The 57,671-nt window shown below is 72.4% G+C and carries 42 protein-coding genes, 2 rRNA genes and 5 pseudogenes (2 of these 49 only partly in view); 33 read left to right on the forward strand and 16 right to left on the reverse strand.

The genetic code is table 11. The annotated features are described in order from the left end of the window. The 10 genes and pseudogenes from VSR01_RS23070 to VSR01_RS23115 all read left to right on the forward strand — a co-directional run. A 23S ribosomal RNA gene (locus tag VSR01_RS23070) occupies nt 1-2,081 on the forward strand (it extends 1,046 nt beyond the left edge of the window). An 81-nt stretch (nt 2,082-2,162) separates the two neighbouring features. Beyond that, a 5S ribosomal RNA gene (rrf, locus tag VSR01_RS23075) occupies nt 2,163-2,279 on the forward strand. Between the two features lie 74 nt (nt 2,280-2,353). Continuing rightward, nucleotides 2,354-3,009: pseudogene (locus tag VSR01_RS23080) on the forward strand (HAD family hydrolase). A gap of 95 nt (nt 3,010-3,104) precedes the next feature. After that, nucleotides 3,105-4,385: an MFS transporter gene (locus tag VSR01_RS23085; protein ID WP_326451069.1), complete on the forward strand. Its 1,281-nt coding sequence runs from the start codon at nt 3,105-3,107 to the stop codon at nt 4,383-4,385. Then, nucleotides 4,282-5,431, forward strand: a pseudogene (locus VSR01_RS23090) (acetoin utilization protein AcuC). Before VSR01_RS23085 ends, VSR01_RS23090 begins: the two are co-directional and overlap by 104 nt. 149 nt (nt 5,432-5,580) lie before the next feature. Beyond that, nucleotides 5,581-6,384, forward strand: a pseudogene (locus tag VSR01_RS23095) (phosphatase); the annotation flags it as partial. A 126-nt stretch (nt 6,385-6,510) separates the two neighbouring features. Further along, nucleotides 6,511-6,723, forward strand: coding sequence for a helix-turn-helix domain-containing protein (locus tag VSR01_RS23100; RefSeq protein WP_326451070.1), 213 nt, complete (start codon nt 6,511-6,513; stop codon nt 6,721-6,723). 149 nt (nt 6,724-6,872) lie between these two features. After that, a complete protein-coding gene (locus tag VSR01_RS23105) occupies nt 6,873-6,971 on the forward strand; it encodes a 30S ribosomal protein bS22 (RefSeq protein ID WP_003948845.1) in 99 nt (32 codons plus the stop codon). A 142-nt stretch (nt 6,972-7,113) separates the two neighbouring features. Continuing rightward, on the forward strand, nt 7,114-8,136 hold the full coding sequence (locus tag VSR01_RS23110; protein WP_326451071.1) for an NAD-dependent epimerase/dehydratase family protein: 1,023 nt from the start codon (nt 7,114-7,116) through the stop codon (nt 8,134-8,136). Nucleotides 8,137-8,189: 53 nt separating this feature from the next. Further along, nucleotides 8,190-9,329, forward strand: coding sequence for a lysophospholipid acyltransferase family protein (locus VSR01_RS23115; RefSeq protein WP_326451072.1), 1,140 nt, complete (start codon nt 8,190-8,192; stop codon nt 9,327-9,329). Nucleotides 9,330-9,360: 31 nt separating this feature from the next. Here the strand turns inward: VSR01_RS23115 and VSR01_RS23120 are convergent, their stop codons facing one another. The 3 genes from VSR01_RS23120 to VSR01_RS23130 all read right to left on the reverse strand — a co-directional run bounded on the left by VSR01_RS23120 (nt 9,361) and on the right by VSR01_RS23130 (nt 13,139). Beyond that, on the reverse strand, nt 9,361-10,776 hold the full coding sequence (locus VSR01_RS23120) for a DUF5667 domain-containing protein (RefSeq protein ID WP_326451073.1): 1,416 nt from the start codon (nt 10,774-10,776) through the stop codon (nt 9,361-9,363). Between the two features lie 204 nt (nt 10,777-10,980). Continuing rightward, nucleotides 10,981-11,802, reverse strand: coding sequence for an ECF subfamily RNA polymerase sigma factor, BldN family (locus tag VSR01_RS23125; protein ID WP_326451074.1), 822 nt, complete (start codon nt 11,800-11,802; stop codon nt 10,981-10,983). Between the two features lie 332 nt (nt 11,803-12,134). After that, on the reverse strand, nt 12,135-13,139 hold the full coding sequence (locus VSR01_RS23130) for an HAD family hydrolase (RefSeq protein WP_326451075.1): 1,005 nt from the start codon (nt 13,137-13,139) through the stop codon (nt 12,135-12,137). A gap of 75 nt (nt 13,140-13,214) precedes the next feature. Between VSR01_RS23130 and VSR01_RS23135 the strand changes: the two genes are divergently transcribed. The 6 genes and pseudogenes from VSR01_RS23135 (at nt 13,215) to VSR01_RS23160 (ending at nt 19,272) form a co-directional block, all read left to right on the forward strand. Beyond that, complete coding sequence (locus VSR01_RS23135) at nt 13,215-13,490, forward strand: glutaredoxin family protein (protein ID WP_326451076.1); 276 nt, start codon at nt 13,215-13,217, stop codon at nt 13,488-13,490. 219 nt (nt 13,491-13,709) lie between these two features. Next, nucleotides 13,710-14,323: pseudogene (locus VSR01_RS23140) on the forward strand (3'-5' exonuclease). A 131-nt stretch (nt 14,324-14,454) separates the two neighbouring features. After that, entirely contained in the window at nt 14,455-15,165 is a 711-nt protein-coding gene (locus VSR01_RS23145) for a redox-sensing transcriptional repressor Rex (RefSeq protein ID WP_326451077.1), read from the forward strand. Then, complete coding sequence (locus tag VSR01_RS23150) at nt 15,162-16,538, forward strand: glutamyl-tRNA reductase (protein ID WP_326451078.1); 1,377 nt, start codon at nt 15,162-15,164, stop codon at nt 16,536-16,538. The genes VSR01_RS23145 and VSR01_RS23150 overlap by 4 nt, the downstream gene beginning before the upstream one ends. Next, nucleotides 16,535-17,530 carry a hydroxymethylbilane synthase gene (hemC, locus tag VSR01_RS23155; RefSeq protein ID WP_326451079.1) on the forward strand — a complete coding sequence of 332 codons (996 nt, stop codon included), beginning with the start codon at nt 16,535-16,537 and terminating at the stop codon, nt 17,528-17,530. The genes VSR01_RS23150 and hemC overlap by 4 nt, the downstream gene beginning before the upstream one ends. Before the next feature lie 86 nt (nt 17,531-17,616). Further along, nucleotides 17,617-19,272, forward strand: a complete 1,656-nt coding sequence (locus VSR01_RS23160) for a uroporphyrinogen-III synthase (RefSeq protein ID WP_326453770.1) — start codon at nt 17,617-17,619, stop codon at nt 19,270-19,272. Nucleotides 19,273-19,396: 124 nt separating this feature from the next. Here VSR01_RS23160 and VSR01_RS23165 read toward each other — a convergent pair whose 3' ends face one another. The 3 genes from VSR01_RS23165 to argS form a co-directional block, all read right to left on the reverse strand. Next, complete coding sequence (locus VSR01_RS23165) at nt 19,397-19,951, reverse strand: hypothetical protein (RefSeq protein WP_326451080.1); 555 nt, start codon at nt 19,949-19,951, stop codon at nt 19,397-19,399. A 68-nt stretch (nt 19,952-20,019) separates the two neighbouring features. Then, a complete protein-coding gene (gene hemB / locus VSR01_RS23170; protein WP_326451081.1) occupies nt 20,020-21,003 on the reverse strand; it encodes a porphobilinogen synthase in 984 nt (327 codons plus the stop codon). Nucleotides 21,004-21,150: 147 nt separating this feature from the next. Next, nucleotides 21,151-22,923 carry an arginine--tRNA ligase gene (gene argS, locus VSR01_RS23175; RefSeq protein ID WP_326451082.1) on the reverse strand — a complete coding sequence of 591 codons (1,773 nt, stop codon included), beginning with the start codon at nt 22,921-22,923 and terminating at the stop codon, nt 21,151-21,153. Between the two features lie 241 nt (nt 22,924-23,164). Between argS and lysS the strand changes: the two genes are divergently transcribed. From lysS to VSR01_RS23190, 3 genes are all read left to right on the forward strand, one after another. Continuing rightward, nucleotides 23,165-24,934 (forward strand): lysine--tRNA ligase, encoded by a 1,770-nt coding sequence (lysS, locus tag VSR01_RS23180; protein WP_326451083.1) that lies wholly within the window; start codon nt 23,165-23,167, stop codon nt 24,932-24,934. Nucleotides 24,935-25,369: 435 nt separating this feature from the next. Further along, complete coding sequence (locus tag VSR01_RS23185) at nt 25,370-32,023, forward strand: RHS repeat-associated core domain-containing protein (protein WP_326451084.1); 6,654 nt, start codon at nt 25,370-25,372, stop codon at nt 32,021-32,023. A 30-nt stretch (nt 32,024-32,053) separates the two neighbouring features. Then, nucleotides 32,054-32,284 carry a DUF7336 domain-containing protein gene (locus VSR01_RS23190; RefSeq protein WP_326451085.1) on the forward strand — a complete coding sequence of 77 codons (231 nt, stop codon included), beginning with the start codon at nt 32,054-32,056 and terminating at the stop codon, nt 32,282-32,284. An 86-nt stretch (nt 32,285-32,370) separates the two neighbouring features. On the opposite strand, the gene VSR01_RS23195 is transcribed toward VSR01_RS23190, so the two are convergent. The 6 genes from VSR01_RS23195 to VSR01_RS23220 all read right to left on the reverse strand — a co-directional run bounded on the left by VSR01_RS23195 (nt 32,371) and on the right by VSR01_RS23220 (nt 38,450). Further along, complete coding sequence (locus VSR01_RS23195) at nt 32,371-34,059, reverse strand: DUF2637 domain-containing protein (RefSeq protein WP_326451086.1); 1,689 nt, start codon at nt 34,057-34,059, stop codon at nt 32,371-32,373. A 172-nt stretch (nt 34,060-34,231) separates the two neighbouring features. Continuing rightward, nucleotides 34,232-34,951 (reverse strand): DUF3558 domain-containing protein, encoded by a 720-nt coding sequence (locus VSR01_RS23200; protein WP_326451087.1) that lies wholly within the window; start codon nt 34,949-34,951, stop codon nt 34,232-34,234. 111 nt (nt 34,952-35,062) lie between these two features. Next, nucleotides 35,063-35,968, reverse strand: coding sequence for a hypothetical protein (locus VSR01_RS23205; protein WP_326451088.1), 906 nt, complete (start codon nt 35,966-35,968; stop codon nt 35,063-35,065). A gap of 185 nt (nt 35,969-36,153) precedes the next feature. After that, nucleotides 36,154-36,960: an LAGLIDADG family homing endonuclease gene (locus VSR01_RS23210; protein ID WP_326451089.1), complete on the reverse strand. Its 807-nt coding sequence runs from the start codon at nt 36,958-36,960 to the stop codon at nt 36,154-36,156. A 73-nt stretch (nt 36,961-37,033) separates the two neighbouring features. Next, a complete protein-coding gene (locus VSR01_RS23215; RefSeq protein ID WP_326451090.1) occupies nt 37,034-37,798 on the reverse strand; it encodes an SDR family oxidoreductase in 765 nt (254 codons plus the stop codon). A gap of 100 nt (nt 37,799-37,898) precedes the next feature. Beyond that, entirely contained in the window at nt 37,899-38,450 is a 552-nt protein-coding gene (locus VSR01_RS23220; RefSeq protein WP_326451091.1) for a hypothetical protein, read from the reverse strand. Between the two features lie 294 nt (nt 38,451-38,744). On the opposite strand from VSR01_RS23220, the gene VSR01_RS23225 reads away from it, so the two are divergent. Next, entirely contained in the window at nt 38,745-40,052 is a 1,308-nt protein-coding gene (locus VSR01_RS23225) for an acyltransferase family protein (protein ID WP_326451092.1), read from the forward strand. A gap of 289 nt (nt 40,053-40,341) precedes the next feature. On the opposite strand, the gene VSR01_RS23230 is transcribed toward VSR01_RS23225, so the two are convergent. Further along, on the reverse strand, nt 40,342-40,980 hold the full coding sequence (locus VSR01_RS23230) for a hypothetical protein (protein ID WP_442785519.1): 639 nt from the start codon (nt 40,978-40,980) through the stop codon (nt 40,342-40,344). A 107-nt stretch (nt 40,981-41,087) separates the two neighbouring features. Between VSR01_RS23230 and hemL the strand changes: the two genes are divergently transcribed. The 7 genes and pseudogenes from hemL (at nt 41,088) to ccsB (ending at nt 49,356) form a co-directional block, all read left to right on the forward strand. Then, a complete protein-coding gene (gene hemL / locus VSR01_RS23235; RefSeq protein ID WP_326451094.1) occupies nt 41,088-42,434 on the forward strand; it encodes a glutamate-1-semialdehyde 2,1-aminomutase in 1,347 nt (448 codons plus the stop codon). After that, nucleotides 42,431-43,075 (forward strand): histidine phosphatase family protein, encoded by a 645-nt coding sequence (locus VSR01_RS23240; RefSeq protein ID WP_326451095.1) that lies wholly within the window; start codon nt 42,431-42,433, stop codon nt 43,073-43,075. Before hemL ends, VSR01_RS23240 begins: the two co-directional genes overlap by 4 nt. A gap of 592 nt (nt 43,076-43,667) precedes the next feature. Then, complete coding sequence (locus VSR01_RS23245) at nt 43,668-44,939, forward strand: hypothetical protein (protein WP_326451096.1); 1,272 nt, start codon at nt 43,668-43,670, stop codon at nt 44,937-44,939. 88 nt (nt 44,940-45,027) lie between these two features. Then, nucleotides 45,028-45,638: pseudogene (locus tag VSR01_RS23250) on the forward strand (TlpA family protein disulfide reductase). Nucleotide 45,639: 1 nt separating this feature from the next. Next, nucleotides 45,640-46,479: a cytochrome c biogenesis CcdA family protein gene (locus VSR01_RS23255; RefSeq protein ID WP_326451097.1), complete on the forward strand. Its 840-nt coding sequence runs from the start codon at nt 45,640-45,642 to the stop codon at nt 46,477-46,479. A 4-nt stretch (nt 46,480-46,483) separates the two neighbouring features. After that, nucleotides 46,484-48,262 (forward strand): cytochrome c biogenesis protein ResB, encoded by a 1,779-nt coding sequence (resB, locus tag VSR01_RS23260; protein ID WP_326451098.1) that lies wholly within the window; start codon nt 46,484-46,486, stop codon nt 48,260-48,262. A gap of 2 nt (nt 48,263-48,264) precedes the next feature. After that, nucleotides 48,265-49,356 (forward strand): c-type cytochrome biogenesis protein CcsB, encoded by a 1,092-nt coding sequence (gene ccsB / locus VSR01_RS23265; protein WP_326453771.1) that lies wholly within the window; start codon nt 48,265-48,267, stop codon nt 49,354-49,356. A gap of 35 nt (nt 49,357-49,391) precedes the next feature. Here ccsB and VSR01_RS23270 read toward each other — a convergent pair whose 3' ends face one another. Further along, a complete protein-coding gene (locus VSR01_RS23270) occupies nt 49,392-49,799 on the reverse strand; it encodes a PLD nuclease N-terminal domain-containing protein (protein ID WP_326451099.1) in 408 nt (135 codons plus the stop codon). A gap of 95 nt (nt 49,800-49,894) precedes the next feature. On the opposite strand from VSR01_RS23270, the gene VSR01_RS23275 reads away from it, so the two are divergent. Further along, nucleotides 49,895-51,352 carry a menaquinone biosynthesis decarboxylase gene (locus VSR01_RS23275; protein WP_326451100.1) on the forward strand — a complete coding sequence of 486 codons (1,458 nt, stop codon included), beginning with the start codon at nt 49,895-49,897 and terminating at the stop codon, nt 51,350-51,352. A gap of 14 nt (nt 51,353-51,366) precedes the next feature. Further along, on the forward strand, nt 51,367-52,284 hold the full coding sequence (mqnP, locus tag VSR01_RS23280; RefSeq protein ID WP_326453772.1) for a menaquinone biosynthesis prenyltransferase MqnP: 918 nt from the start codon (nt 51,367-51,369) through the stop codon (nt 52,282-52,284). Nucleotides 52,285-52,326: 42 nt separating this feature from the next. Here mqnP and VSR01_RS23285 read toward each other — a convergent pair whose 3' ends face one another. Both VSR01_RS23285 and VSR01_RS23290 read right to left on the reverse strand, forming a co-directional pair. Further along, on the reverse strand, nt 52,327-53,424 hold the full coding sequence (locus tag VSR01_RS23285; RefSeq protein WP_326451101.1) for a hypothetical protein: 1,098 nt from the start codon (nt 53,422-53,424) through the stop codon (nt 52,327-52,329). Between the two features lie 249 nt (nt 53,425-53,673). Next, nucleotides 53,674-54,312 carry a rhomboid family intramembrane serine protease gene (locus tag VSR01_RS23290; RefSeq protein ID WP_442785520.1) on the reverse strand — a complete coding sequence of 213 codons (639 nt, stop codon included), beginning with the start codon at nt 54,310-54,312 and terminating at the stop codon, nt 53,674-53,676. Nucleotides 54,313-54,506: 194 nt separating this feature from the next. On the opposite strand from VSR01_RS23290, the gene VSR01_RS23295 reads away from it, so the two are divergent. The 4 genes from VSR01_RS23295 to VSR01_RS23310 form a co-directional block, all read left to right on the forward strand. Then, nucleotides 54,507-55,313 (forward strand): UbiX family flavin prenyltransferase, encoded by an 807-nt coding sequence (locus VSR01_RS23295; RefSeq protein ID WP_326453774.1) that lies wholly within the window; start codon nt 54,507-54,509, stop codon nt 55,311-55,313. 82 nt (nt 55,314-55,395) lie between these two features. Further along, nucleotides 55,396-55,851 carry an Lrp/AsnC family transcriptional regulator gene (locus VSR01_RS23300; protein ID WP_326451102.1) on the forward strand — a complete coding sequence of 152 codons (456 nt, stop codon included), beginning with the start codon at nt 55,396-55,398 and terminating at the stop codon, nt 55,849-55,851. A 143-nt stretch (nt 55,852-55,994) separates the two neighbouring features. After that, nucleotides 55,995-57,158, forward strand: a complete 1,164-nt coding sequence (mqnE, locus tag VSR01_RS23305; protein WP_326451103.1) for an aminofutalosine synthase MqnE — start codon at nt 55,995-55,997, stop codon at nt 57,156-57,158. Nucleotides 57,159-57,260: 102 nt separating this feature from the next. Next, nucleotides 57,261-57,671 carry the 5' portion of a GNAT family N-acetyltransferase gene (locus VSR01_RS23310; protein WP_326451104.1) on the forward strand. It continues 111 nt past the right edge of the window, so only the first 411 of its 522 coding nucleotides appear in the window; it begins with the start codon at nt 57,261-57,263; its stop codon lies off the right edge, out of view.

Here is a 57,671-nt window from a genome sequence, read left to right on the forward strand (position 1 = left end):
TGAGACTGTGGGGGATAAGCTCCATGGTCGAGAGGGAAACAGCCCAGAGCATCGACTAAGGCCCCTAAGCGTACGCTAAGTGGGAAAGGATGTGGAGTCGCAGAGACAACCAGGAGGTTGGCTTAGAAGCAGCCATCCTTGAAAGAGTGCGTAATAGCTCACTGGTCAAGTGATTCCGCGCCGACAATGTAGCGGGGCTCAAGCGTACCGCCGAAGTCGTGTCACTGCAGTATGTACCCCTAACGGGGACTGTGGTGGGTAGGGGAGCGTCGTGTGCCGGGTGAAGCCGCACCGGAAGGTAGTGGTGGATGGTTCACGAGTGAGAATGCAGGCATGAGTAGCGATACACACGTGGGAAACGTGTGCGCCGATTGACCAAGGGTTCCTGGGTCAAGCTGATCTGCCCAGGGTAAGTCGGGACCTAAGGCGAGGCCGACAGGCGTAGTCGATGGACAACCGGTTGATATTCCGGTACCCGCTTTGAAGCGCCCAGTATCGAATCCTCTGATGCTAAGCCCGTGAAGCCGCCCCTGATCTCTTCGGAGTGAGGGGGAGTGGTGGAGCCGGTGACCCGAGGTGGTAGTAGGTAAGTGATGGGGTGACGCAGGAAGGTAGTCCAGCCCGGGCGGTGGTTGTCCCGGGGTAAGGGTGTAGGACGCCAGGTAGGTAAATCCGTCTGGCACGTAGTCTGAGACCTGATGCCGAGCCGATTGTGGTGAAGTGGATGATCCTATGCTGTCGAGAAAAGCCTCTAGCGAGTTTCATGGCGGCCCGTACCCTAAACCGACTCAGGTGGTCTGGTAGAGAATACCGAGGCGTTCGGGTGAACTATGGTTAAGGAACTCGGCAAAATGCCCCCGTAACTTCGGGAGAAGGGGGGCCACACCTGGTGACGGGATTTACTCCTTGAGCTGGGGGTGGCCGCAGAGACCAGCGAGAAGCGACTGTTTACTAAAAACACAGGTCCGTGCGAAGCCGTAAGGCGATGTATACGGACTGACGCCTGCCCGGTGCTGGAACGTTAAGGGGACCGGTTAGTCCTGCTTCGGTGGGGCGAAGCTGAGAACTTAAGCGCCAGTAAACGGCGGTGGTAACTATAACCATCCTAAGGTAGCGAAATTCCTTGTCGGGTAAGTTCCGACCTGCACGAATGGCGTAACGACTTCTCGACTGTCTCAACCATAGGCCCGGTGAAATTGCACTACGAGTAAAGATGCTCGTTTCGCGCAGCAGGACGGAAAGACCCCGGGACCTTTACTATAGCTTGATATTGGTGTTCGGTTCGGCTTGTGTAGGATAGGTGGGAGACTGTGATCATCGGGCGCCAGCCTGGTGGGAGTCGTCGTTGAAATACCACTCTGGTCGTGCTGGATGTCTAACCTCGGTCCGTGATCCGGATCAGGGACAGTGTCTGGTGGGTAGTTTAACTGGGGCGGTTGCCTCCTAAAGGGTAACGGAGGCGCCCAAAGGTTCCCTCAGCCTGGTTGGCAATCAGGTGGTGAGTGTAAGTGCACAAGGGAGCTTGACTGTGAGACTGACGGGTCGAGCAGGTACGAAAGTAGGGACTAGTGATCCGGCGGTGGCTTGTGGAAGCGCCGTCGCTCAACGGATAAAAGGTACCCCGGGGATAACAGGCTGATCTTCCCCAAGAGTCCATATCGACGGGATGGTTTGGCACCTCGATGTCGGCTCGTCGCATCCTGGGGCTGGAGTCGGTCCCAAGGGTTGGGCTGTTCGCCCATTAAAGCGGTACGCGAGCTGGGTTTAGAACGTCGTGAGACAGTTCGGTCCCTATCCGCTGTGCGCGTTGGAGTCTTGAGAAGGGCTGTCCCTAGTACGAGAGGACCGGGACGGACGAACCTCTGGTGTGCCAGTTGTCCTGCCAAGGGCATGGCTGGTTGGCTACGTTCGGGAGGGATAACCGCTGAAAGCATCTAAGCGGGAAGCCTGCTTCGAGATGAGGGCTCCCACCCCCGTTGAGGGGTTAAGGCTCCCAGGAGACGACTGGGTTGATAGGCCGGATGTGGAAGCCTTGTGAGGGGTGGAGCTGACCGGTACTAATAAGCCGAGGGCTTGTCTACAAGACTGTGTGTTCGCGTCCACTGTGCGGTTCTGAAACAACCAGCCCCACCCGTTGGCGGGGTGGGTGTGTTTCATGGTGTTTCGGTGGTCATAGCGTGAGGGAAACGCCCGGTTACATTCCGAACCCGGAAGCTAAGCCTTTCAGCGCCGATGGTACTGCAGGGGGGACCCTGTGGGAGAGTAGGACACCGCCGAACAATTATTAGGAGAGCGTCGACCCCGTGCAGGGGTCGGCGCTTTCTTGCGTTTCGGGGCCGGGTAGCGTGGGATCGTGCGCTATGACCTGGTCATCTTCGACAACGACGGCGTCCTCGTGGACAGCGAGGTGCTGTCCAACACCATCCTCGCCGGGTATCTGACCGAGCTGGGGCACCCCACCAGCTTCGAGGACTCGGTGCGGGACTTCATGGGCGCGGCCATCCACCGGGTGCACGACCTCGTGCGTGAGCGCACCGGGCGGGAGCTGCCGGCCGAGTTCGACGCGACCTACTACCAGCGGGTGTTCGCCGCGTTCGAGCGGGAGCTGCGGGCCGTCGAGGGGGTCGACGAGGTCCTGGGGAAGCTCGCCGCGGACGGGGTGGCGTACTGCCTGGCCTCCTCGGGGAGCCACGAGCGGATCCGGGTGGCGCTGCGGGCGGCCGGGCTGGCGGGGCGGTTCGGGGAGGAGCGGATCTTCTCGGCGCAGGACGTCGGGCGGGGAAGCCGGCGCCGGATCTCTTCCTGCACGCGGCCGAGACGATGGGCGTGGCGCCGGAGCGGTGCGCGGTGGTGGAGGACAGCCCGCTGGGCGTGCGGGCGGCGCGGGCGGCCGGGATGGCTGTGTTCGGGTTCACCGCGATGACGCCGCCGGAGCGGTTGGGCGAGGCCACGGCGCTGTTCGGGCGGATGGCGGACCTGCCGGCGCTGTTGCTGGACCGCCGTCAGTGACGTCACTGACGTCACTGACGGCGTTGCTGGGCTGACGGCACTGACGTCGTCGTAAGGCTACTCATCCGTAGCTTCGGCGCTTAGTCTCCTCCCTCATGGAGGACGCGCTGCGGCACGGGCGGGCGGCCCTTGCGGTGAGCTTCTTCGCGCAGGGGGCGCTCTTCGCGATGCTCGTGACGCGGATCCCGGCGATCCAGGACCGCTACGGGATCAGTGACGGGCTGCTGCCGGTGTTCCTGGCGGCGGTGCCGGTCCTGGCGGGCGTCGGGAGCGTGCTGACCGAGCAGGTGGTCCGGCGGGTGCGGCCGAGCGTGGTGCTGCGCTGGGTGCAGCCGGTGGTGGCCGTGGTGCTGGCCGCGCTGGGCGCGGGCGACCGGGTGTGGGTGGCGGCGCTGACGCTGGCGCTGTTCGGGGTGTGCGTCGGCGGCCTGGACGCGTCGATGAACATGCTCGGGGTGAGCCTGCAGCGGGCGTACGGGCGGAGCATCATGCTCGGGTTCCACGCGGCGTACAGCCTGGGCGGGATCGTCGGGGCGTGTCTGGCGTGGTCGGGCGCGCACTGGCACGTGGCGCTGTTCTCGTTGTACGGGCCGGCGGCGCTGGTGCTGGTGCCGCTGACGCTGACGGCGAGCCGGTGGTACCGGGACCAGCCGGGGACGGCGGTGGCGGACGGGCCGCAGGGCCAGGTGGTGATGCGGTGGCTGCTGCCGCTGTGCCTGGTGATGGCGTTCGCGTACATCGGGGACTCGACGGTCTCCAACTGGTCGGCGAAGTACCTCCAGGACACGCTGCACAGCTCGGACCAGCTGTCGACGGTGCCGTACGCGGTGTACATGGTGACGACGCTGATCGGCCGGTCGGTGGGGGACTTCGGGGTGCGGCGGTTCGGGGCCGCGGCGGTGGTGCGGCTGGGGACGGTCGTGGCGGTGGCCGGGTTCGCGGTGGTGGCGGTGGCGCCGGGGCCGTGGGTGGGGATGCTCGGGTTCACGCTGCTGGGGCTCGGGCTGTGCGTGATCGTGCCGCAGACGTTCGCGGCGGCCGGGCGGATGTTCCCCGGCGCGTCGGACTCGGCGATCGCGCGGCTGAACATCTTCAACTACGTGGGCTTCCTGGTGGGGTCGCCGCTGGTGGGGGCGCTGGGGGACGCGTGGTCGTACCGGGGGGCGATGCTGGTGCCGATGGTGCTGGTGGCGGCGACGCTGCTGTACGCGCGGTCTTTCGCGCCGGGCGGCGCCGGGTACGGTGTCGGCCATGAGCGGCCGCGCGCAGTTGATGTGGGACGAGCAGGTGGGGCGGTACGACTTCGGCCCCGGGCATCCGATGGACCCGGTGCGGCTGGGGCTGACCCGGAGCCTGGTGAGGGCGTTCGGTCTTGACACGGCGCTGAGGGTGGTGGCGGCGCCGGCCGCCGGGGACTCGACGCTGGAGCTGGTGCACCGGCCGGAGTACGTGGCGGCGGTGCGGCGGGCGGGCGCGGACCCGCGGGGCGCGGCCGGCGACTTCGGGATCGGCACCGAGGACAATCCCGCGTTCGCGGGGATGCACGAGGCGTCGGCGCTGATCGCGGGGCAGTCGGTGGGGGCGGCGGAGGCGGTGTGGCGCGGTGAGGTGGCGCACGCGGTGAACTTCGCGGGCGGGCTGCACCATGCGATGGCCGCGGCGGCGTCGGGGTTCTGCGTGTACAACGACGCGGCGCTCGCGGTGGCCAGGCTGCTGGAGCTGGGTGCGGAGCGGGTGGTGTACGTGGATGTGGACGTGCACCACGGGGACGGGGTGCAGGCGGCGTTCTGGGACGATCCGCGGGTGCTGACGATTTCGCTGCACGAGCATCCGCGGACGCTGTTCCCGCAGACGGGGTGGCCGGAGGAGACCGGCGGGCCGGGGGCGGAGGGCGGCGCGGTGAACGTGGCGCTGCCGGCCGGCACGGGCGACGGCGGGTGGCTGCGGGCGTTCCACGCGGTGGTGCCGGAGCTGGTGGCGGCGTTCCGGCCGCAGGTGGTGGTGTCGCAGCACGGCGCGGACACGCACGTGGAGGACCCGCTGGCGCATCTGGCGGTGTCGCTGGACGCGCAGCGCGCGGTGGCCGAGTCGGTGCACGCGCTGGCGCACCAGCACGCGGGGGGCCGCTGGGTGGCGCTGGGCGGTGGGGGGTACGCGGTGACGGACGTGGTGCCGCGTACCTGGACGCATCTGGTGGCGATCGCGGCGGGGGCGCCGGTGGCGCCGGAGACGGCCGTGCCGGAGGAGTGGCGTGCGGAGGTGTACGCGCGGACGCGGGCGGTGGCGCCGCTGCGGATGACCGACGGCCGGCGCGGTCTGGGAGTCGTTCGAGGAGGCCGGTTACGACCCGGCGGACCGGCTGGACCAGGCGGTGATCGCGACGCGGCGGGCGGCGTTCCCGCTGCACGGGCTGCTGCCGTAGGGGGAGGCGCGGTTCGCCACCCTTCGCCACCCCCGTTGTGGGGGTGGCCCTTCACCCGGTCGGGGTGTGTTTGCGGGGTTCACGCACCGCGTCGCGCCGGTGGTGGGGACGATCGGCGCGTGGTGAGTGTCGGCGCGCTGCGCGCGCATCTGGTGGCGGCGGGGCTTGCGGGTCGGGTGGCGACGCCGCGGGAGAAGAGCCTGCGCAGCTACGCCCTGTTCGCGCAGCGCGACCCGCGGCTGACGCTGGGCCTTGACCCGGAGGGGCGGTGGGACGCGGCGCAGTTGCTGGATCTGATGGCCGAGCGGTGCGGGGTGTCGCCGGACCCGTCGTTGCGGACCGGGCAGGACACGATCGATCCGGACTGCACGCTGGCGGCGTTGGATGCGTTCGCCGAGCGGTTGGAGCGGGCGGCGCACGACCGGGCGCCGGTCCTGTTCGGGACGTGTCATCCGGATCGGCTGCTGGGTTTCTACGCCTCTTTGGCCGCGGCGTTGTCGGCGGCGGGTTGTCCGGTGCTGACCCCGGCGTACGGCCGATGCGTGGACGTGCCGACGCAATTCGGCGTACGCCGGCACACGCTGCGCTACGTCGGCGGTGTTGCGGTGGTGCGTCCTGGGGAGGGCGGGGCGGACGGATCGGGGGGCGGGGAGGGTGCGGGCGGGGCGGCGCACACCCATTCGCCGCTGCCGGTGCGGGCGGCGCTGGCGGCCGCCGCGGAGGCCGGGGGTCCGTTTCCCCGGCTGGTGGTGGGGGACCATGGATTCCTCTGCGGCGCAGGTCAGTTGGGCATCGAGGCGATCGGTCCGGGGGACAGCGACGACCCGGCGGTGTTCGTGGCGGAGGCGGAGGGGCGGGTGGCGGTGGCGGTGCCGGTGGGGGACGCCGTACGCTCCGACCAGTATCGGCCACTGACGCGTTATGTGCTGCGGAGGGCGTGGCTCGCACACTAGTCAACCGTTCGCAACTCCTCTTCCCCACTTGCATCATCCGCCCCTAATCTGTGGGGGAGCGCACATGCCTTTTTGGCTGCCGGAGGGGAAGCCGGTGCCGTCATGTGCGGAAGGTTCAGGTGTGTCATGACTGTTACTGAAAGCCGTCCTCTCAACGAGGTCGTGTTCCTCACCGTCGCCGAAGTGGCGGCGGTGATGCGCGTGTCGAAGATGACCGTGTACCGGCTGGTGCACAGCGGTCACCTGCCGGCCATTCGCGTGGGTCGCTCGTTCCGGGTTCCGGAGCAGGCCGTCCACGAGTACCTGCGCGAGTCCTACGTGGGGGTGGAATCTGCCTGAGACGGCCTGCGAGAAGGTCCGGTAACGGGCCGGTGACGGTCTGCGTGGGCCTCGGTTACGCGTGCCACCTCCGGGCGGGTAGGCTTGGCCGACGTAGGTCGTGTGGGCTCGGACGCCCCGCACCGAGTGAAACCGAAGCGAGGGTAGTCGTGGGCTCTGTCATCAAGAAGCGGCGCAAGCGTATGGCCAAGAAGAAGCACCGCAAGCTTCTGAAGCGGACGCGTGTGCAGCGTCGCAACAAGAAGTAGGCGCGCCGGTCGCCGCTCGCCTCGCCCCCTTCTCCGCCGTCCGGGCGGAGGAAGGGGGCTGCGGCGTCTTCGGGGCCGGGTCCTGCGGCGCCCGGGCGCGGTGGTGGCGGTACGGTGGCAGTCCCCGGAGAAGGGCCGTTACGTGGGCAAGGTGGTTCTGGTCACCGGCGTCGCGCGGCAGCTCGCCGGCGCTTTCGTGCGGCGGGTGCAGCGCGAGCCCGAGGTGGGCCGGGTGGTCGCGGTGGACGCGGTGGCGCCCGAGCACGACCTGGGGGAGGCGGAGTTCGTCCGCGCGGACATCCGGCAGCCGGTGATCGGCAAGGTGCTGGCGCAGCACGCGGTGGACACCGTGGTGCATCTGGACGTGAGCGGGACCGCGCTGGGCGCGGGCGGCCGTGCCCAGGCCAAGGAGACCAATGTCATCGGCACGATGCAGCTGCTCGGCGCGATCCAGAAGGCGCCGCTGGTCAAGCGGCTGGTGGTGAAGTCGACGACCAGCGTGTACGGGTCGGCGCCGCGCGATCCCGCGGTGTTCACCGAGACGACGCCGGTGAAGTCGGTGCCCAGCGGGGGGTTCGCGAAGGACGCGGTGGAGGTCGAGGGCTACGTCCGGGGGTTCGCCCGGCGGCGGCCGGACGTGGCGGTGGCGGTGCTGCGGTTCGCCAACATCCTCGGGCCGCGCGGGGACACCCCGCTGGCGGAGTACTTCGGGCTGCCGGTGCTGCCGACGGTGTTCGGCTACGACCCGCGGCTGCAGTTCGTGCATGAGGACGACGTGGAGTCGGTGCTGCTGACCGCGACGCTGGAGGCGCGGCGCGGGACGCTGAACAGCGGCACGTTCAACATCGCGGGCGACGGGGTGCTGCTGCTGTCGCAGACGGCGCGGCGGCTGGGCAAGCCGACGGTGCCGGTGCTGCTGCCGGCGGTGACGTGGGTGGGCCGGGTGCTGCGCACGGCGGGGGTCACGGACTTCTCCAGCGAGCAGATCCGGCTGCTGACGCACGGCAGGGTGGTGGACACCCGGCAGATGCGTGAGACGCTCGGGTTCTCCCCGGCGTACACCACGGCCGAGGCGTTCCACGACTTCGCGCTGTCGCGGGGGCCCGGCCTGTTGCCGCCGAGGGTGCTGGCGGGCGCGGTGGACCGTGTGGCGGGGCTGCTGTGAGCCGGCTGTCGGGGTCGGCGGCCGGGGAGCCCGGGCAGGAAGGAGCCGAGGCCGTGGGCGATGCGAAGGTCATTCCGTTCGACGAGAACTCACGGCGGCGGCGGGCTGGCGGGGGTGCGCGGCCGGAGTCGGCCGGGGCGATCCCGGCGCAGGGCGGTGCGGGCGGGACCGTGCCGCCGGAGCAGCAGGCCGGGCAGGCCCCGGGCGAGGCCCGGGGGCGGGCCCAGGAGCAGGCGGACGCGGAGGCGCGGGACGCGGGGGCGCGGGACGAGGAGGCGCACGGCGTGGGTCCGCAGGCCGCGGCGGGGTCGGTGGGGGACGCGCTGGGCGCGGTGGCCGACCGGCTGCTCGGCGGCGACTGGGAGCGCAAGGTCGCCTCGGGGCTGGCGTTCCTGCGCCGCAGGGTCACCGGCGAGTACGAGGTCGACGAGTTCGGCTACGACGCCGAGCTGACCGACCAGGTGCTGATGTCGCTGCTGCGGCCGCTGTTCGAGCGGTACTTCCGGGTCGAGGTCAGGGGCGTGGAGAACATCCCGGCCGAGGGCGGCGCGCTGGTGGTGTGCAACCACTCCGGGACGCTGCCGATGGACGGGCTGATGGCCCAGGTCGCCGTGCACGACCACCACCCGGCCGGGCGGCACCTGCGGCTGCTCGCCGCGGACCTGGTGTTCGTCCTGCCGCTGGTCAACGAGCTGGCCAGGAAGGCCGGGCACACCCTGGCGTGCGCGGAGGACGCGCAGACGCTGCTGGAGCGCGGCGAGGTGGTCGGGGTGATGCCGGAGGGCTTCAAGGGGCTCGGCAAGCCGTTCTCCGAGCGGTACAAGCTGCAGCGGTTCGGGCGCGGCGGGTTCGTGGCGACCGCGCTGCGCACCGGGGTGCCGATCGTGCCGTGCTCGGTGGTGGGCGCGGAGGAGATCTATCCGATGATCGGCAACTCCCGCACGCTGGCGCGTGTCCTGGGCCTGCCGTACTTCCCGCTCACCCCGACGTTCCCCTGGCTGGGGCCGCTCGGCATGGTGCCGCTGCCGACCAAGTGGACGATCCAGTTCGGCGAGCCCGTCGCGACCGACGGCTACGGCCCGGACGCCGCCGAGGACCCGATGCTGGTCTTCAACCTGACCGACCAGGTGCGCGAGACGATCCAGCACACGCTGTACGAACTGCTGGTGCAGCGGCGGTCGGTGTTCTTCTGACCGGCCCGCGGGCCGACCGCCGCCGTACCGGCTAGTTGTTCGGGTCGTCGTCCGCGCCGTTCAGGCCCAGGCCCGGGAGCAGGCCGGGCAGCAGCGGCGGCAGGACCACCGAGTGCTGCGGGTCGGTCGGGCTGGGCGTGGGCGTGCCCGTGGTCGGCGTCGTCGCCGGGGGTTCGGGCAGCAGGCCGCCCGCGCCGCCGATCAGGCCCTGGGGGGTGGTGCCGGACGGCGACGGGGTGGGGGACTGGCCGGTGCCCGTGCCGTCCTGCGCGCCGCTGGCGGTGGACTGCGACGGGCTCGGCGTCCGCGCGCCCGCCGTGCCGGACCCGCCGGAGCCACGGCCGTCGTCGTCGTGGGAGGACGACCCGTGGCGGTGGTCGTGCGGCGCGGGCAGCAGCGGCTGCAGCGGTGCGACCTCCTGGTCTATGGCGGCGAAGACCGAACTCACCTGCTCGGACACGTCGGTGAGCTGGGCCGGGAGCTTGCCGCGCAGATCGCTCCAGCCCTGCCGGTGGGACTCGGCGAAGCTGTTGAGCGTCTCGATGGGCTGCAGCGAGCCGTCCTCCTTGTACGCCTGGGACAGCAGCCGGTGGCCCTCCGCGGCCTCCTGGTGCATCCCGGACAGCGCCTTGCGGACCTCGGCGACCGACTCGTCGTCCAGCTGCCCGCCGCGGCCGCGGTCCATCAGCCGGCGCGCCTCCTGCATGCGGGTGGACGCCATGTCGAGGTAGACCTTGCCGCGGGAGGCGTCGCCGCCGGCCATGTCGAGCTTGAGGTCCTCCATGCCGCGCTTGAGGCCGTAGAGGGTGTCGCCGGGCAGGGCGTTGGTGCTCGCGGCGGCCACGCCGCCGAGGGCGCCGGCGGCGACGCCGACGGTCAGGCCGCCGACCGCCAGCCGCCGCGACAGCCGGGAGCGCGGCGCGAGCTTGCGCAGGCCGGAGGCGCGGCGGCCGGGGTCGCGCTCCTCCTGGGGCTCGCCGCGCTGCTCGGGCACTCGGCCGGTGGACAGGCTGCCGTCGGCGATCGCCTGCTCCATGGCGGCGATCAGCTGGGCCCGCTGCACGGTCTTGGTGTGCGCCGACATCACCGGCCGGGGCCGGGCGCTGAGAGCGCCCGCGAGGGCCACCAGCGCGGCCTGCTCGGGGTCGGCCCGCCGGTCGGCGGCGTGGGCCCCCGCGTGGGCCGCGGTGTACCCGCCGTGGCCGGCGTGGCCGGCGTGCTGGTGGCCGTGGGCGGCGTGCGATCCGTGTCCGCCGTGCGCGCCCGCGGCGGGGCCGCGGTGCTGGTCGGTCCGGCCCTGCGTGCCGGGGCCGTCCTGGTCCCGGCCGCCGCCGGAAGCGTCCCCGGGGCCGCCCGGCTCGCCGCCGTGCTCCCCGGGGACGCCGGCGTCCTCAAGGGCCTGGGCGAAGGCGTTCGCCCGGCGGTGTGCCGTTGCCTGTCCGATCACCGGCGGCACCTCCTCTCGTCATCCACACTCGACTCCCCGTACCGCCACGATGGTTGCGCTGCCCGGGGCCGTCCACTCGATCGAGTGAAAAGCGCGGTGCGGTGCGCGGCACAGAAGTGTCTGCATGTGTTGCAACGAGTCCGAACCGGTGGGGTTACGCGACCGCGGTGGCCGCCGCACGGTCGTATCGGCGGCACCGCCGGGTCACCGGGCGTCGTCGGGCAGCAGGCGGGCCAGGGTGCGCACGGCGCGGTACTGGAGGGTCTTGATGGCGCCCTCGTTCTTGCCCATCACACGCGCGGTCTCGGCCACCGACAGGCCCTGCAGGAAGCGCAGCGTGACGCATTCCTGCTGCTGGGGGTTGAGTTTGCGGACGGCGGTCATCAGCGCCTCGTTGGACAGCGACTCCATCACGGAGTCCTCGGGGCTGCGCTCGACCTCGTTGGCGTCGAGCATCTCGCCGGTGGTCACTTCGAGGCGGAAGCGGCTGGACTTGAAGTGGTCGGCGACCAGGTTGCGGGCGATGGTGACCAGCCACGCGCCGAAGTCGCGGCCCTGCCAGGTGAAGGTGCCGATGCGGCGCAGCGCCCGCAGGAACGTCTCGCTGGTCAGGTCCTCGGCGGTGGCCCGGCTGCCGACGCGGTAGTAGATGTACCGGTAGACGGTGTCGCTGTAGTGGTCGTAGAGCCGCCCGAACGCCTCGGTCTCGCCGTCCTGGGCGCGTTCGACCAGGTCCATCATCCGGCCGCTGTCGGTGTCCGAGGAGGGCCTGCGGGCGGTCCCCTGGGCGGGGGCGGCGCCGCGCTGGGCGCCCTGGCCGTGCCGAGGGGCGGCGCTGCCGGCGCGGGTGCGTCTGCCGGCGGCGGTGCTGGTTTCGGCCATCGCGTAGGCGGGGCCGGGGACGGTGGGACCGGACGTGGCGAGGGCGGGCCCGGGCTGCGCGGGGACGTGGCGCATCAGGCAGTCGATAACCAGTGCGCGCAACGCAGCCAGGCCGGAGGTGCTAACCCCGTCGTGTGGGTACACGGGACTCCCAGAGGCAGAACTTCCATCACGTGCAGTACGGGACCGTTCACCCGTCGTGGCGACGTGTGGGTACCGGAATGCGTCTGAGGAGAATAACGCTTCGTACAGGCGACGCTACACCGAGTTGCTCAAATCGCCGTTTCCGCCGTTTCCTGTACGCATTCGCGATCGCTCAATTATCGAACGGGCGCCCGTGGTTGACCACTTCTGGTCGTGAAATGCTCGCGGAGAGAGCGTGTTGTGCCCGTGTGGCGCGAGGGGGAGCCGGGGCGCGCGGGCGGCCGGAAAGAGGCGGTCGCACGCGTCCGCCGGACGGTCGCGCGGCGTGGCGGTCAGCGGCGCCTGCGGCGGACCGCGACGGCGGCCAGGACGCCGCCGGCCAGCGCGCCGGTGCCGGCCGCCGCAGGCAGGCCGATCCTGGCCGCCTTGCGGCCGGTGCGGTAGTCGCGCAGCCGCCAGCCGTGCGCCCGGGCGTGCCGGCGCAGGCTGGTGTCGGGGTTGATCGCGTACGGGTGGCCGACCAGCGAGAGCATCGGGATGTCGTTGTGCGAGTCGCTGTAGGCGGCGCAGCGCGACAGGTCCAGGTCCTCGGCGGCGGCCAGCGCGCGGACCGCCTCGGCCTTGGCCGGGCCGTGCAGCGGCTCGCCGACCAGCCGGCCGGTGTAGACGCCGTCGACGGACTCCGCGACCGTGCCCAGCGCGCCGGTCAGGCCGAGCCGGCGGGCGATGATCGTGGCGGTCTCCACCGGCGCCGCGGTCACCAGCCACACCCGCTGCCCGGCGTCCAGGTGCGCCTGGGCGAGCGCGCGGGTGCCCGGCCAGATCTTGTCCGCCATGTACTCGTCGTAGATCTCCTCGCCGATGGAGGTCAGCTCCTCCACCCGGTGGCCCTTGACGATGGACAGCGCGCTGTCGCGGGCGTCCCGCATGTGCGCGGGGTCCTCGGCGCCGGCCAGCCGGAAGTACGCCTGCTGCCAGGCGAAGCGCAGCAGGTCGCGCTTGTGGAAGAACTTCCGCTTGTACAGGCCGCGCCCGAAGTGGAAGAGCGCGGCGCCCTGCATCACGGTGTTGTCGAGGTCGAAGAAGGCGGCGGCGCGCGCGTCGCGGGCCACCGGGGCGTCCGGAGCGGCGGCGGACGCCTCCCGCGCGGCGTCCGCGGCGCTCCGCGCGTCCGCGGTCCCGGCGGCGGCGTCCGCGTCGTGCCCGGTGTCCGCGCCGTGCTCGGCGGCCAGCGTGGCCAGTGCGCTCTCCGCGGCCTCCGCCGCGGCCGCGCCGGCCTGCACACTCCGCTCGGTCGCGGACTGCTTACGGGGGGTGAGCCATCTGAGTGCGGCCATGCACGCGAGCATAACCACGTTGCGGGGCAGGCTTGATGCGCCCGCGAAGCCGTTGTGTGAACGCGGCGCGACACAATGGCGGACATGACCCCATCGAGCACCGGACCCGCCCCCGCGGTCCGTACCGTCACGCTGATCGTCAAGCCCGGCTGCCACCTGTGCGACGACGCGCGCCAGGTCGTCGCCAAGGTCGCCGCCGAGACCGGCGCGCGGGTGACCGAGCAGGACATCACGCGGGACGCCGCGTTGTACGACCGCTACTGGGAGCAGATCCCGGTGGTCCTCGTCGACGGCGAGCAGCACACGTTCTGGCGCGTCGACGAGGCCAGGCTGCGCGCCGCCCTGACGTAGCGGCGCCCTCGCGCGGGGGAAGATCCGGCAACCGGGTGGTTTACGCGGGTTGACCGGGGTCGGGGGGCTTCACGTAACATCGGGGGCGTTTTGTACGGCCGGGGGTGAGGTTGAGGAGCGCCCCCGGTGGTCGCAGACGGCAGCGCAGGGCCCCCCGCGCCACGGGGCTTCGCCGTGGTGGACCTGGAGGCGACGGGTTCGTCCTCGCACCGGCACCGGGTGGTCGAGCTGGCCGTCGTGCTGCTGGACCGCGACCTGGTGCCGCAGGGCGAGTTCACCACGCTGGTCGACCCGCAGGGCCCGGTCGGCCCCACCCACATCCACGGCATCGAGCCGGACCACCTGGGCGGCGCGCCGCGCTTCGCCGGCATCGCCGCCGGCTGCTGGCGCTGCTGCGCGGGCGGGTGCTGGTCGGCCACAACGTCGGCTGCGACCGGGCCTTCCTGGTCGCCGAGTACGCCCGGCTGGGCCTGCGGCTGCCCGCCGTGCCGGAGCTGTGCACGATGCGGCTGGCCGCCGCCCGCGGCGCCCTGTCCGGCGGCGCCCCCTCCCGCTACCGGCCGCACGGACTGAGCCTGCGCGCGGTCGCGGCCGAGGCGGGCATCACCGACTGGAGCCCGCACACCGCGCTCGGCGACGCGCAGGCGACCGCGGCGCTGTTCGCGCAGTTCGCCGCCGGGGTCGCGGACCTGCCGGACCTGCTGGCGCTGGCCGCCGGGGTGCGCTGGCCGGAGCCGTCCGGCGTGCTGGCCGCGGCGGACGCGCTGTGGATGCGGCGGCGCACCGAACCGGCGCGCCGACCGGTGCCGAACCCGCGGCAGGGGGGCGCGTGATGCCCATCACTTCCGCCGGGCAAATCGGACACCATCTTTGTGCACGCGTTCACAAAGACATAGCCTGGCGTCCACGGGGCGGCTCCCATGACCGTGGTCGCCCTCAGCCCAGCTCTACCCGCAGGAGCACCGTGGCAACTGGCCGATCACACCGACCGGCGACCCGCGGCCGAGGGATCCCCGAGGCCACCGTCGCCAGACTTCCGCTGTACCTGCGGGCGCTGACAGCTCTGTCCGAGCGCTCCGTGCCCACCGTGTCCTCGGAGGAACTCGCCGCGGCCGCCGGGGTCAACTCGGCCAAGCTGCGCAAGGACTTCTCCTACCTCGGCTCCTACGGCACGCGGGGCGTCGGCTACGACGTGGAGTATCTCGTGTACCAGATCAGCCGGGAACTCGGGCTCACCCAGGACTGGCCGGTCGTCATCGTCGGTATCGGCAACCTGGGCGCCGCCCTGGCCAACTACGGCGGGTTCGCCTCCCGCGGCTTCCGCGTCGCGGCCCTGCTGGACGCCGACGCGGGCCTGGCCGGACGCCTGGTGGCCGGACTGCCGGTGCGGCACATCGACGAGCTGGAGTCGATCGTCGCCGACAACCAGGTGTCGATCGGCGTCATCGCCACCCCCGCCGGCGCCGCCCAGGAGGTCACCGACCGCCTGGTCGCGGCCGGCGTCACCTCCATCCTCAACTTCGCCCCCACCGTGCTGTCGGTGCCCGACGGCGTGGACGTCCGCAAGGTCGACCTCTCCATCGAGCTGCAGATCCTCGCCTTCCACGAGCAGCGCAAGGCCGGTGAGGACCGCCAGGAGCCCGACGGGGACGTGCCCGCCGTGATGCCCGCATGAGTCTTCTGGTCGTCGGGCTGTCGCACCGCACCGCCCCGGTGAGCGTCCTGGAGCGCGCCGCGCTGGGCGCCGAGGCGCGCGCCAAGCTGCTGCAGGACGCGCTGGCCGCCGAACCCGCCGCCGAGGCGGTCGTGCTGGCCACCTGCAACCGGGTCGAGCTGTACGCGGACGTCGACAAGTTCCACGCCGGCGTGGAGGAGCTGTCCACGCTGCTCGCCCGGCACAGCGCCGTCGCCCTCGACGAGCTGACCCCGCACCTGTACGTGCACTACGAGGACCGGGCCGTCCACCACCTGCTGTCGGTGGCCTGCGGGCTGGACTCGATGGTGGTCGGCGAGGGCCAGATCCTCGGCCAGATCAAGGACGCGCTGGCGGCCGGCCAGGAGCTGCACACCGCCGGCCGGATGCTCAACGACCTGTTCCAGCAGGCGCTGCGGGTCGGCAAGCGGGCGCACTCCGAGACCGGCATCGACCGGGCTGGGCAGTCGCTGGTCACCTTCGGCCTCGAACAGCTCGCGCCCGCCACCGGCGAACTGGCCGGCAAGCGGGCCCTGGTGGTCGGCGCCGGATCGATGTCCTCGCTGGCCGCCGCGACCCTGGCCCGGGCCGGCGTCGCCTCCGTCACCGTCGCCAACCGCACCGCCGAGCGGGCCGAGCGGCTGGCCGCGCTGCTCACCGAGCAGGGCGCCGCCCACGGCACCACCGCCCGCGCGATCGGCATCGCCGAGGTCCGCCGGGCGCTGCCCGAGGCCGACCTGGTGGTGTCCTGCACCGGCGCGACCGGCCTGGTGCTGACCGCCGCCGACCTGCGCGAGGCCGTCGCGGGACGCCCCGCGCACGCGCCGCTGGCGGTGCTCGACCTGGCCATGCCGCGCGACGTGGACGCCGCCGCCCACGACGTGCCCGGCGTGCACCTGGTGGACATCGAGGACCTGGCCGCCGCCTCCGCGGACGCGCCGATGGCCGCCGACGTGGACCAGGTGCGGGCCATCGTCGCCGAGGAGGTCGCCGCCTTCGGCGCGGCCCAGCGCGCGGCCCGCATCACCCCGACCGTGGTCGCGCTGCGCGCCATGGCCGCCGATGTCGTGGCGGGTGAACTCGCCCGGCTGGACGGTAGGCTGCCCGGTCTGGACGACAAGCAGCGCGCGGAGATCACCCAGACCGTGCGCCGCGTCGTGGACAAGCTCCTGCACGCGCCGACCGTGCGGGTCAAGCAGCTGGCCGGCGAGCCCGGCGGCGCGGGGTACGCGGACGCGCTGCGCGAACTCTTCGACCTGGACCCGCAGACGGTCGCCGCCATGCGCTCCGCGCCGGCCGCGCCCGCCGCGCCGGCGGCACCGGTGGTGCCAGAACCGAATCGAGGCTCCCGATGAACCCGCAGCAGTCCTCCGCGCAGGAGTCCGCCCCCGACCGGACGGCCCCCCTGCGCCTGGGCACGCGGAAGAGCACGCTCGCCATGGCCCAGTCGGGCATGGTCGCCGAGCAGGTCCGCCAGGTGACCGGCCGCGAGGTCGAGCTGGTGGAGGTCACCACCTACGGCGACGTCTCCCGGGAGAGCCTGGCGCAGATCGGCGGCACCGGCGTCTTCGTCTCGGCGCTGCGCGACGCGCTGCTGTCCGGCGAGATCGACCTGGCCGTGCACAGCCTGAAGGACCTGCCGACCGCCGCCGCGCCGGGCCTGGTGCTCGCCGCGATCCCGGTCCGCGAGGACCCGCGCGACGTGCTGATCGCCCGCGACGGCCTGACCTTCGCCACCCTGCCGCCCGGCGCCCGCGTCGGCACCGGGGCGCCGCGCCGCGCCGCGCAGCTCAACGCGTGGGCACGGTCACACGGTCTGCGGATCGAGACGGTCCCGATCCGCGGCAACATTGACACCCGGATCGGGTACGTTACTTCCGGCAAGCTCGACGCGGTCGTGCTGGCCGCCGCCGGGCTCAACCGTATCGGCCGGCTCGCCGAGGCGAGCGAGCTGATCGGCGCCGACACCGTACTGCCCGCCCCCGGCCAGGGAGCGCTGGCCGTGGAGTGCGCCGCCTCCGACCCGGAGCTGGCCGCACAGCTCGCCGAGCTCGACGACCCGGAGACCCGGGCCGCCGTGACCGCAGAGCGATCCCTGCTCGCCGCCCTCGAGGCCGGCTGCTCCGCGCCCGTGGGCGCGCTCGCCGACCTCGTGGCCGACGGGCAGGCTACCGAGCTGCGCCTGCGCGCCGTCGTCGGCACCACCGACGGCGTCACGCTGGTGCAGATGTCCACCACCGGCCCCGTACCGGCATCGGACGACGAGGCGCTGGCCCTGGGCCGCGAACTCGCCGAGGCGATGCTCGCCAAGGGAGCGGCCGGTCTTATGGGGGAGCGCACACCTTGAACCCCGCCGCCGTCGCGACAACCAACTCCGCCGGAACCACGACCGCAGGCGCGGCCGCCGGACCCGGCGGGACCGCCGCAGGCCATGTGACCTTCCTCGGCGCAGGACCGGGCGACCCCGGACTGCTGACGCTGCGCGCCGTGGAGGCGCTCGCGCTGGCCGACGTCCTGGTCGGCGACGCACCCGTGCTCGACGTGGTCCGCGCGCACGCACCGGCCGACGTGTGCACGCCCGACCTGGCCGCCGACATCGCCGCCGCGGCCGCCTCCGCGGCGGCCGAACCGACCGTCCCCGGGCCCGCCGCGGGCACCGCGAAGGGCGCGGCGCCGGGCGCCGACTCCGGTGCGTCCGCCGTCGTCTCACAGCTTGTCATGGCGTCCGCGCGGTCCGGCAAGCGGGTGGTGCGCGCCGTCGCCGGCGACCCCGGCCTGGACTCCTCCGCCGCCGCCGAGATGCTCGCCTGCGCCCAGGCCGGCATCCCCTTCGAGGTGGTGCCCGGCGTCGCCGCGGCGCTCGGCGTGCCCGCCTACGCGGGCGTCCCGCTCGCCGGCGACGTACGGTTCGTGGACGCCGCGACGGCCTCCGACCGCTGCTGGAGCGAGGTCGGCGCGAGCGACGCGACGCTGGTGGTCTCCACCACGCTGCAGACCGTCGCCGCCGCCGCGGCCGAACTCATCGCCTGCGGCCGCAAGCCCGACACCGCGCTGACCGTCACCGTGGCCGGCACCACCACCCGGCAGCGCACCTGGACCGCCACGCTGGCCGGCATCGCCGCCGAGCTGAAGGCCACCAAGGCGCTGCCCACCCCGGAGGGCCCGATCGCCGCGATAGCCGTCGTCGGCGAGCGCACCGCGCAGCGCAGGCACCTGTCGTGGTTCGAGACCAAGCCGCTGTTCGGCTGGCGGGTGCTGGTGCCGCGCACCAAGGAGCAGGCCGAGTCCCTGTCGGACCAGCTGCGCTCCTACGGCGCGGTGCCGCACGAGGTCCCCACCATCGCCGTCGAACCGCCGCGCACCCCGCAGCAGATGGAGCGCGCGGTCAAGGGCCTGGTCACCGGCCGCTACGAGTGGATCGCGTTCACCTCCGTCAACGCGGTCAAGGCGGTGCGGGAGAAGTTCGAGGAGTACGGCCTGGACGCGCGGGCGTTCGCCGGGATAAAGGTCGCGGCGGTCGGCGAGCAGACCGCGCGGGCGCTGGTCGACTTCGGCGTCAAGCCGGACCTGGTGCCCAGCGGCGAGCAGTCCGCGGCCGGCCTGCTGGAGGACTGGCCGCCCTACGACCCGGTGTTCGACCCGATCGACCGCGTCTTCCTGCCGCGCGCCGACATCGCCACCGAGACCCTCGTGGCCGGCCTGGTCGAACTCGGCTGGGAGGTCGACGACGTGACGGCCTACCGCACCGTCCGCGCCTCGCCGCCGCCGGCCGACACCCGCGAGGCGATCAAGAGCGGCGGCTTCGACGCGGTGCTGTTCACCTCGTCCTCGACGGTCCGCAACCTGGTCGGCATCGCCGGCAAGCCGCACAACGTCACGGTGATCGCCTGCATCGGTCCGGCCACCGCGAAGACGGCCGAGGAGCACGGGCTGCGGGTCGACGTGATGTCCCCCGAGCCGTCCGTCCACGCGTTGGCGCAGGCGCTGGCCGACTTCGGGACGGCGCGGCGGCTGGCCGCGGAGGAGGCGGGCGATCCCGTCACCCGCCCGTCGGAACGCCGTCCCGGCGCCCGCCGCCGCCGGGTCTAGGCTTCCAGCCCGCTGGCGCGGATCCGGCGCGGCCGGGTCGGCGTCGGCCGGGCGCCGGGCCCCGACCCCAGGGGGTGCGGCGTCCAGCGGCTACTTGAAGACGACGGTTACTTGAAGACGACTGCTACTTGAAGACGACGACGGTCGAGCCCTTGACCGTGTTGTTCCAGATCTTCAGCGCGTCCGCGCGGTGCACGCGGACCGCCCCCGTGTGGAGGGAAGGGTTCGGCGGCGTCACGTTGTCGCTGACCGGCGCGGAGAACGCGACCCACGTCTCCGCGGTGTACTCGAAGAAGACGACGTGCTCGATGGCGACGCCGTCCGTGCCGGTGCTCGACGCCGTGCGCTTGCTGACGTAGTACACGCCCGGCTTCGCGAGCACCGTGCCGGGCTGGACCAGGAAGCTGGAGACCGCGCCGGTCTTGGAGACGACCCACACGCGGTTCTGGCTCACCGAGTAGACGATGCGCTTGCCGGTGTCGCCGCCCTGCGGGACCGGCGGCGGGGTCTGCGGCGCCGTGGGGCGGGCGGACGCGGAGGGGTGCGGCGTGGGGCGCGCGGCCGTCGGCTTCGCCGGCACATCGCCGTTCGCCTGGAAGGCCAGCACGCAGACCGCGGCCAGCGCCGCGCCGGTCAGCCCGGTCACGGTGGCCCACGAGGGTATGCCTCGGCGGCTCATCTGCGGTTCCTTCCTCCCCTGGTGCCGGCCCGGGGGGCCGTGTCCGGGCCGGCCCGGTGCCCCAGAACCTACAGGCCGCGGGCGACTTCCGTGGCCCAGTAGGTCAGGATCAGGTGCGCCCCGGCCCTGCGGATCGACGTCAACGTCTCCGCAATCGTACGGTCCCGGTCGATCCAGCCGTTCGCCGCCGCCGCCTCGACCATCGCGTACTCGCCGGAGACCTGGTACGCCGCGACCGGCACGTCCGTCTCCGCGGCGACCTTGGCCAGCACGTCCAGATACGGCAGCCCCGGCTTGACCATCACCATGTCCGCGCCCTCGGCCAGGTCCAGGGCCAGTTCGCGCATCGACTCGCGCAGATTCGCCGGGTCCTGCTGGTAGGTCTTGCGGTCGCCCTTGAGGGAGGAGCCGACGGCCTCGCGGAAGGGCCCGTAGAACGCGGAGGCGTACTTCACGGTGTACGCGAGGATCGACACGTCCTGCCGGCCCACCCCGTCCAGCGCCCGGCGGACCACGCCCACCTGGCCGTCCATCATCCCCGAGGCGCCGAGCACATGGGCGCCGGCGTCGGCCTGCACCCGGGCCATCTCGGCGTAGCGCTCCAGCGTCGCGTCGTTGTCCACCCGGCCCTGCGCGTCCAGGACGCCGCAGTGGCCGTGGTCGGTGTACTCGTCCAGGCACAGGTCGGACATGATGACCAGGTCGTCGCCGACCTCCTTGACCACGTCGCGGATGGCGACCTGGAGGATGCCGTCGGGGTCGGTGCCCGACGAGCCCACCGCGTCCTTCGTCTCCGGCACGCCGTACAGCATCAGGGCGCCGACCCCGGCCTCGACGGCCTCGACGGCCGCCGCGCGCAGGGTGTCACGGGTGTGCTGCACCACACCGGGCATCGACGGCACCGGCACCGGTCGGCTGATCCCCTCGCGGACGAACGCCGGCAGGATCAGATCGGCGGGGTGCAGTCTCGTCTCGGCCACCAGCCTGCGCATCGCGGGCGTGGTGCGCAGCCGCCTCGGCCGCGCCCCCGGGAACTCGCCGTACCTGGTCATCGACCACTCCTCCTCCGGGCGTCCTCACCCACCACGGTACGCCCGCGCGCGGCGTGCTCTTCCCGACGCCCAGTCGGCGCCGGAGCCCGCGGGAACAGCGCTCCCACGGGCTCGGCGGGCAGTCGTCAGAGCCTCGTCAGAGGCTCGTCAGAGGCGCTCGGGGGTGCGGATGCCGAGCAGCGCCAGGCCCTGGTGCAGGGTCCGCGCGGTCAGCTCGCACAGGAACAGGCGGTTCTCCACCTGCGCCGGGCCGCCGTCCGCGGTGAGCACCGGGCACTGCTCGTAGAACGTCGTGAACAGCGAGGCCAGCTGGTAGAGATAGGCGGCCAGGCGGTGCGGCTCGTAGGTCTGGACGACCTCGGCCAGGGCGTCGGCGAACGCGTCCAGGTGCAGGCCCAGCGCCCGCTCGGCCGGCTCCAGCGCCAGCTCCGGGTGGGCGGCCGCCTGCTGCCCCGGCCCGGCCTTGCGGAAGATCGACCGGGTCCTGGCGTAGGCGTACTGGAGGTACACGCTGGTGTCGCCGTTGAGCGAGACCATCCGGTCCAGGTCGAAGACGTAGTCCCGGCCGAGGGAGGTGGACAGGTCGGCGTACTTGACCGCGCCGATGCCCACCTGCCGGCCGTTGGCCTCGATCTCCTGCTCGGACAGGCCGATCTTCTCGCCCTTGTCCCGCACCACGGCGGTGGCCCGCTCGACCGCCTCGTCCAGCAGGTGCTCCAGCTTGACGCTCTCCCCGGACCGGGTCTTGAACGGCTTGCCGTCCTTGCCGAGCAGGGTGCCGAACGGCAGGTGCCGCACGGTCACCTCGTCGGTCAGCCAGCCGGCCCGCCGGGCGGTCTCGAAGACCATCCGGAAGTGCAGCGACTGCCGCACGTCCACCACGTAGAGCAGGGTGGTGGCGTGCAGGTTCCCGGTCCGGTCGCGGATCGCGGACAGATCGGTGGCCGCGTAGCCGAAGCCGCCGTCGGTCTTGCGGACGATCAGCGGGACCGGCTCGCCGTCCTTGCCCTTGATGTCGTCGAAGAACACGCACAGCGCGCCGTTCGACCACACGGCGACGCCGGCCTTCTCCAGCAGGTCGCAGGTCTCGACCAGCATGTCGTTGTAACCGGACTCGCCGACGATGTCCTCGTCGTGGATCTCGATGTCCAGCTTCCGGTAGACGGAGTCGAAGTAGATCTTCGACTCGTCCACGATCTGCTGCCACAGGCCGAGCGTCTCGGGGTCGCCGGCCTGCAGGTCGACCACCCGCCGCCTGGCCCGGTCCTTGAATCCCTCGTCGCTCTTGAAGAGCGCGCCGGACGCCTTGTAGAGCCGGTCCAGCCGGGACATCGACGCCTCGCCGGCGTCCGCCTCGTCCTCGGTGTGGTCCAGTTCGTGCGGGTGCTCGATGAGGTACTGCACGAGCATGCCGAACTGGGTGCCCCAGTCGCCGATGTGGTGCCTGCGGACCACCTTCTCGCCGCCGAACTCCAGGATCTTCACGATGGCGTCGCCGATCACCGAGGACCGCAGGTGGCCGACGTGCATCTCCTTCGCGACGTTCGGCTGCGCGTAGTCGATGACGGTGGTGCCGGGGTGCTCCAGCACGGGCACGCCGAGCCGGTCGTCGGCGGCCCGGGCGGCCAGGTTCGCGGTGATCGCGGCGTCGGCCACCGTGATGTTCAGGAACCCGGGCCCGGAGACCTCGACGGCGGCGATCACCTCGTCGGCGGGCAGCGCCCGCAGCACCTCGGCGGCCAGCTCCCGCGGATTGGCCTTGGCCCGCTTGGCCAGGCCCAGCACGCCGTTGGCCTGGAAGTCGGCCCGGTCGCTTCGGCGCAGCAGCGGGTCGGCGTCGGCGGCCGACGGGGCCGCGGCAGCCAGAGCTGCGGCCACACGCTGCTGGAGCGAAGCGGACAGGGAGGGGACCGAGGCCATGGAAGTGCCGTTTCCGTGTGAGTGGGTCGTGGAATGCCCGGCGGGACGCCGACTGTGTCGAGTATCCCATGGCGACCAGCGCGGCCAACCGGTTATCCACAGGGGGTGAGCGGGCCGGCGCGGCCCCCGGCGGTTGTCCACAGGCACGGGCGGGCGCGGTGGCGGATCTGGGAGAATGGACGGCGTCGAGCAACCGCCGCACCAACCCGCCGTCGAGAACCATCCCAGGAAGAAGAGGACCGTGGCTCAGAGCACCGAGGCCGACTGGGTCTCCCGTTTCGCGGACGACGTGATCGCCGAGTCGGAGCGCCGCGCACCCGGGACCGTGACATCAGTCGCCGGCGCTCCGGTTGTCGTCGTCGCGTCCGGGCTCAGCCCCTCCGGGCCGATCCACCTGGGCAATCTGCGCGAGGTGATGACCCCGCACCTGGTCGCCGACGAGATCCGCCGCCGCGGCCACCGGGTCCGGCACCTGATCTCCTGGGACGACTACGACCGCTACCGCAAGGTGCCGGCCGGAGTGCCCGGGGTGGACGAGTCGTGGGCCGAGCACATCGGCAAGCCGCTCACGTCGGTGCCCGCGCCGGCCGGCTCCGCGTACCCGAACTGGGCGGAGCACTTCAAGGCCCAGATGATCGAGGCCCTCGCCGAGCTGGGCGTGGAGTACGACGGCATCAGCCAGACCGCGCAGTACACCTCCGGGGCCTACCGCGAGCAGATCCTGCACGCGATGCGGCACCGCGCGGAGATCGACGCGATCCTCGCGCAGTACCGCACCAAGAAGGCCGCGCCGGCCAAGAAGCCGGGCCAGGGCCGGAAGCCGGTCGACGCGGCGGAGCTGGAGGCCGAGGAGGGCTCGGGCGCCGCCGCCGAGGACGACGGCAGCGCCACCGCCGGCTCCGGCGTCGGGTACGTCCCGTACAAGCCGTACTGCGCGGACTGCGGCAAGGACCTCACCACGGTCACCGCGTACGACGACGAGACCACCGAGCTGACGTACACCTGCGCGTGCGGGCACGGCGAGACCGTCCGGCTCAGCGAGTTCGACCGCGGCAAGCTGGTGTGGAAGGTCGACTGGCCGATGCGCTGGGCCTACGAGGGCGTGGTCTTCGAGCCGTCCGGCGTCGACCACTCCTCGCCCGGCTCGTCCTACCAGGTCGGCGGGCAGATCGTCGGACCGATCTTCGGCGGGAAGCAGCCGATCGGACCGATGTACGCGTTCGTCGGCATCTCCGGCATGGCCAAGATGTCGTCCTCGCGCGGCGGCGTGCCCACCCCGGGCGACGCGCTGAAGATCATGGAGCCGCAGATCCTGCGCTGGCTGTACGCCCGCCGCCGCCCCAACCAGTCCTTCAAGATCGCCTTCGACCAGGAGATCCAGCGGCTGTACGACGAGTGGGACGCGCTGCGGCGCAAGGTCGACGAGGGCACCGCGCTGCCCGGCGACCTGGCCGCGTACGCCCGCGCGGTCGGCACCGCCGGCGGGGAGCTGCCGCGCACCCCGCGCCCGCTGCCGTACCGCACGCTCGCCTCGGTCGCGGACATCACGGCCGGCGCGCGGGAGCAGACGCTGCGCATCCTGTCCGAGCTGGACCCGGCCCGGCCGCTGTCCTCGCTGGACGAGGTCCGCCCCCGGCTGGACCGCGCGGAGAACTGGATCGCCACCCAGGTCCCGGCCGAGCAGCGCACCCTGGTCAGGTCGGAGCCGGACCGGGAGCGGCTGGCCGCGCTGGGGGAGTCCGAGCGCGGCGCGCTGAAGCTGCTGGTCGACGGGCTCGACGAGCACTGGTCGCTGGACGGCCTGACCACGCTGGTCTACTCGGTGCCCAAGGTGCAGGCCGGCCTGGACCCGCAGGCCAAGCCGACGCCGGAGCTGAAGGTCGCCCAGCGCTCGTTCTTCGCGCTGCTCTACGAACTGCTGGTCGGCCGCGACACCGGCCCCCGGCTGCCCACACTGCTGCTGGCCGTCGGCCAGGAGCGGGTGCGCGCGCTGCTCGGCGCGGAGAGCTGAGGCAGCGCCCGCGGCCGGGCGGTCGAGCGGCCGCGGGCGCTGCCTCACCGGGTCTGTCGCGCCCGCCCGGTTCGCCGTGGCCCGCCCCCGCCCGGCGAAATGTCGGAATGCGGGGCCCCGGGAAATCCGGAATTCTGCCTACCGTTTGTGTGTCGGGCCGCGGAACATCGGCCCGGCGGGGCGTTCTCGTTTCGGTGAGTAATGGTCCGATGTGCCCGGCAATGACCGCGCTCATGGCGGTCTGGCCTGCGCGGGAACGCGCAGGAAAACGCCTTCCCTATTTCTTCTGCCCGCACGGGTTTTTCCTCAAGTGCGGGTAAAGAATGCGGAGCCCCGTGCGAAAACCCGCCTCGGCAGGATTGGGCACGGTTGCCGCGGTGCAAGAGTGCTTCTCGGGGGGCGCGCACCGGGCGGGTCCGCAGAAGGGGGTTCGGCGTGAGCCGGTTCCGGTGGCCCAGTGCTGCCCTGCTCGGCACGGCGGGGGTGGCGGCGATGGCCGTGCTGGCGGCGACGGCCCAGCCCGCGGCCGCGGTGCCGCGTACGCGTGCCGTCGCACATGGCGCACACGCCGCACACGCCGCACCCGCCGCGCAGGACGAGGCGGGCGCGCACCCGTCCCAGGACGCCGGAGGCAGCCGAAGCGCCGACGTGCTGGTCAACGGCTACGGCGACAGCGCCGGCTACCACCTCGCTCTCGCCACCGGGGCCGGCGGCTACGTCTGGCGCCAGATCGCCGTGCTGCGCCCCGGGAACATCGACGACTCCTCCTGGACCGGCTACCAGGGCCTGTCCGGCGACGGCCGCTACGCCGCGGTCACCGTGCTGCCCGCGATGGCGGTGAACCAGGCCGCCGCCCGCGACCACGGGGCCTTCGCCTACGCGGTGGACCTGCGCACCGGCGCGGTCAGGCCCGTCGCCGAGGGCGTCGCGCTGAAGTACCACTCGCCGGGCTGCGGTATCGACGACACCGCGGTGTTCACCGTCAACCCCGGTGACAACGAGCAGCGCACCCAGGTGCTCAGCGTCGACCTCGCCTCCGGCAAGGTCGAGCAGTCGGCCGGCGTGGCCGGTCAGGTCACCTCGGTGGTGCCCACGCCGGACGGCCCGGTCGGCGTGCTCGGCGGCTCGATCGTCCGCATCCCCGCCGGCACGCTCGCCGCGCCGGTGAAGCTGGCCGACGCCGGCGGCCAGGCCTACGACCTGCGGCCGGAGTCCGGCGGCGGCGTGGACTTCGCGGTACAGCGGGCCGGCGGGGCGCGGACCTCGCTGCTGCTGCGCGAGCGCGGCGGGAAGGTGAGCGTCCTCGGCGAGGGCCCGGCCGCCGGCCTGCGGCTGATGCAGGGCCGGGCCGGCCGTCCCGCCGCGCTCGGCGCGACCCGGCTGGCCGCCGGTTCCGGACTGCGCGAGATCTCCGCGCGCGGACTGCCGGCGGGGGCCGCGAGCGTGTCCGCGGTGTCGCTGGACGGCGCCGAGGCGATCGCCGCGGGACCGAAGACCACGGCCGGCGCGCCGCTCGTCCTGGACACCGCCCGGCACACGCTGCTCAAGCGCCCCGCCGCCGCGGCCCCCTCGAAGGCCGCGGTCACCGCGCTGCCCGGCCCGGTGACCGCGAGCGGCGCGGTCGCGCCGATGACCAGGCAACTCGCGGCGGCCCAGACCACCCCGAAGTGCGCGGTGGACCGGCTCGCGGAGAACCGCCAGGTGATGCAGCCCTCGGCGAACCAGGTGTCCTGGGCGATCGAGATGGCCGAGCAGGGCCTGCTGACCGGTTCGGCCTACCAGCGCCCGGCGAACTACGCCAATCTCGGCCTGGTCGCGTACGCGCCCAACGACGACTTCGCCCGCGTCGCGCTGAAGCACCCGTCGAGCGACACCTTCGACTCGGTGCCGCGATCGGTGTACGAGGCGATCGTGGCGCAGGAGTCCAACTACAGCCAGGCGTCCTGGCACGCCCTGCCCGGCATCCCCGGCGGCGCGCTGGTCGGCGACTACTACGGCGCCGGCGGCTCGATCACGCACATGGACTACTCCAAGGCCGACTGCGGCTACGGCCTGGGCCAGGTCACCACCGGCATGTCCAACGGCGACACCACCTACTCCCAGCACGGGCAGTGGAAGATCGGCGTGGACTACCAGGAGAACCTGGCGGCCGGCCTGCAGATCCTGGAGCGCACCTGGAACCAGCTGTACGACGCCGGCATCACCGTCAACGGCGGCGACCCGAAGTACCTGGAGAACTGGTACCTGGCGGCGTGGGCGTACAACTCCGGCATCCAGCCGACCGCGGCCTTCGGCAACACCACCGGCTGCACACCCGGCCCGACCTGCACCGGCCCGGACGGCACCTGGGGCCTGGGCTGGTCCAACAACCCGGCCAACCCCGACTATCCGCCGACCCGCGCGCCGTACCTGAAGAACTCCTACGCCGACGCCTCGCACCCCGCGGACTGGCCGTACCAGGAGCGGATCATGGGCTGGATCGGCCAGCCCATCCTGCGGTTCAACTCGCCCGCCTACGCCACCCCCAGCTACCACGGCGGCAAGACCTGGCTGCAGATCCCGTCGCCGACGGCCTTCTGCACCACCGCCGGCAACAAGTGCGACCCCACGGGCGCGAACCCGAAGATGTGCACCCTGTCGGACTCCGAGTGCTGGTGGAGCCAGCCCGTCACCTTCGTCTCGGACTGCTCGACGACCTGCGCCACCAGTCCGTACACCGTCAGCGCCGGTTCGACCGAGCCGACGGTGGTCACACCGCACCCGCACCCGCCGTCCTGCTCGCTGGACACCGCGCACGTGCACGACGAGGGCAGCGGCTCCCCGATCATCGTGGACGAGTCGCAGAGCCAGCCGCCGCTGAACCTGGTGGGCTGCGGATCGTCCAACTGGTCGCAGAACGGCACCTTCACCTACAGCTACGGCACCGACTCCTCGGGCAACCCGGTCGGCGCGATCGACACCCACCAGCTCGGCGTCGGCTTCGGCGGCCACGTGCTGTTCACCCACACCGAGGACGGGTCCAACCCGGCGGAGATCAACACCGGCACCTGGACGCCGAACCTGCCCAAGCTGCAGTACTACAAGATCAAGCTGCACTTCCCGTCCACCGCGGCCTCGGCGACCAACGTCGTCTACAGCGTCAACCCCGGCGGCGGCGCCGCCCCCTGGAAGATCCGCGTCAACCAGGACTGGGGATCCGAGCAGTGGGTGACCATCGGCACGTTCGCGATGGAGAACGGCGGCAACGTCAAGCTCACCAACAAGAGCGAGATCACCGGCTCCGGCAACATCAACTACGCGGACTACGACGTCGCCTACGACGCGGTCGCCTTCATCCCCGAAGGCGGCAGCCCCGGCCACCCGATCGGCGGCCCGCCCGGAGTGAAGGACGCGCCCAAGGGCTCCAACCCGGCCTTCGTCCAGTGCGGCTGCGTGCGGCGCACCGCCGGCGACCCGGTCGACACCAGCACCGGCTACTTCGGCGACAGCTGGACCGACCTGTCGACGCCCGGCCGCGGCATGCCGCTCGCCTTCACCCGCGACTACGCCGAAGCCGTCGCCGACCCCGCGGGGCCCAACGGCTCACTCGCGGTCAACGGGCCCTTCGGCTACGGCTGGACGTACGCCTACGGCATGTCCGCCGCCACCGACGGCAGCACCGGCGACGTGACCGTCACCCAGGAGGACGGCTCACAGGTCACCTTCGCCGACGCCTCGGGTACGTACACGCCCACCGCCCCGCGCTACGACGCGACCCTCACCAAGTCCGGCAGCACCTACACCTTCACCCGCACCTCGAAGGACGTCTTCACCTTCGAGGTGGCCACCGGACGCCTGACCTCCGAGACCGACCTCGTCGGGAGCAAGGCCAGTCCGCCGTACGCCACCAAGCTCGCCTACGACAGCGGCGGCCACCTGTCGACGGTCACCGACCCCGGCGGCCGCGTCTACACCCTGACCTGGACCGGCAGCCACATCACCGGCGTCAAGGACACCGCCGGCCGCACCGTGACCTACGGCTACAGCTCCGCGGGCGACCTCACCGACGTCTACGGCGTCGGCACCACCCGCAGCCCGGCGCTGAAGGACGACGACCACACCGTCTACACCTACGACGCGCACCACCTGATGACGTCGATGCGCAGCCCGGCCAACTTCGGCTCGACCGCGACGCCCACGCCCGTCACCTCGATGACGTACGACAGCGCCGAACGGGTCCTCACCCAGACCGACGCCACCGGGAAGACCACGACCTTCGCCTACGGCCCCGACTCCGGCGCCGGGCTGACGGCGGGGCAGACCCTGACCACCGACCCGGCCGGCCACAAGACCCTCGACACCTACGCCGACAACCTGCTCACCTCCGAGACCAAGGGCTACGGCACACCTGACGCCGCCACCTGGACGTACACCTACGACCCGGTGACGCTCGGCGTCAGCTCCGTCGCCGACCCCGACGGCAACCTGCGGACCTTCGCCTACGACAACCACGGCAACAAGATCTCCGAGAGCGACGCCCGCGGCTTCACCACCAGCTACCTCTACGACGACGACGACAACCTCGTCGAGACCGTCGACCCCGCCGGACTGCAGACCCTCTACCGCTACGACGAGGCCGGGCACATCGCCGCCGGCGGCACCGGCTACGGGCTGCTCACCAGCCTCACCAAGCAGGCGGTCGGCGACGACGCCACCGCCCAGCCGCGCACCGTCGCCCTCTACTACGACGACACCGCGCACCCCGGCGACGCCACCCGCACGGTCGACGCGCGCGGCCACACCTCGTCCAACGCCTACGACAGCGCGGGCGACATCGTCAGCAGCACCGACGCGGCCGGTGACGTCACCAAGTACGGCTACAACCTGGCCCGCGGCCTGGTCACCTCCGTGGTGACCCCGATCGGCAGCGCGGCCGGCACCCAGCCCGGCTGCACCCCGCCCGCCACCGGCTGCACCACCTACGCCTACGACGCCTGGGGCAACGTCTCGGCCACCACCGACGCACTCGGCCACGCGGCCACCGCCCGCTACGACGCGGACGGCAACAAGCTGTCGGCCACCGACGCCAACGGCCGGACGACCGGCTACGGCTACGACGCCGTCGGCCGGCAGACCAGCGTGACCCGCGCCGACGGCACCGTCACCAGGACCGTCTACAACGGCGACGGCACCGTCCACCAGACCCAGGACGCGGCGAACGCCGCCACCGTCTACGCCTACGACGCCCAGGGCCGCCAGACCTCCCGCACCGACCCCGACGGCCAGACCACCACCGCCGCCTACGACCCGGCGGGGAACCTGCTGACGGTCACCGACCCCGACCACCGGACCACCACCTACACCTACGACCCGGCCGGCAACGCCACGTCGATCGACTACTCCGACCCGGCCACCCCCGACGTCACCGCCCTCACCTACGGAGCGGCCGGCAACCTGACGTCGATGACCGACGCCACCGGCACCAGCACCCTCGGCTACGACGCCTTCGGCGACGTCCTCAGCCACACCGACGGCGCGGGCGACACGGTCGGATACCGCTACGACCAGAACGGCAACGTCACCGCGACGACCTACCCGGCCGGCGGCACCGTCACCCGCACCTTCGACAACGCCGACCGGCTGTCCGGGCTGACCGACTGGAACGGCAAGGCCACCACCTTCGGCTACAGCGCCGACGGCCAGTGGACGTCGACCGTCTTCCCCAACGGCACCACCGCCACCACCGGCCTGGACGGCGCGGACCACCCGCGCTCGGACACCCTCGCCACCAGCGGCGGCACCACGCTGGCCGCGCTGACCTACACCCGCGACAACACCGGCCGGCTCAGCGGCGAGACCCCCGCCGGCGTGCCGGGCAGCGCCCAGACCTACGGCTACGACGCACGCGAGCAGCTCGCCTCCGCCACCAGCGGCGGCACCACGACCGCCTTCGCGCACGACGCGGCCGACAACCCCGTCCAGGTCGGCGCCGTCAACCAGGTCTTCGACAGCGCCGGACGGCTGTGCTGGAGCACCACCGCGGCCCTCGGCACCGGCGCCTCCTGCGCCGCCCCCGCGACCGGCGCGACCACCTACGCCTACGACGACGAGGGCGACCGGACCGGCCGGACCACCTCGGCCGGAGCCACCGCCTATGGCTACGACCAGGCCCACCGGCTGACCTCGGTGAGCGGCACCACCACCGCGTCCTACGCCTACGACGGCAACGGGCTGCGCGCCGCCAAGACCGTCGGCGCCGTCACCACCCGCTTCACCTGGGACGACCAGGACGTCCCCGACCTGCTCTCCGACGGCGCCACCAGCTACCTCTACGGCCCCGGCGGCACCCCGGTCGAGCAGATCGGCGCCACCACCCAGTGGTACTTCCACGACCAGCTCGGCTCCACCCGCGCCCTGGTGGGCTCCACCGGCGCCATCACGGGCGGCTACGCCTACACCCCCTACGGCGCGGTCTCCTCGCACACCGGCACGGCGACGACCCCGCTGGAGTACGCCGGCCAGTACACCGACGCCGAGACCGGGCTGCAGTACCTGCGGGCTCGCTACTACGACCCGTCGACCGCCGAGTTCCTCACCGTCGACCCCCAGGTGCGCAGCACCCTCAGCGCCTACGGCTACACCGCCGGCGACCCGCTGAACCAGGTCGACCCGACCGGGCAGTTCTGGGGGCTGCTGGCCGCGGCGGCCGGCGAGCTCGCCGCCACGGTGACCCTGCCCGAACTGATCGTGGTGGCGGTGGTGGCGGTCGTCGTGGTCGCCGCGATCTGGTACACCGCGAGCGTCATCAACGACGACATCAACACCTGGTCGGACTCCTGGGGCTCCTCCGACTCCTACAGCTCGTCGAACTCCTACGACAGCAACCCCGGCATCCTCCAGGCGAAGAAGTCCAAGAGCTCCGGCAAGGCCCGCGCCACCGACATCCCGTCCTGGGCCCGCGGCAAGGGCAAGAACGCCGACGAAACCGATCAGGAAGCAGCCGAGCGCATCTTCAAGGAGCACTACGGCCGCTGCCCGACCAAGCAGGAGAAGGGCCCCGGCGGCGAGATCAGTAAGATCAAGAAGGGGCTGAGCCGTCACGACAAGTAACCCCCGCCGCACGGGAGTCGGGAGTCAGCCATGGCCGAGGAGAAATCCGCCTACGTCCTGGTCGTCCATGTCCACGAGTTCGACGACGGGTCGGAGGACCTGAAGATCATCGGCCTGTACCGCACCGAGGAACGCGCCCGCGCCGCGGTGGAGCGGGCCCGGACCCTCCCGGGCTTCCGCGACACCCCGGACGGCTTCTCGGTGGTGCCGTACGAACTCGACGTGACCGGCTGGACCGAGGGATTCACCACCGAGGAGTGAAGCCGACCCCTCCCGCCGGGCCGCGGCGGCGGGAGGGGCCGCGAGCGCGAGTTGCGGGCTGTGGGTTACGGGCTACGGGCTGTGGGCTACGGGATGGTCTCCGCGTTCGCCTCGGAGGTGTAGCGGTAGCGCAGCTCGCGCACGGCCTTGACGAGGTGGCGCTCCTCGGGCGGCGTGCCGCTGTACAGCTCGGGCAGGAAGCGCGCGAGCTGCCGGGCGCCCGGGAGCGTGCCGTTCTGCTGGGCGTAGGCGCGGTAGGCCGCGAAGTAGGCGTCCGCGGGGGAGACGTCCTCGGGCAGATCGAGCCCCGCCAGCGGGAAGGTCTCCAACTCCACCTCGGGCTCGGGCTCGGGACCCGGCTCCGGCTGGGCGGACGGCTGTTGCTGCGGCTGCTGTTGCTGTGCTGCGGGGGCGGGCTGGGTCTGCGCGGGGGCGGCCTGCTGCGCCTGCTGGTACGGGCCCGCCCCGGGCTGCTGCTCCTGGCCGGGGCCGGGGAAGGCGTGGCCGTTGGCGCCGGCGGGGCCGCCGTGGCCGGCGTCGGCTCCGTTCACCCCGTCGAAGCCGGCGCCCTGACCGTTGACCTGGCCGTTGACGGGACCGCCGGCGCCGTTCGCGGGGACGGCCCCGGTCACGCCGTTGCCGCCGTTCATCCCGTTCGGCGCGCCGCCGTTGAGCGCGCCGTAGCCCAACGGCCGCTCCTGGTACGGCCCGACCGGGGCCATCACCGGCTGCTGCGGGTACTGCTGCTGGTACTGCTGCGGGTACGGCGGCGCGAACCACGGGCTGTCGTGCGGCATCACCGGCTGCCGCGGCACCGAGCCGTCGTCCGCGTACTGCTCGTACCCCGGCTCCGCCCCCTGCTGAGGGTCGTAGAACTCCTGGAACTCCTGCTGGACCGGCGGAGGTTGCCGCATCCCCGCGGCGACCGGGGGCGCCTGCTCGGCGGTGGGCCCCTGCTGCCCGCCCGGTGCCGGGACCGCCGCGGACTGCCCTGTCCGCCCCGACTGCCCCTGCGGCTCGGCCTGTTCGGTCCCCGCCGCCGCGCCGGACGGCTGCGCGGCCGCCAACTCCTTGACCACCGGGGCCACGTCGATGCCCGCGGCGGCGAGCCCCGCCTCCGCGGTCTCGGCCAGCGGCACCCCGTAGCGGGCCAGCCGCAGCGGCATGATCGCCTCGATGGGCGCCCTGCGCCGCCACGCGACGCCGTAGCGCGCCCGCAGCCGGGCCCGGTAGACCAGGCGGTCCTGCTCGCGGCGGATCGTCTCCTCGTACGACCGCAGCTCCCACAGCTTCATCCGCCGCCACAGCCGGAAGGTCGGCACCGGCGCGAGCACCCAGCGGGTGATCCGCACCGACTCCATGTGCTTGTCCGCGGTGATGTCCGCGACCCGGCCGATCGCGTGCCGGGCGGCCTCGACGGCCACCACGAACAGCACCGGGATGATCGCGTGCATGCCGACGCCCAGCGGGTCGGGCCAGGCAGCCGCGCCGTTGAACGCGATCGTCGCCGCGGTCAGCAGCCACGCGGTCTGCCGCAGCAGCGGGAACGGGATGCGCAGCCAGGTCAGCAGCAGGTCCAGCGCCAGCAGCACGACGATGCCGGCGTCCACGCCGATCGGGAAGACGTTCGCGAACCAGCCGAAGCCCTTGTGCAGGGCCAGCGTGCGCACCGCGGCGTAGGAACCGGCGAAACCGATCCCCGCGATCACCACCGCGCCCGCCACCACGATCCCGACCAGTATCCGGTGCGTGCGGGTCAAACGTATCGCGGCCACCCGCGACCCTCCTGCGCTCGGGCCGCCGTTCCTGCGACGGCGGCTCCTGTTCCCGTGACTAGGCGGCCCCAGACTGCCATACGAGTGCGCTCATAGGGATAACGGTTGATCGGACAAACGTACGGATACGGGGGCCAGGGAGGCGCAGTCCGGCGCGGTTTTCCGCGTACTGTTACGCGTTCGCCGCCGCGAGAGCCGCCACGGCGTCCTTCGCCGCGCGCTCGGCGCCGCTCACCACGGTCGCGGCGCTCGGGTTCTTCTTGCCGACCAGACCCGCGCCGTCGTACTCCACGAGCACCACCACGTTGCCGCTGAGCGCCACCACCGTGTCGTTCTGCGAGGTGACCTTCGCCACCGTGGCCCGGCCCGCGACCGAGGTCGCCCGGTCACCGATGCCGGTCACCGCGGTGGAGCTGAAGCCCTTGACCGCGCCCAGCTCGCCGACCTGCTGGGCGTACCGCTTCTGCGCCTGCTGCTCGCCCGAGCCGAGCTGCGGGTCGTTGGCGAAGCGCTGCAGCGTCACCGACAGCCAGCGGTACTGGTAGCCGTCCTTGCCGTTGCCGGTCCACGAGCAGCCGCCGCGGGTGGCGGCGTCCGAGCTGGTGGCCACCGTGCCCTTCGGGTTCTTCGCCTTGGGGACCAGCGCGGCGACGGTGGACGCGGAGACCGCCTTGCACGAGGCGGGCAGCGCGGCGTACTTCACCGGCGCGACGGTCGGGGTCGGGGTGCCGCTCCCGGCGCCCGCGCCGGTCGACGCGCTCGGGGAGTCCTTGCCCGCGTCCGAGCCGTCCGAGCCGCCGGACGAACAGCCGGCGATCAGCATCGCGGCCAGGACCGCGCAGGCCAGCAGCCCGCCGGCCAGACGCGGAGCGGTGCGTCGGGGTCGTTCCATGGTGCGGTGGTCCTTTGCTCGCCGAAGTGACGTGCTCGCCGACGTGACGTCCGGGTGGACGCCGGGCTTCGCCGGGCACCCACCTTAAAGGGCCGCGCGGGTGCGGCGGGCCTACTTCTCGACGCTGCGCTGGAGCTCCACGGCCACCTGCTGCGCGGATTTCTGCAGGTCAGCGCTTTGCGGTGGGGTCGCGCCCTTGGGCGCGGAGGCCACATAGGTGACGCTCACCACGACGTTCGCGGTGCGGAAGACCACCGTCACCGTGCGCCGCGGGCCGGCCGCTGGCGTCTTCAGCACGTCGTCGATGAACGCGGCGTTGCCCAGGTCGGTGAGACGGCGCGGCGCCAGGCTCGGGTCGGCGGAGGTGCCGTCGCCGCTGCTCGCGCCGCTGCCGCCGTCCTGGCCGCTCGTGCCCGAGGACGAGCCGCCGGACCCGTCGTTCGTGCCCTTGCTGCCCCCGGCGCCGCCGCCCGCCGTGCCCTGGCCGCCGTCCGCGGAGGAGCCGCCCGCCGCGCCGGTGGACGCGCCGGTCGGCGTGCCCGTGCCGCCCAGCGGCGTCAGCGGGATCGAGGCCGCCTGCGCGCGCTGGTCGAAGTCGGACTCCGCCTGCACCTCGTCGCTCACGCCCGGGTCGTAGGAGACCACCCGCTCCAGGTCCACGGTCAGCCAGTGCGCGTAGCCGCCCGGCCCGGCGCCGTGCCACGCGCAGCCCACCCGGCGGTCGGTGTCGTACGTCAGCGACTCGTCGCCCGCGTAGTCCTTCGCGCCCGGCACCAGCTTCCGCAGCTCGTCCGGGTCCACCGAGGCGCACGGCTGCGGCAGCGTCTGGTACTTGCCCGGCGGCAGCGCCGGCGACGTGCTGCCGCCGGCCGGCAGCGACTTCCCGTCGGACGCGGCGTCCGCGGAGGCGCCCCCGCCGGTGCAGGCGCTCACCGTGCCCAGCACGGCCGCCGCCAGCACCGCCGCGACGGACGCCCGCGCCGACGGGGACGGCAGCCGCCCGCGAATGGACCGCACCTGGCCTCGCCCCTTCCTCCGGCCCTTCGGACCCGCTCCCGCTCCCGTGCCCGGCACCGCCCGTTCCCGATCCCGGCCGGCCCCGGTCAAAAGCGGACGCGCCGCGCTAAACCCTTGGCGCACCCGAGCGCGCCCCGGACACAATGTCTACCGCACGTCCCCCCACGAGCGCCCGTCGGGGCGGATTATCGGGTGACGTGTTCACGCGTGTCCGTTGCGCAAACGCCACAGCCGCATGCCGCAACTCGCGGTGGATCGGCCCAGGCGGTGTGCGGCCGTGGCGGGGTCGCCGATCTCCAGGAGCGCTCGGTCCTCGTGCGGCCGCCAGCGCCGGCTCGGGGGCGTTTCGCGATGCCGTCCGGTCGGACCCATGCGGCGATCCGTTGCGCCGACGCGTGCTTGCGCTCGAGCGCGAGGGCATCGGGGTAGTAGAGGTGGCGGGCCAGCTCGACCGCGGTTTCCCGCATGTAGGCGACGTTGTACACGCCGTCGCGCGCGTTGCGGCGCGTACGGCGCTCGGTCCCGGTCGTCTGCCGGACGTAGAAGCACAGGTAGGCGGCGATGGCCGTGCTCGCCGTGGCGAGCGAGATGAACGGCAGGCCCTCCGCCGTGTGCCCGACGGAACCGTCGGCGTCGATGAGTCCACGCACGTAGTCACGTCGTGCGAACGGCACTCTGGGCGGCCGGACGATTGCCGACTTGCGGCCGTACGGAAGGCCCAGGGCCGCCAGGCGTTCGCGGGCTTCCAGGGCGCAGAGGGTCCAGATCGTCGACGTGTGCGCGGACGAGAAGTTGGTCGTGCGGGTACGCGTGGTGAGGGAACTCGGGTAGGGGGTGAGCCGCTGGAACTGGTGGAGTACGGACTCGTCCCGCGCGCTGATCTCGACCGTCAGGCGGCCCTTGCGTCCGGTGTCCCGCGCGAGGTGGCCGTCCATCTGCAGGAAGCCGAACATGTAGGCGTATTCGGGGATTTCGAGGTCCATGAAAGACATGGCCCGATCCTGCGGGGCGGGGCCCCTCGACCGGCGGCTTCTCGGCTCTCGTTCACTCGAACAGGTGAACGAATTACGGGGCGCCGCGGTGGACCTTGGTGTTGGAGGCCTGGGCGCGGGGGCGCAGGACGAGGAGGTCGACGTTGACGTGGGAGGGGCGGGTGACCGCCCAGGTGACGGTGTCGGCGACGTCGTCGGCGGTGAGCGGGGCGTCCACGCCCGCGTAGACCGCGGCGGCGCGGTCGGTGTCGCCGTGGAAGCGGGTCAGGGCGAACTCGTCGGTCTTCACCATGCCCGGGGCGATCTCGATGACGCGCACCGGGCGGCCGTTGAGCTCCAGCCGGAGGGTCTCGGCGATCACGTGGGCGCCGTGCTTGGCGGCCACGTACCCGCCGCCGCCCTCGTAGGTGGCCAGGCCCGCGGTGGAGGACAGCACGACGATCGTGCCGTCGCCGGACGCGGTGAGCGCGGGCAGCAGCGCCTGGGTGACGTGGAGCACGCCGAGGACGTTGACCTCGTACATGGTCCGCCACTCGGCCGGGTCGGCGCTCTCCACGGGGTCCGCGCCGAGCGCGCCGCCGGCGTTGTTGACCAGGACGTCGCAGCCGTCGAGGCCGGCGGCGAAGGCGTCGACCGCGGCCCGGTCGGTGACGTCCAGCGCGTGCGCCGCGACGCTGCGGCCGTCGGCGGCCAGCTCCTTCGCGAGCGCGTCGAGACGGTCGGCGCGGCGCGCGGTGAGCACCACGTGGAAGCCCGCCTCGGCCAGCCTGCGGGCGGTCGCGGCGCCGATGCCGCTGCTCGCGCCGGTCACCACCGCGGTACGGGTGCGGGTGCTCATCTCGGCTGCCGCCTTCCTGGGCTTCCTGGGCTTGCTGTGCTTGCTTGGGCTTGCTGGGCTTCCTCGGCTTCCTGCCGGACGGATGCAGGACATGCGGTGGTCAGGAGGCCGTGGCGAGCGGGCCGGGAGCCGTCCGCTGCGCCTCGGCGGTCAGCGCCCGCAGCATCACCTTCTGGTCGAAGGCGAGCAGGCAGACCGTCGCCGCGCACATCCCTGCCGCGAAGGCGATGTGGGCGGCCGGCGAGGTCGCGTGGACGCCGACCGCGCCGAACGCCAGGTGCACGCCGACGCGCAGCGCGATCAGGCCGGCCGCGAGCTTGCGGGTCCTGCGCGCCTTGAGCATCGCGCGGGCCGTCTTCAGCCGGCCGCGCAGCACGGTCCGGGCCAGCGCGATGTTCACGACGGCGGCGACCGCGAGCACCACCCAGCCGTACGCGTAGCTCTTCACCACGTCGTACGAGGCGCCGATCAGACCCTCGAAGGCGAAGAACGCGACGGGGACCGGCTTGTAGGGCGCGGGCGACGCGGGCGGCGCGGTCGGCTCTGCGGTGGCGGTGGCCGGCTCGGCGGGAGTGGTCGGCTCCGCGGTGGCGGTGGCAGTGGCTGTGGCGGTGGCGGTGGCTGCCGCCGCGGGTTCCCCGTTGGTCGTCATGGCAGGAGTCTCGCCGGAGGGGGATGCCCGGCGGCAGGGCTGGACCTCCGGTCTTCGGCATGACGGATGTCATCAGGCGGCGGCGCCGGCGCCGGCATCGGCTGGGCACCGGTATCGGCATCAGCCACGGCGGCGGTGCGACCCGGCGCGATGCCCGGCGGGTGGCGACCCGGCGAACACCGCGTGTCTGTTCGGGGAGTGTCCGGCCAAGTCTCCGTTAACCGAAGTGGAATGCCGCTTCCTGTCCGATTCGTTCCCTGCTCTTTATCGTAGCTTGAAGCTTCATCCGGCTTGATGGGGACGGTTCATGAGGCATGCGGGCGGTGGGGCGGACGACTGGCCGCGCCCTCATCAGGTGACGGTACCCGGCGGGAGCCCGCTCGGCGTACGGACTCCGCTGGGGGTGCGTACCCCGCCCGCGGCGCCTCCCGCGTCCGCCGCATCTCCCGCGCCGGCCCCGCCGTACCCGCTCCCCGAGCAGCCGGCCCCGGGCCGCAGCCCGGCGCGCAGCCCGCGGCGACGACGCGGCCCGCGCCCGCCGCCCCCCGCCGCGCCCGCCTGTACATCATCGACGCCCTGCGGCTGCTCGCCGCGGTCATGGTGGCGCTGCACCACTACGTCGGCACCAAGCGCGTGGACACGCCGCACAACGTCGTGTGGGGCCGGCCCGCCTCCGACATCGTGCCGAGCGTCTTCCGCGTCGCCGCGTACGGCTGGATCGGCGTCGAGATCTTCTTCGTCATCAGCGGCTTCGTGATCTGCATGTCCTGCTGGGGGCGCAGGCCGCGGGACTTCTTCGTCTCGCGGGTGATCCGGCTGTACCCGGCGTACTGGTTCGGCGTGGTCTTCACCACCGTGGTGCTCACCGCGTGGCCGGCGATCTGGCCGAAGCCGACGCCGCGCCAGGCGCTGTTCAACCTCTCGATGCTGCAGTCCGGTTCGCGGATCGGGAACGTGGACGGCGTGTACTGGACGCTCTGGTCGGAGCTGCGCTTCTACCTGATATTCCTGGCGGTGGTGGCCTTCGGGCTGACCTACCGCCGGGTGGTGCTGTTCTGCTGCGTGTGGGGCGCGGTGGCGATGCTCGCGCCGGTCTCGGGCTTCCCCGCGCTGGTGCTGCTCGCCGACCCGGACGGCGCCTGGTACTTCATCGCGGGCCTGGCGCTGTTCCTGATGTACCGGTTCGGTCAGGACCTGCTGCTGTGGGGGATACTCGCGCTGTCCTGGCTGATGGCGCAGGACGAGCTGGGGCGGCGCATCGACACCGTGGAGCACGTGTCGAGCTGGCGCGGCGCGCTGCTGATCTACACGGTCTTCCTGCTGTTCATGGTGGGCGTCGCGCTGGGGCTGACCGACCGGGTGCAGTGGCGCTGGCTGGTCACCGCGGGCTCGCTGACGTACCCCTTCTACCTGCTGCACTACGCGGCGGGCACCACGGCGATCCACTACCTGCGCGACCGCTACGACGCGCGGCTGCTGGTGGCCGGGCTGATCGCGGGCGGGCTGCTGCTCAGCTACCTGGTGCACCGGCTGGTGGAGGGCCCGGTGTCCCGGCTGCTCAAGCGCGGCCTGACCAAGGCGTTCGCCCAACTCGACCGCTGACGGGCCCTGTTGCGCGCCCCCGCGGCCCGACCGGTCGCGTCGGCGACCGGTTGCGTCGGTCCGGCGCGTCCCGGGACCGGCCGCGGGTCCTTCCGGCCGCCGCTCGGTGTGATGCCGGTTTCGTACCCGTTCGCCGCCTTCCCCTGCCCCTGCTGCGAGTTCGGGTCGTGGCGCAGATCCGCCAGAGGCAGACGCGGGCGAAAAGGGCGTAACGGAACGGGAGTTCGGGCCGCGTCCGAGGTTCGTGGGCCGGCCCGGCGCAGGCCCCGGGCGGGGCCGGGAGCCGGGCTCAGGGCCAGACGAGGCAGTACAGCTGGTGGCCGGATTCCTCGCACCGGCGGGCGAAGTCCTGCCACTCGTGCAGCATCTGGTAGATCACGAACGCGTCGCGCGGGCCGCGCCGGTCGGGGACCGTGGACCAGATGAAGGCGGCGGCGCCCAGCGACTCCTCGTCGGCGGTGCGCAGCGGCTCCACGACCGAGGCGGGCAGCCGGACCACCGCGTAGTCGGGGTGCAGGACGACCAGTTCCAGCGGCGGCACCTTGGACGGGGGTATGCCCTCGATGCCGGTGAGCACCATCGCGGCCATCGTCTCCGGCTTGACCTTGGTGTACATGCCCTGACCGAGTTCGTCGCCGCCCAGTTCCTCGGGTCGCATGGAGATCGGAACGCGTGCCGCGGTGGCCCCGTCGGGTGCGCCGAAGTACTTGTAGGTCACCCCCACTCGGCCACCCCTGCTCCTGCTTTCTGCGGTCGGTCGTTGCGCCGGCCCCGCCGGCTGTCCTGTGCGGGGTTCCGACGGGTCCTGCGGTGTCTCGTGCGGCATGATGCGGTCCTTCGGGATGCGGCGGCGCCTGCCGGTGGGACGGGCGTCCTCGGGGTCGCGATCGCCGGACCCCTCGCCCCGTCCGCCACCACGCTGCTGCATTCCACTACCCGACCATCCGCTGACCCAACCATGCAACCCGATCATCGTCTCAGATGCCGGGTCGAGATCGTTGCGGCGCAACGCCCGGCGTTTGAGACGATGTGTTCGTGAGCGATCCCGTGACTGACCCGAACCCCGCGAGCCCCCCGGGCTATCCGTACGACGCACCATTGTCCCAGGAACTCTTCGAGCGCGCGGCCGCCGTGACGCCAGGAGGCGTGAACTCCCCGGTGCGCGCCTTCCGCGCGGTGGGCGGTACGCCCCGGTTCATGGTGTCCGGCTCCGGCGCGTACCTCACCGACGCCGACGGCAGGAGCTACGTCGACCTGGTGTGCTCCTGGGGACCGATGATTCTCGGCCACGCGCACCCGGAGGTGGTGGCGGCGGTGCAGCAGGCGGTGGCCCGCGGCACCTCCTTCGGCACCCCCGGCGAGGGCGAGGTGGCGCTCGCCGAGGCGATGACCGCCAGGGTGGCGCCGCTGGACCAGGTCCGCCTGGTGTCCTCCGGCACGGAGGCGACCATGTCGGCGATCCGGCTGGCCCGCGGCTTCACGGGGCGCAGCAAGGTGGTCAAGTTCGCGGGGTGCTACCACGGTCATGTAGACGCGCTCCTGGTGGCCGCGGGTTCCGGCGTTGCCACGTTCGGGTTGCCGGACACCCCCGGGGTGACGGGCGCGCAGGCCGGGGACACCCTGGTGCTGCCGTACAACGACATCGAGGCGGTGCGCGCCGCGTTCGCCGCGCACCCGGGCGAGATCGCCTGCGTGATCACCGAGGCGTCGCCGGGCAACATGGGCGTGGTCCCGCCGCGGGACGGCTTCAACGCGGCGGTGCGGCAGCTGTGCGCGGACGACGGCGCGCTGTACGTCTCCGACGAGGTGATGACGGGCTTCAGGGTCAGCGCGGGCGGCTGGTACGGCCTGGACGGCGTGGAGCCGGACCTGATGACCTTCGGCAAGGTGATGGGCGGCGGCTTCCCGGCCGCGGCCTTCGGCGGCCGGGCGGACGTGATGGCGCAGCTCGCGCCGGCCGGGCCGGTGTACCAGGCGGGCACGCTGTCGGGGAACCCGGTGGCCACCGCGGCCGGCCTGGCGCAGCTGCGGCTGCTGGACGCGGCGGCGTACGAGAAGGTCGACGCGGTGTCCCGGGAGATCCGCGGGCTGGTCGGCGAGGCGCTGACCAAGGAGGGCGTGGCGCACCGGGTGCAGAACGCGGGCAGCATGTTCTCGGTCTTCTTCACCGAGAACGAGGTCCGCGACTTCGACGACGCCAGGTCGCAGGAGAGCTTCCGCTACACCGCCTTCTTCCACTCCATGCTGGCCCAGGGCGTCTACCTGCCGCCGTCGGCCTTCGAGTCCTGGTTCGTGTCCACCGCGCACGACGAGCAGGCCGTGGCGCGGATCGCCGCCGCGCTGCCCGCCGCCGCGCGCGCCGCAGCGGAGGCCCGCGCATGAGCAGCGCCGAGGAACTGACCGTCGTCCACCTGATGCGGCACGGCGAGGTGCACAACCCCGACGGCGTGCTGTACGGGCGGGCGTCCGGTTACCACCTGTCCGAGCTGGGCCGGAAGATGGCCGAGCGGGTCGCCGAGCACCTGGCCGACCGGGACATCCGGTACGTGGTCGCCTCGCCGCTGGAGCGGGCGCAGGAGACGGCGGAGCCGGTCGCCGCGGCGCACGGCCTGCAGGTGGCGACCGACCCGCGGCTGATCGAGGCGGAGAACCGCTTCGCGGGGAAGAAGTTCGGCGTCGGCGACGGGGCGCTGAGCCAGGCGAACTGGAGGCTCCTGGTCAACCCGTTCAAGCCGAGCTGGGGCGAGCCGTACGTGGAGCAGGTCGTGCGGATGACCGCGGCGCTGGCGGCGGCGCGGGACGCGGCGCGCGGCCACGAGGCGGTGTGCGTCAGCCACCAGCTGCCGATCTGGACGGTGCGGTCGTACGCGGAGCGGCGGCGGTTGTGGCACGATCCGCGGCGGCGGCAGTGCACGCTGGCGAGTCTGACGACGTTCACGTACCGGGGGGACGAGATCGTGTCCGTCGGCTACAGCGAGCCGGCGCTGGATCTTGTGCCGGCGCACCTCCACGCCAAGCCCTAGCCGGGCGGGCGACGTCCCCCGGCATCCGGGGTGCCCCCGGCCCCGCGCCCCCGTCCGCGCCGCCGTGCGGGCCGCGCCCCTGCGGGGTTCGGGTTGCCCCTGGGGTGCCGTTGCCGTCTGCGTCGCCGTCGTGGTCGCTCGCGCAGTTCCCCGCGCCCCTGATGGGCCGGCGTCGGGCGTTCAGAAGACGTGCTGACGTCCACGCACGCCCCGCCAGGGGCGCGGGGAACGGCGCGGCGAGCCACTGCGGAGGCGCGGACGGGGGCGGCGGGCAGGGGCGGCCCGGATGCCGAGCGGCTGCTGCTGCGGCGCCGGGGGCGTACGGGGACGCCCGGGGTCGGGGCCCGGGGCCGCGCTCGGCGGCAGGGGGGCCGGGCGGGTTGACGCGCCGCGTATACCACATATCGCCGCGTTGTGCCGGAATGGGCGCATCGCGGTGATATTTATCGGCCACCCGAGGGTCGAGCCCGCCGTCGTGACCTGTTCGTCATAACCATGAGGAACCTGTGAACGTCGTATTGAATGACTAATCCCCGCTCTGGTGGCAGCCCCCCGCCCCCACGGCGGGGGACGCACGACGATCGGGGACCGCATGACTGCCACAACCCGCAGGCTGACCCGCAGGACCATGCTGACCACCACCGCCGGCGCCGCCGCCGCGGCCGCCCTCGCCGGCTGCGGCGCCGACCGCAAGGGCGCCGCCGCCCCGGCCCCCGCCGCGCAGAAGACCGGCGAGCACTCGGGCGCGAGCGCACCGCGGCCCCCCGCAAAAACGATTCGCCTGATCGGCGACGGCTCCACCGCCGACACCGGCCCGCAGCCGAACCAGCCCGTGGTGGACCGGCTGGAGCCCGGCCAGACCCCGCCGCAGTTCGTGATCTTCTCCTGGGACGGCGCCGGCGAGATCGGCAACGGCCTCTTCCCCCGCTTCCGCAAGCTCGCCGCCGACCACGGCGCGTTCATGACGTTCAACCTCTCCGGCCTCTACCTGCTGCCGGAGGACAAGAAGATGATGTACAACCCGCCGAACAGCCCGCGCGGCGCCTCCGACATCGGCTACCTCGCCGACGAGCACATCCGGATGACGCTGGACAACCTGCGGCAGGCGTGGCTGGAGGGCCACGAGATCGCCACCCACTTCAACGGCCACTTCTGCGCCGGGCGCGGCAGCGTCGCCCGCTGGACGCCGGAGGACTGGAAGAGCGAGATCGACCAGGCCGTGTCGTTCGTCACCCAGTGGAAGACCAACACCGGCTGGCACGACGAGGAGCCGCTGCCCTTCGACTACGCGAAGGAGCTGATCGGCAGCCGCACCCCGTGCCTGCTCGGGCAGGACAACCTGCTGCCCACCGCGGCCGCGCTCGGCTGGCGTTATGACACCAGCAACCCCGGCGGCAACCAGGTCTGGCCGGACAAGAGGCAGGGCATCTGGAACTTCCCGCTGCAGGCGATGCCCTTCCCCGGGCACAAGTTCGAGGTGCTGTCCATGGACTACAACATCCTGGCCAACCAGTCGCACGCCGCCACCCGCTCCGACCCGCGCAACTACCCCGGCTGGCGCAGCCAGGCCACCGCCTCCTACATCGCCGGCTTCCAGCGCGCCTACGAGACCAACCGCGCGCCGTTCTACATCGGCAACCACTTCGAGCAGTGGAACGGCGGCATCTACATGGACGCCGTCGAGGAGGCGCTCAAGCACATCGCCGCCCAGGGTCACAAGGACGTGCGGATGGTGTCGTTCCGGCAGTTCACCGACTGGCTGGACGCGCAGGACCCGGCGCTGCTGGCCAAGCTGCGCACGCTGGAGGTCGGCCAGCAGCCCACCGGCGGGTGGCGGGAGTTCCTCACCCCGGCCGCGGCCTGAGCCTTCCTTACTTGGGGCATATTGCCGCTTTTGGGGTCGGCGTCGGGGGCGGGACGAAGCGCCCGAAGGGCCATGCGAAACTTTTCACATGAGTCCTACCCGCGCCCTCCGCCGCCGACCCCTGCGCGGCGCCGCCGCGCTCGCCGGGGCCGCGGCGCTGGCGCTCACCGCGGCCGCGTGCGATTCCGGAACCTCCGGCTCCAGCGCCGGCGGCTCCAACTTCGTCAACGGCAGCGGCGAGATCATCCACATCAAGCCCGCCGACCGCAAGCAGGCGCCCGACCTCAGCGGCCGGGCGGTGGGCGGCGGCGACGCCAGCCTCGCGGCCTACAAGGGCAAGGTCGTGGTGATCAACATCTGGGGCTCGTGGTGCGCCCCCTGCCGCGCCGAGGCGCCCAACCTCGCCGCCGTCGCCAAGGCCGACCAGGCCAAGGGCGTGCAGTTCCTCGGCATCAACACCCGCGACGCCTCGCAGGCCAACGCGATCAGCTTCGAGAAGCGGTTCGGCATCACCTACCCCAGCTTCTACGACGAGCCGGGCAAGCTCATCCTGCGCTTCCCCCGGGCAGCGTGAACCCGCAGAGCCTGCCCGCCACGCTCGTCGTCGACCGGCAGGGCCGGATCGCCGCCCGCGCGCTCAAGGCGCTCAGCGAGGACGAGCTGCACGCGCTCGTCGACCCCGTCGCCGCGGAGAAGTGACATGGCCGGCGCCACGCTGACCGCCCTCGCGGCCGGTCCCGCACACCCCGGCGCGCTGCTCGCCGCGGCCCCCGCGCACCCCGCCGCCGTGCTCGCCGCCGACACCAGCCAGACCGTGCTCAGCGGGGCGCTGCTGGCAGCCATCCCGATCGCCATGTTCGCCGGGCTGATCTCCTTCTTCTCCCCGTGCGTGCTGCCGCTGGTGCCCGGCTACCTCTCCTACGTGACCGGCGTCACCGGCACCGACCTCGGCGAGGCCCGCAGGGGCCGGATGTTCGCCGGGTCGCTGCTGTTCGTGCTCGGCTTCAGCGCCGTCTTCGTCTCCGGCGGCGCGCTGTTCGGCAACTTCGGCGTCACCCTCCAGGCGCACCGCGAGGTGCTGACGAAGATCTTCGGTGCGCTGACCGTGGTGCTGGGCCTGGCCTTCATGGGCGTCATCGGCGGGCTGACCCAGCGCGAGTTCCGCTTCCACATGCGGCCCACCATGGGCCTGGCCGGGGCGCCGCTGCTCGGCGTGCTGTTCGGCCTGGGCTGGACGCCGTGCGTCGGCCCCACCCTCGGCGCGGTCAACACGCTGGCCTTCCAGGACGCCAGCGCGCTGCGCGGCGCGCTGCTCATGCTCTTCTACTGCCTGGGCCTGGGCGTGCCCTTCATTGTGGCCGCCATGGCCTTCCGCCGTACGCTCGGTGCGTTCGCGTGGGTCAAACGGCACTACGTCTGGGTCATGCGGGCCGGCGGCGGCATGCTGGTCGCGGTCGGCGTCCTGCTCGTGACCGGCGTGTGGGAGCACTTCACCAACCAGATGCAGGTCTGGTCGAGCGGCTTCACCCCAGGGGTCTGAACCCATGAGCATCACCCAGAAGGACACCGCGCGCGACGAGGCGCCGGACCCGCGCGAGGACCGCGACGAGGAACTCGGCGCGGCCGGCGCCCAGCTGAGCACCGCGCCGACCGACACCCTGAACCAGGCGCCGGGCCTCGGCGTGCTCGGCTGGCTGCGCTGGACGTGGCGGCAGCTGACCTCCATGCGGATCGCGCTGGTGCTGCTGTTCCTGCTGTCGCTCGCCGCGATCCCCGGCTCGCTGATCCCGCAGCACTCCGACCAGCTCAAGGTCGACGCGTTCCGCAAGAAGCACCCGGACATCAGCCCGCTGTACGACCGGCTGGGGATGTTCCACGTCTACAGCTCGCCGTGGTTCTCCGCGATCTACATCCTGCTGTTCGTCTCGCTGGCCGGCTGCATCGTCCCGCGCAGCTGGCAGTTCGTCGGCCAGCTGCGCTCCCGGCCGCCGGGCGCGCCGCGCAACCTGGCCCGGCTGCCCGCGTACAGCACCTGGCGCACCGACGCGAGCCCCGAGCAGGTCGCCGAGGCCGCCCGCGCGGCGCTGGGCCGCCGCCGCTTCCGCACCGCCTCCTCCGGCACCTCGGTGGCCGGCGAGAAGGGCTACCTGCGCGAGGCCGGCAACCTGCTCTTCCACATCGCGCTGTTCGGCCTGCTGGTCTCCTTCGCGATCACCTCGCTGTACGGCGCCCAGGGCGGCCGGCTGGTGGTCGAGGGCGACAGCTTCGTCAACAGCCTCGCCGAGTACGACGACTTCAGCGGCGGCACCCTCTACGGCGCCGACGACCTGAAGCCGTTCGGCTTCCACCTGGACAGCTTCGACCAGAAGTACTCCACGTCCGGGCCCGACCGCGGCACCGCGCTGCTGTTCCGCGCCAACATCCACTACTGGAACGGCGCGGAGGGCAAGGAGACCAAGAGCGAGATCTCGGTCAACCACCCGCTGAGCATCGGCGGCGAGAAGGTCTATCTGATCTCGCACGGCTACGCGCCGGTGGTCACCGTGCGCGACGCCAAGGGCGACATCGCCTTCCAGGGCCCGGTGCCGTTCCTGCCGCAGGACGCCAACCTCACCTCCTCCGGCGTCATCAAGGTCCCCGACGCGCTCGGCAAGGACGGCAAGCCCAACCAGCTCGCCTTCAACGGCTACTTCACCCCGACCGGCAGCCCCCAGCTCGGCCCGATGTCGGTGTTCCCCACGCTGGACCAGCCGATCCTGTGGCTGAACGCCTTCCACGGCGACCTCGGCATCGACTCCGGCATCGCGCAGAACGTCTACCAGCTCGACACCAAGCACATGAAGCAGTACAAGCTGGACACCAAGACCGGCGTCAACGGCGTCGCGCTCTCGCCCGGCGACAAGCTCACCCTGCCGGCCGGCGACGGCACCCTCACCTTCGACGGCATCAAGACCTGGGCCAGCTTCACCGTCTCCCACCAGTCGGGCAACACCGGCGCCCTGGTCAGCGGCGCCGCCGCGATCCTCGGCCTGATGGGCTCGCTGTTCATCCAGCGCCGCCGGATCTGGGTCCGCGCCACGCCCGCCGAGGGCGGCGGCAGCCTGGTGGAGCTCGGCGGCCTCGGCCGCAGCGAGTCCGCGCGGATCGCCGACGAACTCGGCGACGTCGCCGTCGACCTGCTCCCCGCCGCCCCCGTCGCACCCGACGAACCCGCCGCCCCCGTCGCACCCGACGAACCCGCGGAACCCGCCGCGTCCGCCGCCGCGGAACCCGAAGCCCCCGCCGAACCCGCCGCATCCGATGACGAAGGAGCCCGCGCGTGAACGTGAACCTCGCTGCCGCGGTCAACGAGAACTTCGCGAACTACAGCAACTACATGATCCGCTCGGCGATGTTCGTGTACGCGCTCGCCTTCCTCGCGCACCTGGCCGAGTGGGTCTTCGGCGGCCGCAGCAAGGTCGCCGTGCAGTCCGCCGCGCTCGTCGCGCCGGACGCCCGGGCCGCCGCCGCGAGCCAGGCGCCGGCCGTCCAGGTCCGCCGGGGCGGCAGCACCGCCACCCTGGAGCGCCCCAAGGTCGTCACCCGCGCCTCGGCCAGCGACCGCGGCATCGCCGACGGCCCCGGCGCCGCCGGCGGCAGCGAGCGCGGCGACCTCTACGGCCGGATCGCGGTGTCCTTCACCGTGGTGGCCTGGCTGCTCCACCTGACCGGCGTGGTCTTCCGCGCCGCCTCCGTGCAGCGCGCCCCCTGGGGCAACATGTACGAGTTCTCCACCACCTTCGGCATGGTGGCGGTCGGCGCGTACCTGGTGCTGCTGGCGCTGAAGAAGAACGTCCGCTGGATCGGCCTGTTCCTGACCACCACCGTGCTGCTGGACCTGGGCCTGGCGCTGTCGGTGCTCTACACCTCCAGCGACCAGCTGGTGCCCGCGCTGCACTCGTACTGGCTGTGGATCCACGTCTCCTGCGCGATCATCTCCGGCGCGGTGTTCTACCTGGCCGCCGTCGGCACCCTGCTGTACCTGTTCCGCGACCACTACGAGGCCGCGCTGACCGCCGGCCGCGCGCAGAACGGCCGCTGGGGCGACGTGATGCGGCGGCTGCCGGCCGCGGCCACCCTGGACAAGTTCGCGTACCGGATGAACGCGCTGGTCTTCCCGCTGTGGACGTTCACGATCATCGCCGGGGCGATCTGGGCGCAGGCCGCGTGGGGCCACTACTGGGAGTGGGACCCCAAGGAGACCTGGTCGTTCATCACCTGGGTCGCCTACGCCGGCTACCTGCACGCCCGCGCGACGGCCGGCTGGAAGGGCCGCAAGGCCGCCTACCTGGCGCTGATCGCCTTCGCGTGCTTCCTGTTCAACTACTACGGCGTCAACATCTTCGTCACCGGCAAGCACTCCTACGCCGGCGTCTGACCCCGCTCCCGCCCCCCGGGGGACTGGCCGCGCGGTCAGTCCCCGTCGCCGAGGTCGCCCCGGTCTCCCCGGTTGCGCCGGTTCAACTCGCCCAGCGAGCGCAGGAACTCCGGGTTGTCGTCCGGGGCGACCCAGCCCCGGGGCGGCGGCTGCCAGGCCGCGGTCCGGCCCCCGGGGCGCTCGGCGCGCCCGTTGCCGGCGCCCTCGTCCTCGGCCGGCCCGCGCACCGCGCGGACCGTCACCGGGGGCGCCGCGACGTACCGGTGGCGGCCGGCGATCAGCCAGGCCAGCGGGCCGACGACGATCCAGCCGAAGAACACGATGATCATCAGCCAGGCCAGCTTGGGCAGGAAGCGCACCTGCCGCTCGGGCGTGCCTATGCAGTCGGCGAAGGCGTAGATCCACAGCGCGAGGATCACCAGGTACGGCGCGTACCGCAGCATGGTTCGGCATTCCCCCCGGGAAAGGACGGCGGGGTTCTGCCGCCCCGCGACGACCCCCAAGCGTAGAGCCTGGGCCGGATGGAAGACTGGGCAGCATGGCTTACGACGATCTCCGCTCGTTCCTCCGGGCGCTGGAGAAGGACGGCGACCTGCGGCGGGTCACCGCCGAGGTGGACCCCTACCTGGAGGTCGGCGAGATCACCGACCGGGTCAACAAGGCCGGCGGGCCCGCGCTGCTCTTCGAGAACGTGCGCGGCTCGATCGCGCCGCTGGCGATGAACGTCTACGGCACCGACCGCCGGCTGCTCAAGGCGCTCGGCCTGTCCTCGTACGCCGACATCGGCGACCGCATCGCCGGGCTGCTCAAGCCCGAACTGCCGCACGGCTTCGTCGGGGTGCGCGAGGCGTTCGGCAAGCTCGCCGGGATGGTGCACGTGCCGCCGAAGAAGGTGAAGCCGGGCGACGCGCCGGTCCAGGAGGTCGTGCTCACCGGCGACGACGTGGACCTGGAGGCGCTGCCCGCGCTGTTCACCTGGCCCGGCGACGGCGGCTCCTTCTTCAACCTGGGCCTGACCCACACCAAGGACCCGGCCACCGGAGTGCGCAACCTCGGCCTGTACCGGCTGCAGCGGCACGACCGGCGCACCATCGGCATGCACTGGCAGATCCACAAGGACAGCCGCGAGCACTACCGCGCGGCGCTGGCCCGCGGCGAACGGCTGCCGGTCGCGGTCGCCTTCGGCTGCCCGCCCGCGGTCACCTACGCCTCCACCGCGCCGCTGCCCGCCGACATCGACGAGTACCTGTTCGCCGGCTACGTGCAGGGCAAGCGGGTGGAGACGGTCGACTGCAAGACCGTGCCGCTCCAGGTGCCCGCCCACGCCGAGGTGGTGCTGGAGGGCTGGCTGGAGCCCGGCAGGACGCTGCCGGAGGGGCCGTTCGGCGACCACACCGGCTTCTACACCCCGCAGGAGCCGTTCCCCGCGCTCACCGTCAGCTGCGTCACCATGCGCAGGCGGCCGCTGTTCCAGTCGATCGTCGTCGGCCGCCCGCCCACCGAGGACGGGCCGCTGGGCCGCGCCACCGAGCGGTTCTTCCTGCCGCTGCTGAAGATCATCGTGCCGGACATCGTGGACTACCACCTGCCCGAGGCCGGCGGCTTCCACAACTGCGCGATCGTCTCGATCGACAAGAAGTACCCCAAGCACGCGCAGAAGGTGATGCACGCGATCTGGGGCGCGCACATGATGTCGCTGACCAAGCTGATCGTGGTGGTCGACGCCGACTGCGACGTCCACGACCTGCACGAGGTCGCCTGGCGGGCGCTGGGCAACACCGACTACGCGCGCGACCTCACCGTGGTCGAGGGCCCGGTGGACCACCTCGACCACGCGTCGTACCAGCAGTTCTGGGGCGGCAAGGCGGGCATCGACGCGACACGTAAGCTTCCCGAGGAGGGCTACACGCGTGACGGCGGCTGGCCCGAGATGGTGCTCTCCGACCCGGAGACCGCCGAACGGGTGACGAAGCGCTGGAGGGAGTACGGGCTGTGAGCAGCGACGTCATCCTGGGCGGAGGCAGTGCGAAGGCCAAGCCGCCGCGCGCGAGCGGAGGCGACCCGACCCGCGCGTTCCTGCGCATGGTGATGATCGAGCACTCGGTCTTCGCGCTGCCTTTCGCGTACATCGCCGCGCTGACCGCGATGTTCCGCGACAGCTCCGAGGTGCACTGGGGCGACCTGCTGCTGGTCACCGTCGCGATGGTGGGCCTGCGCACGTTCGCCATGGCCTGCAACCGGATCATCGACCGGGAGATCGACGCGCGCAACCCCCGCACGGCCGGCCGCGAACTGGTCACCGGCGCGCTGTCGGTGCGCACGGCGTGGGCCGGGGCGCTGGTCGCCGTGGTGGTCTTCCTGGGGGCCGCGGCGCTGCTCAACCCGCTGTGCCTGGCGCTCGCGCCGATCGCCGTGGTGCCGATGGTGGTCTACCCGTACGGCAAGCGGTTCACGAACTTCCCGCACGCGATCCTGGGCCTGGCGCAGGCGATGGGCCCGGTCGGCGCGTGGCTGGCGGTGACCGGCTCCTGGTCGTGGGACGCGGTGATCCTGGGGCTCGCGGTCGGCATCTGGATCGGCGGCTTCGACCTGATCTTCGCCTGCCAGGACGTGGCCGCGGACCGCGCGCACGGCGTGAAGTCGGTGCCGGCCCGGTTCGGCATCCCGGCCGCGCTGATCGGCGCGCGGGTCTGCCACGCGGTCACCGCGGCGCTGCTGGTCTGGTACGGCCTGGCCACGCACGCCGGCGGGTTCTGGTGGACGGGTCTGGTGATCGTGGGCGGCGCGTTCGTCTACGAGCACTCGATCGTGCGGCCGCACGACCTGAGCCGGCTGAACCGGGCCTTCTTCACGGTCAACGGCGTGATCGGCATCACGCTCTTCGTCTTCGCGCTGTTCGACCTGATCGCCCGCGGCCTCGGCTGGTAGCGCCGGGGCCGCGGGCGGTCGGAGGGACCGGACCCCGAGGGATCAGACGGAGTCGGAGTCGTCCTTGCCCAGGCCGGACATCACCAGGCCGACGATGTCCTGCGGGTTGACGACCTGCGCTCCGGGCGGCGCGCTGATGGCCTTGGCGCTGCCGTCGAACGTCAGGGTCAGCGGGAGCTTGCCGGTCGCCTGGTCGTCGAGCTGTTCGACGTCGAAGGTGATCGACTTGAGCTTGCCGTCCTTGACGCCGACGTCCGCCGAGATCGTCTTGTTCGGCACGTCCTGAAGGCCGCTGAGCGCTGTGGAGTCGTAGCCGGGGATGTCCTTGAGGACCGGGGTGAGGCCGTCGTCGATCGCCTTGGCGAGCTGCTTGGCCGGCGCGGTCACCTGGACGTGGTCGGCGCCGTCGTGGTTGCCGAGGTCCTTGTAGGTGACGTTGGTGGTGAACGCCTGGCGCAGCGCGTCGACGATCTTGGCGCGGGTGGCGGCGTCGATCTTCGGCACGCCGGGCAGGCCGCCGGCCAGCGGGTCGCTGCCGGAGTCGTCGCCGGAGGAGCCGCCCATCGACTTGGCGAAGTCCGCGAACGCCTTGGGGTCGAGGCTGATCCACTGGCCCTTGAGCGCGGCCTTCACCGAGTTGAGCGAGGACGGCAGCTGGTCGGCCTGGTCCAGGAACTGGTTGAGCTGCTGGATGTCCGTGGAGTTCTGGTTGGGCGCCAGCTTCTCCAGGCCCTTGACGTCGGCGTGCAGGAACAGCTTCTGGTCGACCACGCGGATCTCGGCGAGGCTGGTGTCGCCGGACTCGTCGGTGGACAGCGCCAGCGTGAACGCGCCGCCCTGCGCGGTGTGCGCCTTGCCCAGCAGCTTGAAGGACTTGGGGGTGGTCACCCCGAGCGACAGGTGCAGCGAGGCCAGCAGCTTCGCGTCGTCGCGGGTGAAGTCGTCCTCGTCCTTCATCGACGCGTAGATCTGGTCCGCGGAGCCGTCGAAGGCAAGGCCCAGGGTCACGGTGTTCTGGCCGCCGAAGGAGGAGAAGGCCTTGTCGACCTTGCCCTGCGGTGTCGTGTGGTCCGTCCCGCAGGCGGCGGACCCGGCGGTTATGAGGGCCACCACTCCGGCGGCGGCGAGGCCCTTGCGCATGCTGTTGATGACGAACTCCTTGTGGCGTTAAGCATCAGCGACCCCGGAACGGGCCGTCTGACGGATGGACGGGTAGAGCGTAGCTGTGGGCGTCCTGTGGACTCACGTGGGTATTCGACGATTTCAGGGCGCCGTTGGTTGCCCGGATCCGGCAGCGGAATGGCGGAAGGACGCCGGACGGATCGGGCGCGGATCGTACCGGGAGCGCCGGGGAGGGCGCCGGAGGGAACGATTCCGCGCGGGCGGGGGTCAGTTGCCGGCCGGGACCGCCGCGCCGCGCTCGCGGAAGACGAAGGCCGCGACCACCCCGCCGACCAGGCCGAAGAGGTGGCCCTGCCAGGACACGCCCTGCGCGGTGGGCAGCGCGCCCCACAGGATCGACCCGTAGAGCAGGCCGACGCACAGCCCGACCACCACGTCCAGCGCCCGGTGGTCCACGAACCCGCGGACCAGGAGGTACGAGAACAGGCCGAAGATCAGCCCGGACGCGCCGGCGGTGTTGGTGTGCGCGGGCGCGACCAGCCAGACGCCCAGGCCGCCGACGACGATGATGGCGAAGGCGACCGCGAGGAAGCGGGCTATGCCGCGCAGCGCGGCGATGAAGCCGAGCACCAGCAGCGGCAGGCTGTTGGCGGCGACGTGCGCGAAGCCGAAGTGGGTGAACGCGGACGGGACGATGTCGATCAGCTCGCCGGTCTTGCGCGGCTCGATGCCGAGGCCGTCCATGCGGTGCCCGGAGATGGTGTCGACCGCCTCCAGCACCCACAGCAGACCGACCCAGCCGGCCATCAGCGCCGCGGCCGCGGCGACCCGGCCGCCCGCCCTCAGCGGCGCCAGCGCCACGGACCTCGGTCCCGCGCGGTGCGCCGTCTGTTGTCCGTATGCCATCAGTCCCCCTGCCCCCGGCCCGACCGGCCAACGCCCCCATTGTCTCTTACGTTCGGCGGACGCCCGCGGTTCCCGGCCGCGGCTCCGCCCCCCGCGGCCCGCGCCGCTGCCCGGCCGCCGCGCTGCCCGGCCGGGACGCACCGCTTAGGGTGAGGGGGTCGTGGGGGTCCTGGAGGAGAGACGTCGTGACGCAGGTGCCGGGCCGCAGGCCGTGGGTGGTGGGGGTGTCGGGCGCGTCGGGGACGCCGTACGCCGCCGCGGTGCTGCGCGCGCTGCTCGCCGCGGGGGAGGCCGTCGACCTGGTGGTGAGCCGGGCGGCGCGGCTGACGCTGCTGGACGAGACCGGCCGGGCGTTCCGGGACGCGCACTGGCGTGAGGATCTGGCGGCGTGGCTGGCGCGCGGCGCGGACGGCAAGCCGGACGCGTTCGGCCCGCACGGCGGCGCGCACGGCACCGCGTTCGGCCCGCACGGCCCGCACGGCTCGGGTGGGTCCGCCGCTCCCGGCGCCTTGGCGGGCCTGGACGACCTCGGCCGCTTCGACCTCGCCGACGTGCGGTACTGGCCGGCCGGCGACCTGGCCGCCGGACCGTCCTCCGGGTCGTACCCGGCCAAGGGCATGCTGATCGTGCCGGCCTCGACCGCGTGCGTGGCGGGCGTGGCGCTGGGCCTGTCCAAGGACCTGCTGCAGCGCGCGGCCGGCGTCACGCTGAAGGAGCGCAGGCCGCTGGTCGTCGCGGTGCGCGAGACCCCGCTGGAGGGGCAGACGCTGCGCCACCTGGTCGCGCTCGACGACGCCGGCGCGGTGGTGCTGCCCGCCTCGCCCGCCTTCTACGCCGGCGCGACGCACATCCAGGACCTGGTGGACTTCGTGGCCGGCCGGGTGCTGGACGCGGCAGGCGTGCCGCACACCCTCTACCGCCGCTGGTCCGGGGAGCTGGGCGTGGCCCGCGCGCCGGGGCCGGCCGGGGAACCCGGCGCCTTCAGCCCTCCGCAAGAATAGATGTGCAGGGCACGAACCCGTTGATGCCTTAGATTCGAGTCCGGACAGTGCGGTCGCGGATCGAACGGGAGGGTCCCATCTGATGGACGCGGTGGACAGGCAGCTCATCCAGGCGTTGCGGGAGAACGGCCGGGCCTCGTACGCGGAGCTGGGACGGCTGGTCGGCCTGTCGGGGCCGAGCGTCACCGACCGCATCAACCGGCTGGAACAGGCCGGTGTGATCACCGGCTATCGCGCCACCGTCGCCCCCGCCGCGCTGGGTCTGGGCGTCACCGCACTGGTCGGCCTCCAGCTCTCCGACGCCGCCGACCACGAGGAGGTCGCCCGCCGGCTGCGGGACGTGGAGGAGATCGAGGACTGCTGGTTCATCGCCGGCGACGACTCGTACATGCTCAAGGTCAGGGTCGGCGACGTCGACGGCCTGGAGCACACCATCCGCCGGCTGTCCGGCACCAAGGGCGTGGCCCGCACCCGTACCACCATCGTGCTCTCCACCAAGTGGGAGAACCGGGTCGGGGAGCTGCCGGAGGAGGCGTGAGGCGTCCCGGCCGCGGGCGCGCCGCCGGCCCGTGCCGGGCCCCGCGCCGGGCCCCGCGCCGGGCCCCGCGCCGGGCCCCGCGCCGGGCCGGGAAGCGGGGGAGTAGGGTCGATCGGGTCGATTCGCTGATCAGGAGGCGTGCCATGGACGCGGGGCTCAAGCGAGAGCTGGAGGAGAAGGTCTACGCCGGCGAGCGGCTGACCCGGGAGGACGGCGTCGCCCTCTACGAGTCCGACGACCTGGCCTGGCTCGGCGGCCTCGCCCACCACGTGCGCACGAAGAAGAACGGCGACGTGGTGCACTTCAACGTCAACCGCCACCTGAACATGACCAACGTGTGCACCGCGTCGTGCGCGTACTGCTCCTTCCAGCGCAAGCCGGGGGAGAAGGACGCGTACACCATGCGCATCGAGGAGGCGGTGCGGCTGGCGAAGGCGATGGAGGGCGAGAACCTCACCGAGCTGCACATCGTCAACGGCCTGCACCCGACGCTGCCCTGGCGCTACTACCCGCGGTCGCTCAAGGCGCTGAAGGAGGCGCTGCCGCAGGTGTCGCTGAAGGCGTTTACCGCCACCGAGATCCACCACTTCGAGACGATCTCCGGCATGTCCGCCTCCGACATCCTGGACGAGCTGATCGACGCCGGCCTGGAGTCGCTGACCGGCGGCGGCGCGGAGATCTTCGACTGGGAGGTGCGGCAGCACATCGTGGACCACCGCACCCACTGGGAGGACTGGTCCCGCATCCACCGGCTGGCGCACTCCAAGGGCCTCAAGACGCCCTGCACGATGCTCTACGGGCACATCGAGGAGCCGCGGCACCGCGTCGACCACGTGCTGCGGCTGCGCGAACTGCAGGACGAGACCGGCGGCTTCCAGGTCTTCATCCCGCTGCGCTACCAGCACGACTTCGTGGACATGAAGGACGGCAAGGTCCGCAACACCCTCCAGGCGCGGACCACCATGGCCACCGGCGCGGAGGCGCTGAAGACCTTCGCGGTCTCCCGGCTGCTGTTCGACAACGTGCCGCACGTGAAGGTGTTCTGGGTGATGCACGGCCTGTCCACCGCGCAGCTCGCGCTCAACCACGGCGCGGACGACATGGACGGCTCGGTGGTCGAGTACAAGATCACCCACGACGCGGACGACTACGGCACGCCCAACAAGCTGACCCGCGACGACATCCTCGACCTGATCCGCGACGCCGGCTTCCGCCCGGTGGAGCGCAACACCCGCTACGAGATCATCCGCGAGTACCCCGGCCCGGACGCCGGCCGGCGCGAGTCGCCGCAGCCCATGCGGGTGTGAACGGGCGGCGGCGTCCCACGCGCTGCCGGCGCGCGAGCGGTGTGACGGGAGCGACAGCTCCGGCGCCTCGGCTGCCGCGTCCGTAATGGCTACCGTAGTCGTATGACACTTACGTGCCAGCTGGACCCGGTGCTCGACGCCGAACTGCGCGACGGCATCCTCGCGCTGTGGACCGACGTCTCCAACGCGGGCGGCGCGGTGGGCTTCGTGCCGCCGGTCACCGCCGAGGACATCCGGCCCGACCTGGAGCGCTCGCTCGCGGCGGTCGAGGCCGGGGAGCGCAGGCTGCTGGTCGGCCGCGACGAGGACGGCGCGGTCGCCGCGACGGCCTTCCTGACGTACAACAGCCACCGGCTGATGTCCCACTGGCTGTGGCTGTACACCGTCATGGTCCACCCCGCGCACCAGGGCAAGGGCTACGGCCGCACCCTGATGGCCGCGGTGGAGCAGGCCGCCCGCGGCTTCCACGGCATCCAGGCGATCCGGCTCACCTGCCGCGGCGGCACCGGCGTC

It is taken from the genome of Actinacidiphila sp. DG2A-62 (assembly GCF_035825295.1).
In the GTDB taxonomy this organism is placed as follows: domain Bacteria; phylum Actinomycetota; class Actinomycetes; order Streptomycetales; family Streptomycetaceae; genus Actinacidiphila.

Excerpts from the sequence above, each read along its gene's own strand:
- VSR01_RS23085 (WP_326451069.1), top strand. The coding sequence starts at position 3,105 with ATGGAGGACGCGCTGCGGCACGGGCGGGCGGCCCTTGCGGTGAGCTTC.
- VSR01_RS23100 (WP_326451070.1), top strand. The coding sequence starts at position 6,511 with ATGACTGTTACTGAAAGCCGTCCTCTCAACGAGGTCGTGTTCCTCACC.
- VSR01_RS23130 (WP_326451075.1), bottom strand. The coding sequence starts at position 13,139 with ATGGCCGCACTCAGATGGCTCACCCCCCGTAAGCAGTCCGCGACCGAG.
- VSR01_RS23135 (WP_326451076.1), top strand. The coding sequence starts at position 13,215 with ATGGCGGACATGACCCCATCGAGCACCGGACCCGCCCCCGCGGTCCGT.
- VSR01_RS23150 (WP_326451078.1), top strand. The coding sequence starts at position 15,162 with ATGAGTCTTCTGGTCGTCGGGCTGTCGCACCGCACCGCCCCGGTGAGC.
- hemC (WP_326451079.1), top strand. The coding sequence starts at position 16,535 with ATGAACCCGCAGCAGTCCTCCGCGCAGGAGTCCGCCCCCGACCGGACG.
- VSR01_RS23165 (WP_326451080.1), bottom strand. The coding sequence starts at position 19,951 with ATGAGCCGCCGAGGCATACCCTCGTGGGCCACCGTGACCGGGCTGACC.
- hemB (WP_326451081.1), bottom strand. The coding sequence starts at position 21,003 with ATGACCAGGTACGGCGAGTTCCCGGGGGCGCGGCCGAGGCGGCTGCGC.
- argS (WP_326451082.1), bottom strand. The coding sequence starts at position 22,923 with ATGGCCTCGGTCCCCTCCCTGTCCGCTTCGCTCCAGCAGCGTGTGGCC.
- VSR01_RS23190 (WP_326451085.1), top strand. The coding sequence starts at position 32,054 with ATGGCCGAGGAGAAATCCGCCTACGTCCTGGTCGTCCATGTCCACGAG.
- VSR01_RS23200 (WP_326451087.1), bottom strand. The coding sequence starts at position 34,951 with ATGGAACGACCCCGACGCACCGCTCCGCGTCTGGCCGGCGGGCTGCTG.
- VSR01_RS23210 (WP_326451089.1), bottom strand. The coding sequence starts at position 36,960 with ATGTCTTTCATGGACCTCGAAATCCCCGAATACGCCTACATGTTCGGC.
- VSR01_RS23215 (WP_326451090.1), bottom strand. The coding sequence starts at position 37,798 with ATGAGCACCCGCACCCGTACCGCGGTGGTGACCGGCGCGAGCAGCGGC.
- VSR01_RS23220 (WP_326451091.1), bottom strand. The coding sequence starts at position 38,450 with ATGACGACCAACGGGGAACCCGCGGCGGCAGCCACCGCCACCGCCACA.
- VSR01_RS23225 (WP_326451092.1), top strand. The coding sequence starts at position 38,745 with ATGGGGACGGTTCATGAGGCATGCGGGCGGTGGGGCGGACGACTGGCC.
- VSR01_RS23230 (WP_442785519.1), bottom strand. The coding sequence starts at position 40,980 with ATGCAGCAGCGTGGTGGCGGACGGGGCGAGGGGTCCGGCGATCGCGAC.
- VSR01_RS23240 (WP_326451095.1), top strand. The coding sequence starts at position 42,431 with ATGAGCAGCGCCGAGGAACTGACCGTCGTCCACCTGATGCGGCACGGC.
- VSR01_RS23245 (WP_326451096.1), top strand. The coding sequence starts at position 43,668 with ATGACTGCCACAACCCGCAGGCTGACCCGCAGGACCATGCTGACCACC.
- VSR01_RS23255 (WP_326451097.1), top strand. The coding sequence starts at position 45,640 with ATGGCCGGCGCCACGCTGACCGCCCTCGCGGCCGGTCCCGCACACCCC.
- resB (WP_326451098.1), top strand. The coding sequence starts at position 46,484 with ATGAGCATCACCCAGAAGGACACCGCGCGCGACGAGGCGCCGGACCCG.
- VSR01_RS23270 (WP_326451099.1), bottom strand. The coding sequence starts at position 49,799 with ATGCTGCGGTACGCGCCGTACCTGGTGATCCTCGCGCTGTGGATCTAC.
- VSR01_RS23275 (WP_326451100.1), top strand. The coding sequence starts at position 49,895 with ATGGCTTACGACGATCTCCGCTCGTTCCTCCGGGCGCTGGAGAAGGAC.
- VSR01_RS23285 (WP_326451101.1), bottom strand. The coding sequence starts at position 53,424 with ATGCGCAAGGGCCTCGCCGCCGCCGGAGTGGTGGCCCTCATAACCGCC.
- VSR01_RS23290 (WP_442785520.1), bottom strand. The coding sequence starts at position 54,312 with ATGGCATACGGACAACAGACGGCGCACCGCGCGGGACCGAGGTCCGTG.
- VSR01_RS23300 (WP_326451102.1), top strand. The coding sequence starts at position 55,396 with ATGGACGCGGTGGACAGGCAGCTCATCCAGGCGTTGCGGGAGAACGGC.
- mqnE (WP_326451103.1), top strand. The coding sequence starts at position 55,995 with ATGGACGCGGGGCTCAAGCGAGAGCTGGAGGAGAAGGTCTACGCCGGC.